This is a genomic window from Streptomyces sp. UC4497 (assembly GCF_054871485.1).
The window spans coordinates 1-57,190 of record NZ_JBTYHB010000036.1 but is presented as its reverse complement, the minus strand read 5'-3'; the positions used below and the strand labels follow the sequence as shown (position 1 = coordinate 57,190).

General features: G+C 71.7%; 49 protein-coding genes (1 of these 49 cut by a window edge). 26 read left to right on the top strand and 23 right to left on the bottom strand.

Annotated elements, in window-relative coordinates; all coding sequences use genetic code 11:
• On the bottom strand, positions 1–635 hold the 5' portion of the coding sequence (locus ACYSUO_RS34275) for a copper homeostasis protein CutC (protein ID WP_461780117.1). It extends 61 nt beyond the left edge of the window; the window shows 635 of its 696 coding nt (coding positions 1–635); the start codon lies at positions 633–635; its stop codon lies beyond the left edge, outside the window.
• A gap of 77 nt (positions 636–712) precedes the next feature.
• On the bottom strand, positions 713–1,681 hold the full coding sequence (locus ACYSUO_RS34270) for a hypothetical protein (RefSeq protein ID WP_461780116.1): 969 nt from the start codon (positions 1,679–1,681) through the stop codon (positions 713–715).
• Positions 1,682–1,897: 216 nt separating this feature from the next.
• Here ACYSUO_RS34270 and ACYSUO_RS34265 point away from each other — a divergent pair, with 216 nt between their 5' ends.
• On the top strand, positions 1,898–4,159 hold the full coding sequence (locus ACYSUO_RS34265; RefSeq protein ID WP_461780115.1) for a heavy metal translocating P-type ATPase: 2,262 nt from the start codon (positions 1,898–1,900) through the stop codon (positions 4,157–4,159).
• A gap of 219 nt (positions 4,160–4,378) precedes the next feature.
• Complete coding sequence (locus ACYSUO_RS34260; RefSeq protein WP_461780114.1) at positions 4,379–5,467, top strand: glycosyltransferase 87 family protein; 1,089 nt, start codon at positions 4,379–4,381, stop codon at positions 5,465–5,467.
• 595 nt (positions 5,468–6,062) lie between these two features.
• Here ACYSUO_RS34260 and ACYSUO_RS34255 read toward each other — a convergent pair.
• On the bottom strand, positions 6,063–7,706 hold the full coding sequence (locus tag ACYSUO_RS34255; protein ID WP_461780113.1) for a DNA repair helicase XPB: 1,644 nt from the start codon (positions 7,704–7,706) through the stop codon (positions 6,063–6,065).
• A gap of 64 nt (positions 7,707–7,770) precedes the next feature.
• Positions 7,771–10,227, bottom strand: a complete 2,457-nt coding sequence (locus ACYSUO_RS34250) for a helicase-associated domain-containing protein (RefSeq protein WP_461780112.1) — start codon at positions 10,225–10,227, stop codon at positions 7,771–7,773.
• 390 nt (positions 10,228–10,617) lie between these two features.
• Between ACYSUO_RS34250 and ACYSUO_RS34245 the strand changes: the two genes are divergently transcribed.
• Positions 10,618–11,688, top strand: a complete 1,071-nt coding sequence (locus ACYSUO_RS34245) for a hypothetical protein (protein WP_461780111.1) — start codon at positions 10,618–10,620, stop codon at positions 11,686–11,688.
• 15 nt (positions 11,689–11,703) lie between these two features.
• Here ACYSUO_RS34245 and ACYSUO_RS34240 read toward each other — a convergent pair whose 3' ends face one another.
• The gene (locus ACYSUO_RS34240) at positions 11,704–12,666 is read right to left on the bottom strand and encodes an ABC transporter substrate-binding protein (RefSeq protein ID WP_461780110.1); all 963 of its coding nucleotides are present in this window, start codon (positions 12,664–12,666) and stop codon (positions 11,704–11,706) included.
• A 96-nt stretch (positions 12,667–12,762) separates the two neighbouring features.
• Between ACYSUO_RS34240 and ACYSUO_RS34235 the strand changes: the two genes are divergently transcribed.
• Entirely contained in the window at positions 12,763–13,404 is a 642-nt protein-coding gene (locus ACYSUO_RS34235; RefSeq protein WP_461780109.1) for an HAD family hydrolase, read from the top strand.
• Here the strand turns inward: ACYSUO_RS34235 and ACYSUO_RS34230 are convergent.
• Positions 13,383–13,643 carry a hypothetical protein gene (locus ACYSUO_RS34230; protein ID WP_351343289.1) on the bottom strand — a complete coding sequence of 87 codons (261 nt, stop codon included), beginning with the start codon at positions 13,641–13,643 and terminating at the stop codon, positions 13,383–13,385. The genes ACYSUO_RS34235 and ACYSUO_RS34230 overlap by 22 nt on opposite strands.
• 207 nt (positions 13,644–13,850) lie before the next feature.
• On the opposite strand from ACYSUO_RS34230, the gene ACYSUO_RS34225 reads away from it, so the two are divergent.
• A complete protein-coding gene (locus tag ACYSUO_RS34225) occupies positions 13,851–14,234 on the top strand; it encodes a cold-shock protein (RefSeq protein WP_385769608.1) in 384 nt (127 codons plus the stop codon).
• Between the two features lie 19 nt (positions 14,235–14,253).
• Here the strand turns inward: ACYSUO_RS34225 and ACYSUO_RS34220 are convergent, their stop codons facing one another.
• From ACYSUO_RS34220 to ACYSUO_RS34205, 4 genes are all read right to left on the bottom strand, one after another.
• Positions 14,254–15,126, bottom strand: coding sequence for a 1,4-dihydroxy-6-naphthoate synthase (locus ACYSUO_RS34220; RefSeq protein ID WP_266712632.1), 873 nt, complete (start codon positions 15,124–15,126; stop codon positions 14,254–14,256).
• Positions 15,123–15,818, bottom strand: coding sequence for a futalosine hydrolase (locus ACYSUO_RS34215; protein WP_461780108.1), 696 nt, complete (start codon positions 15,816–15,818; stop codon positions 15,123–15,125). Before ACYSUO_RS34215 ends, ACYSUO_RS34220 begins: the two co-directional genes overlap by 4 nt.
• A complete protein-coding gene (locus tag ACYSUO_RS34210) occupies positions 15,788–16,264 on the bottom strand; it encodes a DUF2771 domain-containing protein (RefSeq protein WP_461780107.1) in 477 nt (158 codons plus the stop codon). Before ACYSUO_RS34210 ends, ACYSUO_RS34215 begins: the two co-directional genes overlap by 31 nt.
• Before the next feature lie 78 nt (positions 16,265–16,342).
• Positions 16,343–17,749: an MFS transporter gene (locus ACYSUO_RS34205; protein WP_461780106.1), complete on the bottom strand. Its 1,407-nt coding sequence runs from the start codon at positions 17,747–17,749 to the stop codon at positions 16,343–16,345.
• A 301-nt stretch (positions 17,750–18,050) separates the two neighbouring features.
• Between ACYSUO_RS34205 and ACYSUO_RS34200 the strand changes: the two genes are divergently transcribed.
• Together ACYSUO_RS34200 and ACYSUO_RS34195 are read left to right on the top strand one after the other, a co-directional pair.
• Positions 18,051–18,980, top strand: coding sequence for a DUF3027 domain-containing protein (locus ACYSUO_RS34200; protein WP_461780105.1), 930 nt, complete (start codon positions 18,051–18,053; stop codon positions 18,978–18,980).
• 225 nt (positions 18,981–19,205) lie between these two features.
• The gene (locus ACYSUO_RS34195; RefSeq protein WP_461780104.1) at positions 19,206–22,439 is read left to right on the top strand and encodes a sacsin N-terminal ATP-binding-like domain-containing protein; all 3,234 of its coding nucleotides are present in this window, start codon (positions 19,206–19,208) and stop codon (positions 22,437–22,439) included.
• Positions 22,440–22,518: 79 nt separating this feature from the next.
• On the opposite strand, the gene ACYSUO_RS34190 is transcribed toward ACYSUO_RS34195, so the two are convergent.
• Entirely contained in the window at positions 22,519–24,927 is a 2,409-nt protein-coding gene (locus ACYSUO_RS34190; RefSeq protein WP_461780103.1) for an HAD-IC family P-type ATPase, read from the bottom strand.
• Positions 24,928–24,957: 30 nt separating this feature from the next.
• On the bottom strand, positions 24,958–25,242 hold the full coding sequence (locus ACYSUO_RS34185; protein WP_266712643.1) for a DUF2530 domain-containing protein: 285 nt from the start codon (positions 25,240–25,242) through the stop codon (positions 24,958–24,960).
• 240 nt (positions 25,243–25,482) lie between these two features.
• Between ACYSUO_RS34185 and ACYSUO_RS34180 the strand changes: the two genes are divergently transcribed.
• A complete protein-coding gene (locus tag ACYSUO_RS34180) occupies positions 25,483–26,937 on the top strand; it encodes an NCS2 family permease (RefSeq protein ID WP_461780102.1) in 1,455 nt (484 codons plus the stop codon).
• Positions 26,938–26,974: 37 nt separating this feature from the next.
• Here ACYSUO_RS34180 and ACYSUO_RS34175 read toward each other — a convergent pair whose 3' ends face one another.
• Positions 26,975–27,163: a ribbon-helix-helix protein, CopG family gene (locus ACYSUO_RS34175; RefSeq protein ID WP_266712647.1), complete on the bottom strand. Its 189-nt coding sequence runs from the start codon at positions 27,161–27,163 to the stop codon at positions 26,975–26,977.
• A gap of 177 nt (positions 27,164–27,340) precedes the next feature.
• On the opposite strand from ACYSUO_RS34175, the gene ACYSUO_RS34170 reads away from it, so the two are divergent.
• The 3 genes from ACYSUO_RS34170 (at position 27,341) to thpR (ending at position 29,904) form a co-directional block, all read left to right on the top strand.
• Positions 27,341–27,778: a MarR family winged helix-turn-helix transcriptional regulator gene (locus ACYSUO_RS34170; RefSeq protein WP_461780101.1), complete on the top strand. Its 438-nt coding sequence runs from the start codon at positions 27,341–27,343 to the stop codon at positions 27,776–27,778.
• 178 nt (positions 27,779–27,956) lie between these two features.
• Positions 27,957–29,297, top strand: a complete 1,341-nt coding sequence (locus ACYSUO_RS34165; protein ID WP_461780100.1) for an MFS transporter — start codon at positions 27,957–27,959, stop codon at positions 29,295–29,297.
• A gap of 46 nt (positions 29,298–29,343) precedes the next feature.
• Positions 29,344–29,904: an RNA 2',3'-cyclic phosphodiesterase gene (gene thpR, locus ACYSUO_RS34160; RefSeq protein WP_461780099.1), complete on the top strand. Its 561-nt coding sequence runs from the start codon at positions 29,344–29,346 to the stop codon at positions 29,902–29,904.
• Positions 29,905–30,038: 134 nt separating this feature from the next.
• On the opposite strand, the gene ACYSUO_RS34155 is transcribed toward thpR, so the two are convergent.
• From ACYSUO_RS34155 to ACYSUO_RS34145, 3 genes are all read right to left on the bottom strand, one after another.
• Positions 30,039–31,031 (bottom strand): aldo/keto reductase, encoded by a 993-nt coding sequence (locus ACYSUO_RS34155; protein ID WP_461780098.1) that lies wholly within the window; start codon positions 31,029–31,031, stop codon positions 30,039–30,041.
• 59 nt (positions 31,032–31,090) lie between these two features.
• Positions 31,091–31,675, bottom strand: a complete 585-nt coding sequence (locus ACYSUO_RS34150; protein WP_461780097.1) for a Uma2 family endonuclease — start codon at positions 31,673–31,675, stop codon at positions 31,091–31,093.
• Positions 31,676–31,790: 115 nt separating this feature from the next.
• Positions 31,791–32,459 carry an SGNH/GDSL hydrolase family protein gene (locus tag ACYSUO_RS34145; RefSeq protein ID WP_461780142.1) on the bottom strand — a complete coding sequence of 223 codons (669 nt, stop codon included), beginning with the start codon at positions 32,457–32,459 and terminating at the stop codon, positions 31,791–31,793.
• A 68-nt stretch (positions 32,460–32,527) separates the two neighbouring features.
• Here ACYSUO_RS34145 and ACYSUO_RS34140 point away from each other — a divergent pair, with 68 nt between their 5' ends.
• The gene (locus ACYSUO_RS34140) at positions 32,528–33,526 is read left to right on the top strand and encodes a lactonase family protein (protein ID WP_461780096.1); all 999 of its coding nucleotides are present in this window, start codon (positions 32,528–32,530) and stop codon (positions 33,524–33,526) included.
• A gap of 48 nt (positions 33,527–33,574) precedes the next feature.
• Here ACYSUO_RS34140 and ACYSUO_RS34135 read toward each other — a convergent pair whose 3' ends face one another.
• Positions 33,575–34,366 carry a TetR/AcrR family transcriptional regulator gene (locus tag ACYSUO_RS34135; RefSeq protein ID WP_461780095.1) on the bottom strand — a complete coding sequence of 264 codons (792 nt, stop codon included), beginning with the start codon at positions 34,364–34,366 and terminating at the stop codon, positions 33,575–33,577.
• 92 nt (positions 34,367–34,458) lie between these two features.
• On the opposite strand from ACYSUO_RS34135, the gene ACYSUO_RS34130 reads away from it, so the two are divergent.
• Both ACYSUO_RS34130 and ACYSUO_RS34125 read left to right on the top strand, forming a co-directional pair.
• On the top strand, positions 34,459–35,433 hold the full coding sequence (locus ACYSUO_RS34130; protein ID WP_461780094.1) for an ATP-binding cassette domain-containing protein: 975 nt from the start codon (positions 34,459–34,461) through the stop codon (positions 35,431–35,433).
• Positions 35,433–36,251, top strand: a complete 819-nt coding sequence (locus tag ACYSUO_RS34125; RefSeq protein WP_461780093.1) for an ABC transporter permease — start codon at positions 35,433–35,435, stop codon at positions 36,249–36,251. Before ACYSUO_RS34130 ends, ACYSUO_RS34125 begins: the two co-directional genes overlap by 1 nt.
• Positions 36,252–36,442: 191 nt before the next feature.
• Here the strand turns inward: ACYSUO_RS34125 and serC are convergent, their stop codons facing one another.
• Both serC and ACYSUO_RS34115 read right to left on the bottom strand, forming a co-directional pair.
• Positions 36,443–37,561, bottom strand: a complete 1,119-nt coding sequence (gene serC, locus ACYSUO_RS34120; RefSeq protein ID WP_461780092.1) for a phosphoserine transaminase — start codon at positions 37,559–37,561, stop codon at positions 36,443–36,445.
• Between the two features lie 102 nt (positions 37,562–37,663).
• Complete coding sequence (locus tag ACYSUO_RS34115; protein ID WP_461780091.1) at positions 37,664–38,524, bottom strand: LysR family transcriptional regulator; 861 nt, start codon at positions 38,522–38,524, stop codon at positions 37,664–37,666.
• Between the two features lie 189 nt (positions 38,525–38,713).
• Between ACYSUO_RS34115 and ACYSUO_RS34110 the strand changes: the two genes are divergently transcribed.
• Entirely contained in the window at positions 38,714–39,676 is a 963-nt protein-coding gene (locus ACYSUO_RS34110) for an EamA family transporter (RefSeq protein ID WP_461780090.1), read from the top strand.
• A 3-nt stretch (positions 39,677–39,679) separates the two neighbouring features.
• Here ACYSUO_RS34110 and ACYSUO_RS34105 read toward each other — a convergent pair whose 3' ends face one another.
• Positions 39,680–40,324 (bottom strand): DUF4232 domain-containing protein, encoded by a 645-nt coding sequence (locus ACYSUO_RS34105; protein ID WP_461780089.1) that lies wholly within the window; start codon positions 40,322–40,324, stop codon positions 39,680–39,682.
• 257 nt (positions 40,325–40,581) lie between these two features.
• Between ACYSUO_RS34105 and ACYSUO_RS34100 the strand changes: the two genes are divergently transcribed.
• From ACYSUO_RS34100 to ACYSUO_RS34055, 10 genes are all read left to right on the top strand, one after another.
• Positions 40,582–40,992, top strand: a complete 411-nt coding sequence (locus tag ACYSUO_RS34100) for a VOC family protein (RefSeq protein ID WP_461780088.1) — start codon at positions 40,582–40,584, stop codon at positions 40,990–40,992.
• Positions 40,993–41,001: 9 nt separating this feature from the next.
• Complete coding sequence (locus ACYSUO_RS34095; RefSeq protein WP_461780087.1) at positions 41,002–41,523, top strand: helix-turn-helix transcriptional regulator; 522 nt, start codon at positions 41,002–41,004, stop codon at positions 41,521–41,523.
• Positions 41,524–41,763: 240 nt separating this feature from the next.
• Positions 41,764–42,558, top strand: coding sequence for a TIGR03084 family metal-binding protein (locus tag ACYSUO_RS34090; protein ID WP_461780086.1), 795 nt, complete (start codon positions 41,764–41,766; stop codon positions 42,556–42,558).
• Positions 42,555–44,339: an acyclic terpene utilization AtuA family protein gene (locus ACYSUO_RS34085; RefSeq protein ID WP_461780085.1), complete on the top strand. Its 1,785-nt coding sequence runs from the start codon at positions 42,555–42,557 to the stop codon at positions 44,337–44,339. Before ACYSUO_RS34090 ends, ACYSUO_RS34085 begins: the two co-directional genes overlap by 4 nt.
• The gene (locus ACYSUO_RS34080; RefSeq protein WP_461780084.1) at positions 44,336–45,934 is read left to right on the top strand and encodes an acyl-CoA carboxylase subunit beta; all 1,599 of its coding nucleotides are present in this window, start codon (positions 44,336–44,338) and stop codon (positions 45,932–45,934) included. Before ACYSUO_RS34085 ends, ACYSUO_RS34080 begins: the two co-directional genes overlap by 4 nt.
• 13 nt (positions 45,935–45,947) lie before the next feature.
• Complete coding sequence (locus ACYSUO_RS34075; RefSeq protein ID WP_461780083.1) at positions 45,948–47,837, top strand: acetyl/propionyl/methylcrotonyl-CoA carboxylase subunit alpha; 1,890 nt, start codon at positions 45,948–45,950, stop codon at positions 47,835–47,837.
• A complete protein-coding gene (locus ACYSUO_RS34070; protein WP_461780082.1) occupies positions 47,834–49,018 on the top strand; it encodes an acyl-CoA dehydrogenase family protein in 1,185 nt (394 codons plus the stop codon). Before ACYSUO_RS34075 ends, ACYSUO_RS34070 begins: the two co-directional genes overlap by 4 nt.
• A gap of 36 nt (positions 49,019–49,054) precedes the next feature.
• Positions 49,055–50,617, top strand: coding sequence for a 4-coumarate--CoA ligase family protein (locus tag ACYSUO_RS34065; RefSeq protein WP_461780141.1), 1,563 nt, complete (start codon positions 49,055–49,057; stop codon positions 50,615–50,617).
• Complete coding sequence (locus tag ACYSUO_RS34060) at positions 50,617–51,387, top strand: enoyl-CoA hydratase family protein (RefSeq protein ID WP_461780081.1); 771 nt, start codon at positions 50,617–50,619, stop codon at positions 51,385–51,387. Before ACYSUO_RS34065 ends, ACYSUO_RS34060 begins: the two co-directional genes overlap by 1 nt.
• Positions 51,375–51,953, top strand: a complete 579-nt coding sequence (locus ACYSUO_RS34055) for a TetR/AcrR family transcriptional regulator (protein WP_461780080.1) — start codon at positions 51,375–51,377, stop codon at positions 51,951–51,953. Before ACYSUO_RS34060 ends, ACYSUO_RS34055 begins: the two co-directional genes overlap by 13 nt.
• 908 nt (positions 51,954–52,861) lie before the next feature.
• Here ACYSUO_RS34055 and ACYSUO_RS34050 read toward each other — a convergent pair.
• A complete protein-coding gene (locus ACYSUO_RS34050; protein WP_461780079.1) occupies positions 52,862–53,974 on the bottom strand; it encodes a citrate synthase 2 in 1,113 nt (370 codons plus the stop codon).
• 257 nt (positions 53,975–54,231) lie between these two features.
• Here ACYSUO_RS34050 and pdxH point away from each other — a divergent pair, with 257 nt between their 5' ends.
• On the top strand, positions 54,232–54,876 hold the full coding sequence (gene pdxH / locus ACYSUO_RS34045) for a pyridoxamine 5'-phosphate oxidase (RefSeq protein ID WP_461780140.1): 645 nt from the start codon (positions 54,232–54,234) through the stop codon (positions 54,874–54,876).
• A gap of 115 nt (positions 54,877–54,991) precedes the next feature.
• On the opposite strand, the gene ACYSUO_RS34040 is transcribed toward pdxH, so the two are convergent.
• On the bottom strand, positions 54,992–55,855 hold the full coding sequence (locus ACYSUO_RS34040) for an alpha/beta fold hydrolase (RefSeq protein WP_461780078.1): 864 nt from the start codon (positions 55,853–55,855) through the stop codon (positions 54,992–54,994).
• Between the two features lie 569 nt (positions 55,856–56,424).
• The gene (locus ACYSUO_RS34035; RefSeq protein WP_327662146.1) at positions 56,425–57,117 is read right to left on the bottom strand and encodes a metal-dependent transcriptional regulator; all 693 of its coding nucleotides are present in this window, start codon (positions 57,115–57,117) and stop codon (positions 56,425–56,427) included.
• Positions 57,118–57,190: the final 73 nt, after the last annotated feature.

Below are 57,190 nucleotides of genomic sequence, written 5' to 3'. Positions count from 1 at the left end.
CCCGCAGGGCGACTCGCCCCGCCGATGTGGAAGGCCGACACCCCCGCCGCCCGCAACCCCGGCACATGGTCCAGGCGGAGCCCCCCGCCCACCAGGACCTGCTGCTCGTACCCCGGCTCGCCGGCAGCGGAGCGCCCCGCCTCCGTGAGGAGGACGTCGAGCCCCGCGTCCACCCCGTCCGGCGAACCGGCGGTGAGGTACGTGTCGAGCCCCGGCAGATCGGCCAGTTGCTTGCGGAGCGCGTCGCGATCGGCGGCCCGGTCGATGGCCCGGTGGAACGTCCACCGGCAGCCGTCGAGTTCCGCCACGATCCGTTCGACGGCCGCGAGGTCGGGGCCGCCCTGCTCGTCGAGGAACCCGAGCACGAACTCGTCCGCCCCGGCGGCGCGCATCTCCCGCGCGGCCCGGACGAGCGCCGATACGTCCCCCGCGTCGAAGCCGTCCGCGAGCCGCAGCATCACGCGCAGCCGGATGTCGACCGCGCGGCGGATCGCCGTGAACGTGTCCACCGACGGCGTCAGCCCGTCCGCCGCCATGTCGGTGACCAGCTCCAGGCGGTCCGCACCCCCGGCCTGAGCGGCGATCGCGTCCTCGGCGTCGAGGGCGATCACCTCCAGGACTGCACGCTTGCTCATGAGGCTCCTGTCGCGTCGACCTGCCCGGGGCCACGGGTGATGGATCCAGATAGGTCTAGTCCAATGTCCCGCTCACTTTACGCCGCGTGCACCGTGAACGCAGCCGTCCTGACCTCCCCGTCGTGCTTGAAGTCGAGGAAGAGTCGGTACGTCCCCGTGCTGGGCGCGGTCGCGGTGAAGGAGACCTCAGGCCCCGGCCTGCCGTCGTGCGGGTGAACGTGAAGGTACGCGAGGTCGCCGGAGCGCAGGGCGACCAGGTGGCCGTACGCGCCGAGGTAGGGCTCCAGATCGGTGACGGGCTTCCCGTCCTTGCTGACGGAGAGCGTGAGTTCGCTCGCGGCGCCCGCCTTCAGGTCGCCGTCCACCCGGACCTCGTAGCCGTCCTCGACGCGTGCCGTCGTGGAGTGCTCCGGCAGCGGTGCGGGCTTGTATGCCCCCGCGACGCCGAGCCCGGCGCCGAGGGTGAGGCCCTCCTTCTCGCCGCGCGGCGTGAAGTCGGCGAAGACGCGGTAGTCGCCCGCCTTGGGGAGCGAGACGGGGGTCGACCAGGTGCCGTCGGCGGCTCGCACCGGGTGCAGATGGCGGTACGCGGTCAGGTCGCGCGAGGCGACGATCAGGTGCAACTCCTTGCCGTGTTCCTTCTTGTACGCGGTCACGGGCTCGCCGGAGCCGTCCTCGCCATGCGCACCGTCTTCGGCGTGCGCACCGCCCTTGCCGTGCTCGGCGTCCTTGGCGTCCTTGGCGTCCTTACGGATGGTGAAGCGCAGTTCGCCGGTCCGGTCGGGGAGGCGGTCCCGTTCCAGATCGAGCGTGTAGCCGCGCTCGGAGACCTGGAGTCCGCCGGGGACGGCATCGGCCGCGGCGCCCGCCTCGGCGTGGCCGCCGTGCTCCGATTCCGCGTCCTGCGTGGGCGCGCCGTGCCGGTCGTGCGCGGCCGGCCGCTTCTCGGCGACGACCGGGTCCGCCGCGCTGCCCACCCCGTACGCGGTGCCGAAGGTGGCTGCTGCTGCCGCGGCGAAGGCGGCGATCTTCAGACCGGTCTGCATGGCGGGCTCCTCGGTGAGGCCGGAGTGGATGGGGTCGGTTTCGCACGGTTCCTGATGCTGTGCCCATGCTGTGTCGTGTCTCCATGACCCTCCCGACGATACCCCTAGGGGGTATGAAGTCAAGTCGGCTCCGCCTTGCTTTTGATACCCCCTAGGGGTATAAATGGATCACCATGCGGGGTACCCGCCCCCGGTATCAGTATCCAAGGAGGCATCATGTCGGCGCACACAGCCGCCCCACCCGCGCAGGTGGAACTCGCCATCGGCGGCATGACCTGCGCGTCGTGCGCCGCCCGCATCGAGAAGAAGCTGAACCGGATGGACGGCGTCGAGGCGACCGTCAACTACGCGACCGAGAAGGCGAAGGTCAGCTTCGCGGACGACGTCCAGGTCGCCGACCTGATCGCGACCGTCGAGGCCACCGGCTACACGGCACAGGAGCCCACGCCTCCCGCGACCGCCGACGAACAGGCCGCCGACACGGGTGACGACGAACTCCGCCCGCTGCGCCAGCGCCTGATCACCGCGGTGGTGCTCGCCGCCCCCGTCGTCGCGATGGCGATGATCCCGGCCCTCCAGTTCGAGTACTGGCAGTGGCTGTCCCTGACGCTGGCCGCGCCCGTCGTGGTCTACGCGGCCTGGCCCTTCCATAAGGCGGCGTTCACGAACGCGCGGCACGGCGCCGCGACGATGGACACCCTGGTCTCGGTCGGGGTGTCCGCCGCGTTCCTGTGGTCGCTGTGGGCCCTGTTCTTCGGCACGGCCGGCGAGCCCGGAATGACGCACCCCTTCGAGCTGACCATCGGGCGCAGCGACGGCGCCGGGAACATCTACCTGGAGGCCGCTGCCGGAGTCACCGCCTTCATCCTCGCGGGCCGCTACTTCGAGGCCCGTTCCAAGCGGAAGGCGGGCGCCGCGCTCAGGGCGCTGCTCGAACTCGGCGCGAAGGACGTCACCGTCCTGCGTGAGGGCGGCCGCGAAACGACCGTCCCCGTGGGTGACTTGAAGGTCGGCGACCGGTTCCTCGTCCGGCCCGGCGAGAAGATCGCCACCGACGGCACCGTCGTCGAGGGTTCGTCCGCCGTGGACGCCTCGATGCTCACCGGCGAGTCCGTACCGGTCGAGGTGGCCGTCGGCGACGCCGTCACCGGCGCCACGCTCAACGTCGGCGGACGCCTCGTCGTCGAGACCACCCGGATCGGCGGCGACACCCAGCTCGCCCGGATGGCGAAGCTCGTCGAGGACGCGCAGAACGGCAAGGCCGCAGCCCAGCGGCTCGCGGACCGCATCTCCGGTGTCTTCGTGCCGGTCGTCATCGCCCTCGCCGTCGCCACCCTCGGCTTCTGGCTGGGCAACGGCGCGGGCTGGGCCGCCGCCTTCACCGCCGCAGTCGCCGTCCTGATCATCGCCTGCCCGTGCGCCCTCGGGCTCGCGACGCCCACCGCCCTCATGGTCGGCACCGGGCGCGGCGCCCAGCTCGGCATCCTCATCAAGGGCCCCGAGGTCCTGGAGTCGACCCGCGCCGTCGACACGATCGTCCTCGACAAGACCGGCACCGTCACCACCGGACGTATGACCCTGCTCGACACGCACACCGCCGAAGGCGTCGAGCGGGCCGAGGCGCTGCGCCTCGCCGGGGCGTTGGAGCACGCGTCCGAGCACCCGATCGCGCAGGCCGTGGCGGCGGGAGCGGCCGCGGAGGTCGGCACGCTGCCGACGCCCGAGGACTTCGTGAACGTCGCCGGGCTCGGCGTCCAGGGCGTCGTCGACGGGCACGCGGTGCTCGTCGGGCGCGAGAAGCTGCTGGGCGAGTGGGAGATCCGCCTCCCGGAGGGGCTCGCGAAGGCGAAGGCGCAGGCCGAAGAGGCCGGGCGTACGGCGATCGCCGTGGCCTGGGACGGCGAGGCGCGCGCGGTCCTGGAGGTTGCCGACGCGGTCAAGGAGACCAGCGCCGAGGCGATCGAGCGGCTGCGGGGGCTCGGGCTGCGGCCGGTGCTGCTGACCGGGGACAACGAGGCGGTGGCCCGTTCCGTGGCGGCGGAGGTCGGGATCACGGATCCGGCGGACGTCATCGCGGAGGTCCTTCCGCAGGACAAGGTCGACGTCGTCAAGCGCCTTCAGGGCGAGGGGCGTTCGGTGGCCATGGTCGGCGACGGCGTCAACGACGCGGCGGCGCTGGCGCAGGCGGATCTCGGCCTTGCGATGGGGACGGGGACGGACGCGGCGATCGAGGCCGGTGACCTCACCCTCGTACGAGGTGATCTGCGGGCTGCGGTCGACGCGATCCGGCTTTCACGGCGGACGCTGGGGACGATCAAGGGGAACCTGTTCTGGGCGTTCGCGTACAACGTGGCGGCGGTTCCGCTGGCCGCGGCGGGGTTGTTGAATCCGATGATCGCGGGGGCGGCGATGGCGTTCTCGTCGGTGTTCGTGGTGGGGAACAGCCTGCGGCTGCGGGGGTTCCGGGGGAGCTTCTGAGTTGGGCGGGGTCGGGGTCCGGGGAGCTGCCCCGGGCCCCGCGGGCTCTCGTCCAAGTGCGGGGCTTGAAGGATCGGGGCCATGAATGGCGCATCTGCCACGCGGGGTGAAATAGGGTCGTTTGTCGTGAATGCCCGTACGCGTGCCGCTGGTCCGTTTCTCCTCCTCGCGGCCTCCGTGGCCGCGCTTCTCGCTCTCTGCGTTCTCCAGTCCGCCCCGATGGCGGACGTTCTCGTCTATCGGGCCGAGGGGGCCGCGGTGCTCGCCGGTGGCGGTGATCTGTACGGGTTCACGGTCACCGAGTGGCAACTGCCCGCCACGTACCCGCCGTTCGCGGCGCTGCTGTTCGTGCCGGCGGCGGTGGTTCCGTTGTCCGTGCTCAAGGGGGCGTTCCTCCTCGGCAACATCGCGCTGGTCGTGGTGCTGGTCCGGCTGTCCTGCCGGTTCGCGGGGCTGCGGGTGTCGTGGGCGGGTGTGTGTGCGGTCGCCGCGCTCGCGCTGTGGCTCGAACCGGTCTTCCAGACGGTGCTGTTCGGGCAGATCAACCTCGCTCTGGCCTGCGTCATCTTGTGGGATCTGACGCGGCCGCCCGGCGCGCCCGGCAAGGGCCTCGCGCTCGGCATCGCGACCGGCATCAAGCTCACGCCCGCCGTCTTCATCGTGTACCTGTTCCTCGCGGGGCGGCGGCGGGAGGCGGCGCACGCGGTGGCGGGGTTCGTCGGCACCGTCGTGGTGGGCGCGCTCGTACTGCCGTACGCCAGTGGGGAGTTCTGGACGCGGCGGCTCTACGAGACGGGGCGGGTCGGCAAGGCGTGGATCGTCGACAACCAGTCCTTGCAGGGGCTGGTCGGGCGGGTGTTGCACGAGGCGGAGCCGGGGGTGCTGTGGGTGGTGCCGGCCGTCGTCGTGGGGGTGGCCGGGCTGTACGCGGCCCGGACCGCGGGGACTCCGGCGCGGGGTCTCGTCCTCGCCGCGCTCACGGCACTCCTCGTCTCGCCCATCAGCTGGTCGCATCACTGGGTGTGGTGTGTGCCGCTGATCGCGGTGGTGTGGGCCGAGGGGTGGCGTCGTACGGCGTGGGCGCTCGCGGCCCTCTTCACGGCCCGCACCATGTGGCTACTGCCGCACCACGGCAACCTGGACCTCCACCTCGCCTGGTGGCAGCAGCCCTTGGCGTCGCCGTATCCACTGGTCGGAGTGGCCCTGCTCGGCTGCGCCGTGGCGGGCGCCCACCGCACTTCGCAACCGGCACCGGGCGCCGCCTTGCCCACCCTGCCGCCCAAGGCGGCAGACTGCCCAAGCCGGTAACGCCCGCCCGCCACGGCCGGGGAGCCGTACCGGTGGCGAACCGCTGAAGCCGGGAGCGGCCCCGTCTGGCCGGCGGTAAACCGCCGAAGGCGGGGGCGACCTCCCGTCGGGCCGGTGGTAAATCGCCGGAGGCGGGAGCGGTCCCCCGGCGGCCCGGTGGCAAATCGCGGGAGGCGGTGGCGGCCTCCCGTTGGGCCGGTGGTAAATCGCTGGTGGCGAGGGCGCCCCCCCCCCCGGCGGCCCGGTGGCAAATCGCGGGAGGCGGGGGCGCCCCCCGTCGGCCCGGTGACCAGCCGCCGGAGCCGGGAGCGGTCCTCCGTCGGGCCGGTGGCAATCGCCGGTGGCGGGAGCGGCACCCGTCGGGCCGACGCCCCCAGAGGGGGCGGGCGGGTGGGAGATGGGCGAGGCCAGGGCGATCGCCTGCGAGTGGCGAGGCAGTCCAAGCCCCTGCGGCGGGTGGGTATTTCCAGCCCCGCCGGCGATTGAGGCGCGGGGGCCGGGGCGGAGCCCCGAGGCCGTGACGCCGGTTCGGCGAGATCAGCCCCGCCCGCGGAGCCCCGGGGCGTGGGGCGCCGGGTTCCGGTAGGGCGACGGGTCAGCTCTCCGCCAGGAGCTCGTCCGCGTCGACGATCCGGTACGCGTACCCCTGCTCCGCCAGAAACCGCTGCCGATGCGCCGCGAAGTCCTGGTCGATGGTGTCCCGGGCGACGACCGAGTAGAAGCGCGCCTCGTGCCCGTCCGCCTTCGGCCGCAGCACCCGGCCGAGCCGCTGCGCCTCCTCCTGGCGCGAGCCGAACGTGCCCGACACCTGGATCGCGACCGTCGCCTCGGGAAGGTCGATCGAGAAGTTCGCGACCTTGGAGACAACCAAGACCGAGATCTCGCCCTGCCGGAAGGACTCGAACAGCTTCTCCCGCACCGCGTTCGTCGTCTCGCCCTTGATGACCGGCGCGTCCAGGTGCTCGCCCAGCTCGTCGAGCTGGTCGATGTACTGGCCGATGACGAGGGTCTGCTCACCCGCGTGCTTGCGGACCAGCGCCTCCGTCACCTTCTGCTTCGTGGCCGTCGTCGCACAGAACCGGTACTTCTCCTCGGCCTCGGCGGTGGCGTAGGCGAGCCGCTCGGAGTCCGTGAGGTTGACCCGTACCTCGACGCAGTCGGCGGGCGCGATGTACCCCTGCGCCTCGATCTCCTTCCACGGCGCGTCGAACCGCTTCGGCCCGATGAGCGAGAAGACATCGGACTCGCGCCCGTCCTCACGTACAAGAGTCGCCGTGAGCCCGAGGCGGCGCCGCGCCTGCAGATCGGCCGTGAACTTGAAGACCGGCGCCGGCAGCAGGTGCACCTCGTCGTAGACCACGAGGCCCCAGTCACGGGAGTCGAACAGCTCCAGGTGCGGGTACACACCCTTCCGCTTCGTCGTCAGGACCTGGTACGTGGCGATGGTGACCGGCCGGATCTCCTTCTTCGTACCGCTGTACTCGCCGATCTCGTCCTCGGTCAGCGACGTCCGCCGCACCAGCTCGTGCTTCCACTGGCGGGCCGAGACGGTGTTCGTGACGAGGATCAGCGTCGTCGCCTTCGCCTCGGCCATGGCCCCGGCACCGACGAGCGTCTTGCCTGCGCCACAAGGGAGGACGACGACACCGGAGCCGCCGTGCCAGAAGTTCTCCACGGCCTGCTTCTGGTACGGGCGCAGCGACCACTCCGCCTCGTCGAGCGCGATCTCGTGCGCCTCGCCGTCCACGTACCCGGCGAGGTCCTCGGCCGGCCAGCCCAGCTTCAGCAGCGTCTGCTTGATCTGGCCCCGCTCGGAGGGATGCACGGCGACGGTGTCGGCGTCGATCCGGTTGCCGACCAGCGGCTGGATCCGCTTCGAGCGGAGGATCTCCTCCAGGACGGGACGGTCGGTGCTCGTGAGCACGAGCCCGTGCGCCGGGTGCTTGCTGAGCGTGAGCCGCCCGTAGCGGTCCATCGTCTCGGCGATGTCGACGAGCAGCGCGTGCGGCACGGGGTACCGGCTGAACTCCACCAGCGCGTCCACGACCTGCTCCGCGTCGTGCCCGGCGGCCCGCGCGTTCCACAGCCCGAGCGGCGTCACCCGGTAGGTGTGGATGTGCTCGGGAGCCCGCTCCAGCTCGGCGAACGACGCGATGGCCCGGCGGCAGGCGTCGGCCTTCTCGTGGTCGACCTCGAGGAGCAGTGTCTTGTCGCTCTGGACGATGAGTGGACCGTTCACGTACGTACATCCCTTCCGCACGGGCCAAACGTCCAGTGTGCCGCATCCCGGCAAGCGCGGGGCATCACTGTTCGGAGAGCTCCGCCACCCCCGTCACCCGGTGCAGCGGATACGTGCGGACCTCGTCGGCCGTGTGGTCGTAGGCGGTGACGAAGCCGCCCTCGACGCGGACGGGGGCGATGACGCGCTGACTCGCGGCGCCCTCCGCGTTGACGTAGCCGATCCAGAGGGCCTCGCCTGTGAGGACCGCGGCCTGCATCGTGGCGAGGGTCTCGGCGGATCCGGTGCGCGGCAGCTCGCCGTTGCCGGGGTGGGCGGGGGCCTGCTTGCGCGGGGCGGTGGAGGCGGCGTCGCCCGCGCGGATGGCGCGCAGCGCCGCGTCGATGAGGGTGTCGTCGGGCAGCGGCGGGCCGTCCGGGACCGGGTCGGGCGCGGTACGGGGCGGGGTGCGGTGGGCGTGCGCGCGGGCGATCAGGACGTCGCCCTCGGGGGTCTCGGCGGCCGGGGCGAAGCCCATGGAGCGCAGGCCTTCGAGGAGCGTGCCCGGGTCGGCCTGGGCCGCGAGGACGGTCGGCGCCAGGCGGCGCAGGCGCAGCGGCGCGGACCGCCTGTCCGCCAGGATCTCGCCGAGCACGGCGTCGTCGTCGCAGCGCACGTACGCGGAGGCCGCACCGATCCGCAGATGGCCGTGCCGGCGGGCGACGTCGTCGATGAGGTAGGCGAGGGGCTGCGGGACGGGCGTACGGGAGTGCTGGGCGAGGAAGGTCTGCAGGTCGGACGCCGTGCGGCCGGAGTCGAGCGCGCGGCGCACCGAGCCCGGCGTGAAGCGGTAGACGGTGGCGCCGCCCTTCGACTCGACGTCCGCGATCACGGAGAGGGCGTCCGCGAGCGGGCGCTCCAGGGGTCCCGGCGCGACCGCCGTGAGGTCGGCCTGGAGGAGGACGTGGTCGAGCGGCTCGGGCAGCAGCGGCGCGAGGAGCTTCGCGGCGCGGGCCGCGGTGAGGGCCGCTTCGGCGGGGGTGAGGGGGTGCGGGGCGGTGTGGTCGTCGTCCGCGGTCCGGAGCAGCGCCCTGCCGTGCGCCGAGAGCGCGCCGCGGCCGGTGACGCCGAGCAGCTCGGCCTCGGCCAGCGTCCACTGGGCGAGGCGGGTGCGCAGGTCGAGGGCGGCGGGGGACGGCCGCTCCCACGTGAGGCGTTCGATCACCGAGTCGGGCTCGGGGGAGGCCCCTTCCGGCAGCTCGGTGAGCAGCAGGGAGAGGACCCGGCCCCGTACCTCGGGAGCCGCCGAACGGTCCAGGTGCGGGCCGAGCGCGGACAGCGTTCTGTCCTTGCCGTCCCGGCCGCCGACCAGGCCCGCCGTGCGGGTCGCGGGCAGCCACGCCGCCGCGAGCCGCTCCCAGCGCTCGGCGGGCGGCAGCAGCACCCACTCGTCGTACGCGGGCGTCGCGGCGTAGCGCTCGTCGGCCTCGCCGTCGGAGGCCAACAGGCCTGCCGCGTAGGCGAGTTCGACCCAGAAGGCGGCGGTCTGCTCGGTGCTGTCGAGGGCGACGGCGGTGCGCTTGAGGTCGCGGACGCTCAGGCCGCCGGCCCGGAGCACTGCGGGCCCACCCTCGTCCCAGTCCTTCAGCAGCTCCTCGACGGTCGACACCGCCGTGTACGCCTCGGCCGCCGCGGCCGCGTCCACAACCTGTGGACGGTGCGTCGCCTTCTCCCGTACGGGAGGTGCGAGCGGTTCGAGGCCACGGTGGGCGCGGCCGCCGCGCAGATGCAGCGCCACCTCGCGGGGCAGCACCACGGTGCCGGGGTTCGTCGGCACGAGCAGCCCACGGTCGAGCAACCACCGCAGGTGCGCCGCCGGTTGGGCCGTGACCTGGCCGTACGGCGGGCCCCACACCAGCCGGTTCAGTACGTCGATGGACTCGGCCGGCGCGTCGTCGAGCAGCGCCGACATGCGGGTCGGGTCGGTGAACAGGGCGGTGAGCGCGGCCACGGCCGACACCGGGTCGTGCGTCGACGGCAGGCCCGCCGCCGCGACGATCTCCTGCACACGCCCCGGCGACATCCCGGACGTGACCTCCGCGACGGTCGGGCCGAGGCCGGTCGGGGACGGGTGCTGGGGGGTGGGCGCGAGCAGCTCGCGGGCGGTGCGGACGAGGCGCAGCTGGTCGTCGTCGCTGCCCCAGACGAGGGCCTGGTCGCGGAGGGTGGCGACGGCGCGGGGCAGCGCGGCGGCGGAGTCCTCGCCGGGCAGGAGCGTCTCCAGCGTGTCGTACGTCGTCGGGTCCGGGGCCACGGCGAGGGCCTGCGCCACCTGCTGCGTGTACCGGTCCAGGCGCTCGAGCGCGCGGATCACCGAGGCGCGGGTGCCGGCGCGGGTGGCGAGCTGCGTCATGTCGTTCGGCACGGGGCCGAGCAGATCCGGGCGGGCGCGCAGAAGCGCCGCGAGGGACCCGTCGTCGCGCGCGCGGAGCGCTTCCGCGAGGGAGCGGGGTGCTGCCGCGGTCGTCTGCTCGTCGCTCATCCCACCCACGTTAGCGGCCCAACCCCGCAGCACCGTCGTTACGCCCTCGGGGCTCCGCCCCGGACCCCGCGCCTCAATCGCCGGCGGGGCTTGATAGATCAAGCCCCGCCGGCGATTGATGGGCCGAGCCCGGCGGGGCCAGATATTTCAAGCCCGGCGGGACTTGATGGATCGAGTCCGGCGGGACTTGATGGCTTGAGCCCGGCGGGGCTGGATATTTCGAGCCCGGCGGGGGTCGGTATTTATAGCCCCGCCGGCGATTGAGGCGCGGGGTCCGGGGCAGAGCCCCGTGACCGGGGGACGGACGACCGTGACCATTCGCGATACGGACGACCGAACCCATTCGCGATACCGTCGACACGTCAACAGCACCACCCCGGAGGGGACTTCGTGGGGATCGAGAGTGATCAGATCGTCTTCGACTACCTGAGCAAGGTCGGAGACCTGGCCCAGTCACGGCAACTGCCGTCGTCGACCCGAATGCGCCTCGTCGCAGACCTCCGCACCGAGATCGACCGACGCCGCGCGGCCGCCGGCGCCGAAAGCCCGGCCGCCGTCCGCAAGCTGATCGGCCGGATCGGCACGCCGGACCAGATCGTCGCCGGCGCGAAGGACGGCGACGGCACCTACGACTTCGGCCCCGCGGGCGACGCACCCGAGCAGAGCAAGGGCACGCTCGGCCGGATCGTGCCGAAGGCCCGCGTCCGCCGCAAGGCCGTGCCGGACGAGCCACCCGTGGACGTGGCCGCGGACGAAGGACCGGCGCCCGTGCACCTCGCCGGCACCGACGAACTGGGCACGCTCGAGGCCGCCGACTGGTGGCGCACCGGCGGCGGCATACCTGGCACCGAGGTCGACGACGTGCCGGGCTTCGTCGGCGGCATAGAGATACCGGACATACTCAAGCCGCCCGGTGAGGGCCGCCGCGGCCCCGACCTCCGCAAACGCCCGCTCCCCGAACCGGCCCGGGCCGAGGACGAGTACACGTACGAGGACGACGACGAAGAAGACGACGGAGAGGTCGACGGCGTCGAGGGCACGGCGTCAGGAACCGCCAGGTCCCGCTTCCGGTTCCGCCCCCGCCGCCCGGCCGTCCGCGTCCCCCGCGCCTCCTTCGGCCGCTCCTTCAACCAGCCCTTCCTGCTGCTCGCCGCCCTCGCCCTGGTCGTCGGCGCCGTACTCGGCAACATCCTCGTGCTGCTCATCGGCTGGGCCGTCATCTATCTGTCCCGGCAGCTGACCATCGGGCAGAAGAAGTGGGCGGTGTTCGGCCTGCCGGGGCTCGCCGTGGTCACCGGCATCGTCTGGCTGTGGGGGCGTGGCGACGGCCGGTGGGGCGACCCGATCCCCGGCGGCAGACTGAGCGGCGCGCTCGACGAGACGTGGCCGTGGGTGCTGCGGTGCGCGGCGTTCGCCACGGCGCTCTACCTGGTGTGGCGCGCACGCTCGCCCCGGGTCTAGCCCAGCCCAGAAGACTCACCGCGCCAGATCCGACTCCAGCTCCGAGAGGATCTGGCCGGCCGCCGTGTAGCCGACGCCCTCGGCCCACAGCCCGTCGTCGACGTTGTAGACCCGGCTGTCCCGCACCGCCCTGATGCCGCGCCACTGGCCGCTCGTGGTCGCCTCCGCGACCTTGGCCAGGCCCGGATTGCCGTACGTGGACGTGAAGATGGCGTCCGCGTCCGCCTTGCCGATCTGCTCGGGCCCCACGTCGTACGAGAGACCGCCCCGAGCCTGGTTCGTGATCGCGGGGCGGCCGAGGCCGACGTCGGACAGGATCGTGCCGGTGGCGGTCCGCCTGCCGTAGATGCGGATGTCGGAGCCCGCGACGAACCGGACGACGTTGACCTCGGTCCGCGCCGCCGCGCCCGCCCCGCCCACGGCCTTGGTGACGGCGGCGACGCGGGACTTGTACTCGGCCGCCACCTGCCGGGCCCGCGCCTTCTCGCCGAGCGCGTCGGCGTGCACGAGGAAGTTCCGCTTCCACGCGTGGTCGGCGGCCCCGGTGAGGACGGTGGGGGCGATGGCGCCGAGCTGCTTGTAGCGCCCGGCGTCGTGGGCCTTGTCGCCGATGATCAGGTCGGGCTTCAGCCCGGCGATCTTCTTGAGGTCGGGGCTGCTGCGCTCGCCGACGTCGGTGATGCCCTTGGTCTTCGACGCGGGCAGGTACGCGGGGAGGGCCTGCTCACCGCCTGCCCGGGTGGCTCCCACGGGCCGTACGCCGAGCGTGATCGCCGAGTCGAGCCCGGCGGTGTTCAGGACGACCACGCGCTCGGGGAGGTTCTTGACCTTGACGTCGCCCATCGCGGTGCCGACCGTGTGGCTGCCGGAGGCCTTGGCGGCGGGCTTGGCGGCGCCCCCGCCGTCGTCCGAGCTGCAGGCGGAGAGGGTGAGCGAGAGGACGAGGGCGGCGCCGAGGGCGAGGCGGGTGTGGTTCATGGGCGCCCATGGTGCCCCTGGGACCGCCCGCGGGGAAGCCGTCACCGTGGAGATCGGCCTCGGGGCGGCCGACACCGTACAGGCAGAATGATCCCCATGGCTCCTCACACAGACCCCACGCCCAACGGCCCCACCGTCGGCTTCGATCTCGACATGACGCTGATCGACTCCCGGCCCGGCATCCGCGCCACCTGGGTCGCGCTGTCCGAGGAGACCGGGATGCGGATCGACGCGGACCTGATCGTGTCGCGCCTGGGCCCGCCGCTGACCGACGAGTTGGCGCACTGGTGCCCGCCGGAGCAGATCCCGGCGATGGCCGACCGCTACCGTGAGATGTATCCCACATACGCGATCGAGGCGACGCTGCCGATGGCGGGCGTGCGCGAGACCATAGCCGCCGTGCACGCGGCGGGCGGCCGGGCGATCGTCGTCACCGCGAAGTACGAGCCGAACGCCAAGCTGCACCTGGCGCACCTCGGCATCGACGCGGACGCCGTCATCGGCGACCTGTGGGCCGAGGGCAAGGGCCACGCGCTGCGCGAGCACGGCGCGAGCGTCTACGTAGGCGACCATGTCGGCGACGTACGCGGGGCACGCACGGCGAACGCCCTGTCCGTGGGCGTGACGACAGGACCGTGCGACGCCGCCGAACTGCGGGCGGCGGGCGCCGACGTGGTGCTGAACGACCTGACCGAGTTCCCGGCCTGGCTGGAGGGTTACGTCGCCGAGCGCGCCTGACGGCGTTGCGCCGCGACGCCGCGGAGCACTCCGGCCGCGGCGACGATGAACCCGACGCCCATCAGCATGCACACCGCATAGGAAATGGGCGGGAACGGGTCGGTGTGGAGGAACAACGGCGCCATCGTGACGAGGGTGGCGATCGCCCCCACGATGAAGACGATGCCGCCGGCTTTCACGAGGCCGTCGCCGGGGCCGGTCTCGGCCACCGCGGAATTGGCTTGGGTTTTGTCGCGCACCCAGCCAGGGTAGTTCCCAGCGCAGAGAGACAAACAGGGGCCAGGCACAGACCAGCACGGACCAGCGAGCGAACCCTCGGGAGACATCTTGTCACCGGCCCCGAGACCAATAGTCTTGGTGACGGCGGGTCGGACCACGGCCCGCTGTCCTGCTATCCAGCCGCTTTATCCCAGCGTTTTCTTCTAGTACGAGGACGAGGACTTCACGTGCCTACCGGCAAGGTCAAGTGGTTCAACAGCGAGAAGGGCTTCGGCTTCCTCTCCCGCGACGACGGCGGCGACGTCTTCGTGCATTCCTCCGTACTTCCCGCAGGCGTGGACGCCCTCAAGCCCGGCCAGCGGGTCGAGTTCGGGGTGGTCGCAGGACAGCGCGGCGACCAGGCGCTCTCGGTCACCATTCTGGACCCGACACCCTCGATCGCGGCGGCGCAGCGCCGCAAGCCGGACGAACTGGCCTCGATCGTCCAGGACTTGACGACGCTGCTCGAGAACATCACGCCGATGCTGGAGCGCGGCCGCTACCCGGAGAAGACGGCGGGCAAGAAGATCGCCGGCCTGCTGCGGGCGGTGGCGGACCAGTTGGACGTCTGACCCGCCCGCCCCACGGTTCCTACGGGAAGGACAGCGCGTCCGGCGCGAGCGCCGGGACCAGGCCCTCCGCGGCGGCCCGGGTCAGCAGACCGCGGATCGCCGCGTAGCCGTCCTCGCCGAGGTCGGCCGTGAACTCGTTGACGTACAGGCCGATGTGCTGGTCGGCGACGGACGGGTCCATCTCCTGCGCGTGCGCCATGACGTACGGGCGGCTGGCCTCGGGGTCGTCCCAGGCCATCCGCACCGACGTGCGTACGGCGTCCGCGTAGGAGCGCAGCTTCTCGGCGCCAAGCGAGCGCCGCGCGATGATCGCGCCGAGCGGGATCGGCAGGCCCGTCGTGGCCTCCCAGTGCTCGCCCATGTCGGCAAGCTTGTGCAGGCCGTAGTTCTGGTACGTGAAGCGGGCCTCGTGGATGACGAGCCCGGCGTCGATCTTGCCGTCGCGCACGGCGGGCATGATCTCGTGGAACGGCATGACGACGATCTCGCCGACGCCGCCACCGGGCACCACGTCCGCGGCCCAGAGCCGGAACAGCAGGTAGGCGGTGGAGGTCTCGCTCGGTACCGCGACGCGCTTGTCGGAGAGGTCCACGCCCGGCTCACGGGTGAGGACGAGCGGGCCGCAGCCGCGCCCGAGCGCGCCGCCGCAGGGCAGCAGCGCGTAGTCGTCGAGGACGTACGGCAGGACCGCGTACGACACCTTGAGGAGCTCGTAGGCGTCCTCGCGGCGTTCGGCGACGCCGTTGGTGATGTCGATGTCGGCGAAGGTCACGTCGAGCGCGGGGGCGCCGGGGACGCGGCCGTGGGCCCAGGCGTCGAAGACGAAGGTGTCGTTCGGGCAGGGCGAGAAGGCGATGCGGGTGGGCTCGGCCCCCGCTGCGGTGTCGGTCATGTGTTCTTCCAACTCTCCAGTACGGGCGCCATCTTCCCGAAGGCGGAGGCCAGCGCGGCGAGCGCGTCACCGATGCGCCAGGCGTCGCGGTCGCGGGGGCCGACGGCGTTGGAGACGGCGCGTATCTCCGCCACCGGCACGCCGTGCGCGGCGGCGGCCTCGGCGACCCCGAAGCCCTCCATCGCCTCGGCCACGGCGCCGGGGTGGCGCTGCGCGAGCAGCGCGGCGCGGTCGGCGGTGCCGGTCACCGTGGAGACGGTGAGCACGGTGCCGACCGTGGCGGAGGCGGCCGACGCGAGGTCCCGTACGAGGGACTCCGGGGGCGTGTGGGTGACGGTGCCGAAACCGAGTTCGGTGACGGGGACGAAGCCCTCGGCGGTCTCGGCGCCCAGGTCGGCGACGGTGATCGCGTCCGCGACCAGGACCGCGCCGGGCGCGGCCGTGAAGCCGCCGCCGATGCCGGCCGAGACGACCAGCGTGTACGGGCTGCCCGCGAGTTCGGCCTTCGTGAGCGCGGTCGCGGTGCCCGCGGCCGCGGCGGCGGGTCCGACCCCGACCGCTACGACGTCGAGCGTGGGGTGATCGTGCAGCGCGCCCGCCACCGCGTCCCGTTCGGCCGGGACGGCGGTGGCGATCAGTACGCGCGGAATCGCGGTATTCGTCAGCTGTCCTTCTCGAGCTTGAACGACCACAGGCCGTACGCCTTGGAGTTGCCGCCCGACAGGATCGTGACGGTGGTCGCGGAACCGGAGGCGCCGTACTGCTGGTTGAAGAAGACGCTGCCCGGAACGGTGCGGTAGGTCTTCTTGCTGGAGTCCGTGAGCGGCTGGCCGTTCATCAGGAGCGTCCAGCCCTTGTCGGCGATCTCCGGGTCGACGCCGAAGCGGACCGTGGCGTCCGCGTCCACCTTGATGGACTTGGCGTCCTTGTCCTTCAGGCAGCCCTGCAGCGCGGTCGGCTTCAGCGGGTCGCCGTCGTTGTAGCAGCTGGCCTCGGAGTTCACCGAGTTGCGGTCCACCGTGACGGTGGCGAGCGGCGTCGGCTTGTCGCAGGCGGAGAGGACGAGGAGCCCGGCGCCGACGGCACCGACGGCGGCAACGGCGCGGCGGTGGCGCGCAACAAAACGCTGGGAGGTCATAGGCGGAAGGCTATCTGGCGCCGCCGCTCCCGCTCCGAGTGGGGGAGCGGGTGTCGCGTTTGGGCACTGAAGGCCCTTCTACGCCACCCGGGCCCGGTGCGTGGGCCCGGAGTGGCGCGCGGACGCCAGCAGCCCGCGCACCGTGGACAGCCAGCCCGCCGCCACGATGCCCGCCGCGACACCCAGCCCGAGCACCCCGTTCAGCGGCAGTACGATCCCGATCGCGCCGCCCACCACCCACGCCATCTGCAACAAGGTCTCCGAGCGGGCGAACGCCGAGTTGCGCACCGCCTCCGGGACGTCCCGCTGGATCGTCGCGTCGAGGGACAGCTTGGCCAGCGCCTGCGCGAACCCGGCGACCGCGCCCAGACACGCCGTCATGAGCGCGCTGAAGAAGACGGCCGACAGGACGGCCACGCCGAGCACCACCACGAGCACCGTCACGATGATGACCTCGGGGGCCCGCGCCTTCAGCCACGCCCCGACCGCCGTGCCCAGCGCGTTCCCCGCGCCCGCCGACACGCCCACGATCCCGAGCGAGACGGCCGCGCTCTGCCCGGGCAGCGGATGCTCCCGCAGCAGGAACGCCAGGAAGAAGATCAGGAAGCCGGACAGACAGCGCAGCGTGGCGTTCGCGGCGAGGGCGTGCGTGACGGCCGGGCCGACCGTCCGCAGGCCCGGCTTGCGCGCCCTGGTCCGCGCGGGCCCGTGCAGATGCTCCTCGTCCGCCGCGAGCAGCGCCTTGCTCTCGCCCCGCGCCGAGTCCACCTTGTGCGGCATCGAGTACGACAGGAAGATCCCGCACACGTACAGCACGAAGGCCCCGTACAGCGGCCAGCGCGGCCCGAGCGCCTGCAGTCCCGCCCCGACCGGCGCCGCCGCGCCCGTGGCGAGCAGCCCGCCGAGCGTGACCCGCGAGTTCGCCTTCACCAGGGAGAAGCGGGGTGGCAGGAGGCGTGGCACGACCGCCGAGCGCACCACCCCGTACGCCTTCGACGCGACGAGGACGCCGAGCGCCGCCGGGTACAGCTGGAAGTTCCCGCCGACCACCGCGCTCGACAGCACGAGGGCGAGCAGCGCCCGCGCCAGCATCGACGCGGCCATCGCGGCGCGCCGCCCGTGCGGCAGCCGGTCGAGCAGCGGCCCGATGACGGGCGCGAGGAGCGTGAAGGGCGCCATCGTGATCGCGAGATACAGGGCGACCCGGCCGCGCGCCTCGTCCGTCGGCACGGAGAAGAACACCGTCGAGGCGAGGGCGACCGTGATCATGACGTCGCCCGCGCCGTTCAGCGCGTGCAGCTCGATGAGCTTTCCGAGCCCCGACTCGCCCGCGCCGTGCGCGTGTGTCGCCTTGCGGATGCCGCGTGCGGTGCCGGTGAAAGGGAGGTGCAGGGCACGGCCGATTTTGCGAAGGGGGCTCGGCGCGTCCGACGCGCGCGACGACGAACCCGACGACGACTTGAACGACGACCTACCGGCAGCCACCCAGCAATGGTGCCCCTTGTTCGGGCTTCTAGTGCCGTTATGGACACGCTGGTCGGCTTTCCGGCCAGGTGCGCCTCGTACGTCGGTGTGGGCCCAGAGCGCCGGAGGAGGTAGCGTGCGTAGCGCGCCCGCGGCGGTTGTTCTCGGCCGCGCGCCTCTCGGCCATCCCGCAGAATGGATGGCGTAGGCGCGCCCGGTTCGTCGGGTGCGGACGTCGACGCGGCCCTCCGGTCCGCTCCGTCCGCGCTCCCGCACACAGGACGGCGCACTCGTGAGACGGCGTAGGAGAGAAGCGATACCTGTGAGCGCAGCGACAACGCGAAGCCGCACCCCTGACCGTCTGTGCGCGGAGGCGGTGGACATCGCCCGGGCAGCGGCCGAGGAGGCCGCAGCCCCCGGTGTGGTCGGCGAGCACGTCGAGACGGTGGTCGAGGGCGACCGCGTCGTCACGCACCTCTTCGAGTGCAAGGAGTTCGGCTACCGGGGCTGGCGCTGGGCCGTCACCGTGGCCCGCGCCTCCCGTGCCAAGTACGTCACGCTCGACGAGGTCGTGCTGCTGCCCGGGCCCGACGCCCTCCTGGCCCCCGAGTGGGTGCCGTGGAGCGAGCGGCTGCGCCCCGGCGACATGGGCCCCGGCGATCTGCTGCCCACCGAGGCCGACGATCTGCGCCTGGAGCCCGGTTACACCGGCGAGGACACGCCGCCGCCGAACTCTCCGGTCTCGGACGACATGGCGGAGCTCGTCGAGGCGGAGGACGTCGAGATCACCGAGGGCCCGGTGGGCACGCTGCCGGTCGCGCCCACGCGTGGCTCGATCGCCGCGGTCGCCGAGGAGCTGGGCCTGCGCCGCGAGAGGGTGCTCTCCCGGTACGGGCTGCATGTCGCGGCCGACCGCTGGGAGGACTCCTTCGGAGCGAAGACCCCCATGGCCCAGGCGGCCCCCGCCACCTGCGTCTCCTGCGGCTTCCTGGCGAAGATCGGCGGCTCGCTCGGCCAGGCCTTCGGCGTCTGCGCCAACGAGTTCTCCCCGGCGGACGGCCGGGTGGTCTCCCTGTCGTACGGCTGCGGTGGCCACTCCGAGGCGGCCGTCATGCCGAAGGCCCCGCGACCGGCACCTCCGGTGATCGACGAGACGGTGGTCGACACGTTCCCGCTCCGCTTGGAACCGGACGCGGGCTCGGTCGGAGCGGTTGCCTCCGGCGATGGGGACGACGACTTGGGGCACTCGTAGGCTGCTTTTCGGCTTCCAGGGCCGAGCGGCTGATTTGAGCGGGTGGCCCATTTAGGCCCCGAGCGGCGGGTGGGCATTTCCAGCCCCTGCGGCGTTTGAGGCGCGGGGTCCGGGGCGGAGCCCCGCGTCGTCAACCCCGGTGCGGCTGCATGCGCACGGCAACACGGGGAACCCTGCGCGATACGGTTCGGCCGATCACGACCACGCCGCCCAGAGGAGTCACCCGTGAGCGTCAGCAGAATCGCGCGCCCCGCACCGGAGGGCGTCGACCCCTTCGACACCGCGCGCCTGCGCCACACCGTGCTCCAGGCGTGGTCCGGCAGCGCCGCCCGCTTCCGCGAGGACGCCAACGCCGAGGAGGACCTCGCCCTCGGCGGCTACCGCGACCGCCTCGTCGTCGAACTCGCGCAGAACGCCGCGGACGCCGCCGCACGGGCCGGCGTCGAGGGCCGCCTCGCGCTCACCTTGAAGGACGGCGTGCTCGCCGCCGCCAACACCGGCGCGCCCCTGGACGAGGCGGGCGTCGAGTCGCTGTCGACGCTGCGGGCCTCCGCGAAGCGGGAGGACACGAGCTGCGCGGTGGGCCGGTTCGGCGTCGGCTTCGCGGCCGTGCTCGCCGTCTCCGACGAGCCCGCGGTGGTCGGCCGGAGCGGGGGTGTGCGCTGGTCCCTGACGGACGCGCGGCTCGCCGCGTCGGACGCGGCGCTGCGCAGCCCGGACCTCGGCGACGAGCTGCGGCGCCGGGACGGGCATGTGCCGCTGCTGAGGCTGCCGTTCGCGGCGGAGGGCTCCGCGCCTGAGCCGTACGACACGGTGGTCATCCTTCCGTTGCGGGACGGTGCGGCGGAGGCGCTGGCCGCGCGGTTGCTGGAGGGTGTGGACGACACGCTCCTCCTCGCGCTGCCGGGGTTGACGGAGGTCGTGATCACGACGGAGTCGGGTACGCGGACGTTGCGCCGTTCGGAGGACGCGCCCTATGTCGTGATCACGGACACGGGGTCGACGTCTCGGGGCTCTGCCCCGGACCCCGCTGCTCAATCGCCGCAGGGGCTTAATTTGGCCCACCCGTCGGCGGGGCTTGAAAGGCCTGCTCAATCGCCGCAGGGGCTTGAGAACCGATACCGCACCGTCACCCGCACCGGCCCCCTCGACGCCGGCCTCCTCGCCGATCGGCCCGTGGAGGAGCGGTTGCGGCCGCACTGGGCCGTGACCTGGGCCGTGCCGGTCGACGACGACGGGGCGCCGCAGAGGCCGCGCAGCGAACCCGTGCTGTACGCGCCCACCCCCAGCGACGAGGCCCTCGGCGTACCCGCCCTGCTCATCGCCTCGTTCCCGCTGGACACCGCACGGCGGCACGTCGCCCCCGGCCCGCTCACCGACTTCCTCACCGAACGCGCCGCCGACGCGTACGCGGAACTGCTCGGCGACTGGAGCCCCGTGGGAACCGGCATCCTCGACCTCGTGCCGGGCCCGCTCGGCCGGAGCGAGCTGGACGGGGCCCTGCGCGCCGCCGTCCTGGAGCGGCTGCCGCGCACCGCCTTCCTGCCCCCGGCGATCGAACCGGGAGACCCCGAGGACGACCGGCCGATCTCCCTCAAGCCCCGCGACGCCGAGGTCGTCGAGGGCGCGGGCGCCGAAACCGTGCGGGTCCTTGCCGACGTGCTGCCCAGCCTGCTGCCCGCGGGCCTCGAACGGCGCGTGGAACTGCGGACGTTGGGCGTCGCCCGCGTCCCGCTGACCGAGGCGATCGACCGGCTGGCGGGGCTCGAGAAGGAGCCCGGCTGGTGGCGGCGACTGTACGAGTCCCTCGCCGGCGTCGACCCGGACCGGCTCAGCGGGCTGCCCGTTCCGCTCGCCGGTGGCCGCACCACCATCGGCCCGCGCCAGGTGCTGCTCCCCACCGCCGAGGCCTCCGCGGTCCCCGGTGAGGCGCTCGCCCGGCTCGGCCTCAAGGTCGCGCACGCCGATGCCGCCCACCCGCTCCTGGAGAAGCTGGGCGCCCTGCCCGCCACCCCGCGAGCCGTCCTGCGGACCCCGCAGGTGCGTGCCGCGGTCGCCGCGTCCCTCGACGACGACGCGTCCGCCTGGGACGACGAAACCACCCTGGACGCCGACGAGTTGGCCGACGTCGTCCTCACCCTCGTACGCGACGCGCACCTCGACGTCGGCGACGAACCGTGGCTCGGCGCGCTCGCCCTCACCGACGACGAGGGCGAACTCGCCCCGGCCGCCGAACTCCTGCTCCCCGGCAGCCCGATCGCCGAGGTGCTGCGCGAGGACGAACTGCCCTTCGTGGACGCGGAGTTGGCCGAGCGCTGGGGGCAGGGGCCGCTCGCGGCCTGCGGTGTCCTCGCGACCTTCGCGCTCGTCCGTGCCACCGACGTCGTCCTCGACCCCGACGAACTCGACCCGCGAGAGGGCGACTTCCCCGAGCCGGATGACGTCGGGCTCCTCGACGCCGTCGACGTGTGGTGCGAGGACGTCCTCGACCGGTTGCCCGACACCCCGGTCCCGCCGGTCGCCAACGAGGTGACCGCCGTACGTGATCTGGACCTGGTCGACGAGGACCGCTGGCCGCAGGCGCTCGCGCTGCTCTCGCAGCCGCCGCTGCGGGACGCCCTCACCCAGCCGGTCCGCGTGCTGCTGCCCGACGGCACGCATGAGCTGGTGCGTCCGTACACGGCCTGGTGGCTGCGCGGGAACCCGGTCCTGGGCGGGCGCAGGCCGGCCGGTCTGCGCGCCGAGGGCGGGGACCCGCTGCTCGTCGGCCTGTACGAGCCCGCCGACGCGGCCGGTTTCGACGACGAGCAGGTGCTGCGCGCGCTCGGCGTCCGCACCTCCGTCGCCGCGCTGCTCGACGAGCCGGGTGGCGCGGCGGAGCTCCTCGACCGCCTCGCCGACCCCGACCGTCCGGTCGACTCGGCGCAACTCCACGCCATCTACGGCAAGTTGGCCGACCTCGACCCCGAGCAGGTCACACTGCCGGACGAGTTGCGCGCCGTGCGGGACGGGGAGGTCGTGATCGTCGACGCCCGTGACGCCCTCGTCGCCGACGCCCCGGACCTCATCCCGCTCACCGAGGGCCGCGCGCTCCTCCCGGTCACCCCGTCGAAGGCGGCGCACCTGGCGGAGCTGTTCCAGGTGCGGCGCCTGAGCGAGGCGGTGGGGGCCGGGGAGGTCGAGGGCGGCGACGTGCACGACGTGCCCGAACCCGTGCGCGTCCTGCTCGGCCCCGGAACCCCCGCCTCGTACGTCGAGCACGAGGAGCTGTACGTCTCCGACGTCGAGGTCGACTGGTGCCGGACGGCCGACGGTGTGGTCCACGCGGCGACCCTGGAGGGCGTCGCGGCAGGCCTCGCCTGGGCGGCGGGCCAGTGGCCCCGACGCTTCGAGGTAGCAGCCCTCCTGGAAGACCCGTCCCGCACGTCCGAGCTGGCCCGCGACCGCTGGTTCGACTAGCTGCACGGCACCGGCGCCACGGTCCCGGGGCTCCGCCCCGGACCCCGCGGGCTCACGTCCAAGAGCGGGGCTTGATCGGTCACGCCGGAAAGCGACGCCCCACCCAACGCCACAAGAACTCCAACACGCCCGCCGCCACCCCCGCCACCCCGACGGCAGTCCACGGCATGGCTGCGCCCACCAGCTTCAGCGCGAAGAAGTCCTGGAGCCACGGCACCACCAGCACCAGCAGGAAGCCGAGACCCATCGCCGCGACAAGTCCCACCCGCCACCACGTGTACGGACGGGCGATGATCGCGAGGACCCACATCGAGATCAGGAAGAGCGTCAGCGTCGCCGAGCTGGTCTCCGCGGCGAGCGCGCCCGAACCCGCGTAGTGGTGCCGGGCGATCAGGTACATCGCGAACGTGGCGATCCCGGCGACGGCCCCGCCGGGAATCGCGTACCGCATCACCCGCCGTACGAAGTTCGGCCTGGCCCGCTCCTTGTTCGGCGCGAGGGCGAGGAAGAACGCGGGGACGCCGATCGTCAGGGTGGAGAGAAGTGTCAAGTGCCGTGGCAGGAAGGGGTATTCCACCTGGAAGCAGACCACGAGCAGCGCCAGGATCACCGAGTAGACGGTCTTGACCAGGAAGAGCGTGGCCACGCGCGTGATGTTGCCGATGACCCGGCGGCCCTCCGCGACCACCGAGGGCAGCGTCGCGAAAGAGTTGTTGAGGAGGACGATTTGGGCGACGGCCCGGGTGGCCTCCGAGCCCGAGCCCATGGAGACACCGATGTCGGCGTCCTTCAGGGCCAGGACGTCGTTCACGCCGTCGCCCGTCATCGCGACCGTGTGCTCGTGCGCCTGGAGCGCGCCCACCATGTCCCGCTTCTGCTGCGGCGTCACCCGCCCGAACACCGTGCCGTCGTCGAGCGCGTCGGCCAGCTCCTCCGGATCCTCGGGCAGCGTCCGCGCGTCGACGGCCCGCCCCTCAAGACCCAGCTTCGCGGCGACGGCCCCCACCGACACCGCGTTGTCACCGGAGATGACCTTGGCCCGTACGTCCTGCTCGGCGAAGTAGCGCAACGTGTCCCCGGCGTCGGGCCGCAGCCGCTGTTCGAGGACGACGAGGGCGGTCGGTTCGGCGCTCGCCACGACGCCTTCGCCCTCGAGCCCCTCCGGCGCGCGGGCGAGCAGCAGCACCCGCAGCCCCTGGAGGTTGAGCTCCTCGGTCGCCGCGAGCGCCGGGTCGTCCGCGGGCAGCAGCACGTCGGGCGCCCCGAGCAGCCACGCGTTGCCCGTCCCGTTGCCCTCGCTGAAGGCGGCGCCGCTGTACTTGCGCGCGGAGGAGAACGGTAGCGCCTCCGTGCAGCGCCACTCCTCGCTGTCCGGGTACGCGTCGATGATCGCCTGGAGGGAGGCGTTGGGCCGCGGATCGGACTCGCCGAGGGCGCCGAGCACCTTCCGTACGTACGCCTCGTACGTCTCGTCCCCGGCCCTGTCGCCGAGCAGCCGCAGCTCGGTGACGTCCATGCCGCCCTCGGTGAGCGTGCCCGTCTTGTCGAGGCAGACCGTGTCGACGCGGGCCAGACCCTCGATCGCGGGCAGCTCCTGCACCAGGCACTGCTGGCGGCCGAGCCGGATCACCCCGATTGCGAACGCCACCGACGTCAGCAGCACCAGGCCCTCCGGGACCATCGGCACGATGCCGCCGACCGTGCGCGCGATCGAGTCCTTGAGGTCGTTGTCCTTGACCACGAGCTGGCTGAGGATCAGGCCGAGCGCGGTCGGGATCATCATCCACTGGACGTACTTGAGGATCGTGGAGATGCCGCTGCGCAGCTCGGAGTGGACGAGCGTGAACCGGCTCGCCTCCTCGGCCAGCTGCGCCGCGTACGCCTCACGCCCCACCTTCGTCGCGGTGAACGCGCCGCCGCCCGCGACCACGAAGGAACCCGACATGACCTCGTCGCCGGGCTGCTTGAGGACCGGGTCGGCCTCGCCGGTCAGGAGCGACTCGTCGATCTCCAGGCCGTCGGCCTCGGCGCAGCTCCCGTCCACGACGATCTTGTCGCCGGGCCCGATCTCGATGAGGTCCCCGAGCACGATCTCGGAGGTGGGGACGGCGACGGTGACCCCGTCGCGCCGCACCGTGGGCCGCGCCTCGCCGATCACGGCGAGCGAGTCCAGGGTCTGCTTCGCCCGCCACTCCTGGATGATGCCGATCCCGGTGTTGGCCAGGATCACGAAGCCGAAGAGGCTGTCCTGGATCGGCGCGACGCAGAGCATGATCACCCAGAGCACGCCGATGATCGCGTTGAACCGGGTGAAGACGTTGGCGCGCACGATCTCCACCACGGACCGCGAGCTGCGCACGGGTACGTCGTTCACCTCGCCGCGTGCGACGCGCTCGGCGACCTCGGCCCGGGTGAGGCCAAAGGCCCGTGACGGAGCCGGCGCCGGGTGGCCCGGGTCGAGTTCGGCTCCCGCGTCGATATCCGTCATGAAAACGACGGTACGGGCGATTTAGGGGGTCTACCCCTCGGGTGTGGAAGCCTCACGGTCCGTGACCGCCGCGGCGGCCGCCCGCTTGAGCGCGGCGTCACGCCCCCGGACGTACCAGATCCCGATCAGGCCGAGACCGGCACCGGCCAGGCAGCACCACACCCACCACGTGATCCCGCGGTCCTCGAACCACCCGTAGAACGGCAGCTGCGCGAGGAAGAGGACGAACCAGAGGATCGTGCCACCCGTGATGGTGGCGACCACGGGCCCCTCGAGGGGTTCGGGTGCCTCATGCTTCGGGATCCACTTCGCCATGTGCACAGCTTACGAGGACCCACCGACAACCCGGTACAAGCCCCTCACCGCAAGGGTCTACGCGCGGAGATAGCAAATTCGGCCTCATATGTTCATACTGAAACAGCCTGAGACTGGCCACTTATGTTCGTATGAAACACCAGCGGAAACGTCGGGGTAACCCGCAGGTGACCACACGACCACCAGACTCGATCACGAACCCCGCCCGCATTTCACTGCTGAATACCGCTGAGGTCATCCATGTCCACTTCGGCCACCACCCCGGTCGATGTCAACGACTCGCCGCCGCCGGCCCCGAAGAACGGCTTCGACCGCTACTTCAAGATCACTGAGCGCGGCTCGACCATCCCGCGTGAGATCCGTGGCGGCCTCGCCACGTTCTTCGCAATGGCCTACATCATCGTGCTGAACCCGATCATTCTCGGTGGCGCGAAGGACATGTACGGGCACCAGCTGGACAACGGCCAGCTGGTCACGGCGACCGCGCTGACCGCCGCGTTCACCACGCTGCTCATGGGCGTCATCGGCAATGTGCCGATCGCGCTCGCGGCGGGCCTCGGCGTGAACACGGTCGTCGCCCTGCAGCTCGCGCCCCGCATGTCCTGGCCGGACGCGATGGGCATGGTCGTCCTCGCGGGCTTCGTCGTGATGCTGCTCGTCGCCACCGGTCTGCGCGAGCGGGTCATGAACGCCGTGCCGTACGGCCTGCGCAAGGGCATCGCGATCGGCATCGGCCTGTTCATCCTGCTGATCGGCCTCGTCGACTCCGGCTTCGTGACGCGCATGCCGGACGCCGCGCAGACCACGGTGCCGCTTCAGCTCGGCACCGGCGGTCACCTGATGGGCTGGCCGGTCCTGGTCTTCGTCCTCGGTGTGCTGCTGACCCTGGCCCTGCTCGTGCGCAAGGTGCCGGGCGCGATCCTGCTCGCGATCGTCGTCATGACCGTCGTCGCGCTGATCATCAACGCCATCGCGGACATCGACCCCGCCTCGTGGGGCCTGACCGTGCCGTCCTGGCCCGGCAACCCGGTCGCGAGCCCGGACTTCTCGCTCATCGGGCAGGTCAGCCTGTTCGGCGGATTCCACAAGGTCGGCATCCTCACCGGAATCCTGTTCGTCTTCACCGTGCTGCTGTCGTGCTTCTTCGACGCGATGGGCACGATCATGGGCATCAGCGACGAGGCCAAGCTGACCGACGAGCACGGTCAGATGCCCGGCATGAACAAGGTCCTGTTCATCGACGGTGTCGCCGTCGCCGCCGGTGGCGCCTCTTCGTCCTCGGCCACCACCTGCTTCGTGGAGTCCACGGCCGGCGTCGGCGAGGGCGCCCGTACGGGCCTCGCCAACGTGGTCACCGGCCTGCTGTTCGCGGTCGCGCTGTTCCTCACGCCGGTCGTCACGATGGTCCCGTCCCAGGCGGCCACCCCCGCGCTCGTCGCGGTCGGCTTCCTGATCCTGGCCGGTGGAATCCGTGAGATCGACTGGGACGACTGGACGATCGCCATCCCCGCGTTCATCACGATGCTGATGATGCCGTTCACGTACTCGATCACGAACGGCATCGGCATGGGCTTCATCAGCTTCACCGTGCTGCGCGTGGTCGCGGGCCGCGCCAAGGAGGTGCCGGCCGCGATGTACGCCGTCTCCGCCGTGTTCGTCTTCTACTACCTGATGCCGGCACTCGGCCTTACGTAGTGCGGCTTTACGTAGCGCCGCCTTACGTAGTGCGGCCCTACGTGGTCACGTCTCCGTAGAACCGCTCCGTCTCCTCGACGGCAGTCTTGAAGCGTTCGTCGAAGTCGTCCCGAATGAGCGTCCGGACCACATAGTCCTGGACGCTCATTCCTCTTTTCGCGGCATGCACCTTGAGCCGGTCGAGCAGCTCACCGTCGATCCGCAGACTGAGCACTGTCGATCCCATACGGACAGGGTTGCGGGCGCCCCTGATCTGTTGCGTCACTTTCCGCATCCGGCTCACTCATATGGGTGATGAAACTTTTCTGCAGCCCCCTGCGCGGGCGTGCGCGTGGTCGGGATCACTGACCCGTCGCGCCCCCCTGGTAGTCGTTAGACACAGTAATGAGTTACGCTAACGAACATGCCAGACCTCTCCCATGGCGACGATGCAGCCGCCGTGAACTCCCTGCGTTCCGCAGTGATGCGCCTGTCGCGTCGACTCAAGCACCAGCGGGTCGACGAATCGCTGAGTCCCACCGAGATGTCGGTGCTCGGCACGCTCGCCGGATGTGGCTCCGCGACGCCGGGTGAGCTGGCCCGCAAGGAGCATGTGCAGCCGCCGTCGATGACCAGAATCGTCGCGCTCCTCGAGGCCAAGGGACTGGTCCGGCTGGAGCCTCACCCCGAGGACCGCCGGCAGAAGGTCGTCACGTCCACCGAGCGGGCGGAGACCATGCTCGCGGAGAGCCGCCGCAAGCGGAACGCGTGGCTGGCGAACCTCGCCGAGGGGCTCGACGAGGACGACTGGGCCAAGCTGCGCGCGGCCGCACCCGTCCTGGAGAAGCTCGCGCACCTCTGAGCCCGCCTCGGAGCGCCCCTCCGAGCACGACGAACACGACAGCCACGACCTAGTACGACGACAGAACACGACGATCGAGCACGACGAACGAGCACGACGAACGAGCACGACGAACGAGTACGACAGCACGACCGAGCCGACGACGACGCAGGACGACCGCCGAGGAGGCGAACCTACTTTGAGTACGGGATCCGGAGCAGACTCCGCCCCCGCACCAGCCGCCCACGACCCGAACGCCCGCCCACGTAAGCCCTCGATGTTCGCCAGCCTGAAGGTACGCAACTACCGGCTGTTCGCGACCGGGGCAGTCGTCTCCAACACCGGCACCTGGATGGCCCGCATCACCCAGGACTGGCTGGTGCTCTCCCTCACGGGATCCTCCGCCGCCGTCGGCGTGACGACGGCCATGCAGTTCCTCCCGATGCTGCTCTTCGGCCTGTACGGCGGTGTGATCGCCGACCGGTTCGCCAAGCGGAACCTGCTGTTCTGCACGCAGGGCGCGATGAGCCTTTCCGGCCTCTTCCTCGCGGCGCTCACCCTCACGGGCAACGTCCAGGTGTGGCACGTCTACCTCGCGGCCTTCTTCACGGGCCTCGTCACGGTCGTCGACAACCCGACGCGGCAGTCGTTCGTGTCCGAGATGGTCGGCCCCGACCAGGTCCGCAACGCGGTCTCCCTGAATTCGGCCAACTTCCAGTCCGCCCGCCTCATCGGCCCGGCCGTCGCCTCCGCGCTGACCGCCGCGGTCGGCCCCGGCTGGGCGTTCCTCGCCAACGGCCTGTCCTTCCTCGCCCCGCTCACCGGCCTCATGCTCATGCGCACGCACGAGCTGCACGAGACCAAGCGGGCGCCGCGCGGCAAGGGCCAGCTCAAGGAGGGGCTGCGCTACGTGTCCCAGCACCCCGAACTGATCTGGCCGATCGTCCTCGTCGGCTTCGTCGGCACCTTCGGCTTCAACTTCCCGATCTGGCTGAGCGCGTACGCGGACGACGTGTTCCACGGCGGGGTCGGCCAGTACGGCCTGTTCAACACGCTCATGGCGATCGGCTCGCTGGCCGGCGCGCTGCTCGCGGCCCGGCGCCGCTCGACCCGTCTGCGGGTCCTGGTCGGCGCGGCGATCGGCTTCGGTGTCCTGGAGGTCGCGGCGGCGTGGGCGCCCGGCGTCTGGGCGTTCGCCCCGCTGATCGTGCTGCTCGGCATCCTCGGCCTGACGGTGAACGTGACCGCCAACTCCACGGTCCAGATGGGCACGGACCCCGAGATGCGCGGCCGCGTCATGTCCCTGTTCATGATGGTCTTCACCGGCGGTACGCCACTGGGCGGCCCGCTCTTCGGCTGGCTCGCCGACCAGTACGGGGTACGGGTGAGCTTCGCCCTGGCCGGTGTGATCTGCGCGGCGGCGGCGGTCGGCGTCGGCCTGATGCTGGCCCGCGCGGCGAACCTCCGCCTGAAGGTGGACCTCCGCCGCGGCGAACGCCACGTGCAGTTCGTGCCGCGTGAGCTGGCGGCGGCAGCGTGACCCACTCCGGTGTGCCAAGCCCCTGGGGCGGGCGTGGGGCTGAAAGGTGAGGCTCTTCACCGCTGTGCTGCCGCCGGTCGACGCGCTCGCCGAACTGGGCGACGCCGTCGGCACGTTGCCGCCCGCGGAGGACGGCATCCGCTGGACCGAGCGGAGCGGCTGGCACATCACGCTCGCCTTCTACGGCGGCGTACCGGAGGACACCGTGCCCGAGCTGTCCCGCCGCCTCGCCCGCGCAGCGACCCGCACAGGGGCGTTCACGCTGGCGCTCGGCGGCGGCGGGCACTTCGGTGGCCGCGCCCTGTGGACGGGCGTGAGCGGCGACGTGGCGGCGCTGCGCAGGGTCGCCGAGCGCGCGGAGGCGGCCGGCCGCAAGTCGGGTCTCGAAATGGAGCACCGGCGCTACCGCCCGCACCTCACGCTCGCGCGCAGCCGGGAGACCCGGGACCTCGGCGCCTACGTGTCCGCCCTCGACGGCTTCGTGGGCACGCCCTGGACCGCGACGGAGCTGACGCTCGTGCGCAGTCTGCTGCCGAGGTCGGGGGTGCCGGGGGAGCGGCCGCGCTACGAGAAGGTCGCCGGATGGCGGTTCGCGGACACGCGTTAGTCTCGTTGACGTGGACCCGAAGACCCGTAACCGGATCATGGCCGGTGTGCTCGTGCTGATGTTCGTCGTCGTGGCTGTCGCGGCGGCCGTCGGCCAGTAGTCGACCGAAGGCCGCCGCGTACCGGCGGGGCCGATTACCAGGCGAACGCCTCGGGGGACGGGCCCGGGCCCGGGAAGATCTCGTCCAGGCCGGACACGACCTCCTCGCTCAGCTCCAGCTCGACCGCGCGCAGCGCCGAGTCCAGCTGCTCCTGCGTGCGCGGGCCGACGATCGGGCCCGTGATGCCGGGCCGGGTGAGCAGCCAGGCCAGCGCCGCCTCGCCGGGCTCGATCCCGTGCTTGTCCAGCAGATCCTCGTACCGCTGGACCTGCTCGCGCACCTTCGTGTTCTCCAGCGCGGTGGCGGAGCGGCCCTGCGACCTGCGCTTGCCCTCGCTCTCCTTCTTGAGCACGCCGCCGAGCAGCCCGCCGTGCAGCGGCGACCACGGGATGACGCCCAGGCCGTAGTCCTGCGCGGCCGGGATGACCTCCATCTCGGCACGGCGCTCGGCGAGGTTGTAGAGGCACTGCTCGCTGACGAGGCCCACGCGGCCGTGCGCCTTCGCCAGCTCATTGGCCTGGGCGATCTTGTAACCGGGGAAGTTGGAGGACCCGGCGTAAAGGATCTTGCCCTGCTGGATCAGTACGTCGATGGCCTGCCAGATCTCCTCGAACGGCGTGTGCCGGTCGATGTGATGGAACTGGTAGATGTCGATGTAGTCGGTCTGGAGCCGCTTCAGCGAGGCGTCCACGGCGCGCCGGATGTTCACGGCGGAGAGCCGGTCGTGGTTCGGCCAGACCTCGCCGCCGTCGCCGGCCATGTTGCCGAAGACCTTCGTGGCGAGCACGGTCTTGTCGCGCCGCCCGCCGCCCTTGGCGAACCAGGTGCCGATGATCTCCTCGGTACGGCCCTTGTTCTCGCCCCAGCCGTACACGTTGGCGGTGTCGAAGTAATTGATGCCGCTCGCCTGCGCCGCGTCCATGATGGCGTGGCTGGCGGCCTCGTCGGTCTGCGGACCGAAGTTCATGGTGCCGAGGACGAGTCGGCTGACCTTGAGTCCCGTGCGTCCGAGCTGTGTGTACTTCATGAGTGCTAAGCCAAGGACGTGGAGTGCGCTCTAGGCAAGCGGGTTGGGACTTCGGGCAGTCAGTCGCGGGGGAATTCGGTGGTGTCGAGAGTGAGGCCGACAGGGGTGTCGGTCATGCCGACGTCGGTGCCGAAGGCGACGGTCAGCTCGGACACGTACTCGGCGCCCTTGGGCTGGGTGTAGAGGTGGCACTTGCCCTGGTAGGGGTCGGCGACCAGGTAGACGGGGACTTCCGCGGTGGCGTAGGCGGTCCTCTTGGGGCCGTAGTCGTTCTGCGCGGTGCCCTTGGAGATGACTTCGGCGACGAACACCACGTCCTGCCAGAGCCACAGACCCTTGGCGTTCTTCTCGGCGGTCTCGGACACCAGGGTGACGTCGGTGGCGAAGCCGTTGAGATTGCCCGGGTAGTCGATACGGACGTCGGACTTCACGCGCTTGCGCGGGTACTTCGTGCGCAACTGCTCGAAGATGTCAGCGATGATCTCCCAGTGCGTGTCCCGCTGCGGCGACATGTAGACGATCCCCTCGACGATCTCTGCCTTGTAGCCCTCGGGGATGGTCATCTGGTCGAACATCTCGTCCAAGATCTGCTCGTTCACCGTCGCCATGTCGATGTCGATCCTGTCGATTGCCTCGGCGGTCATCGCGGCGCTCCTCCCCGGCCACTCGACCGATGCGGGCAGCCGCGCGGTACAACGATACGCAGAGTGACCCCGTCACAGCAGGCCGCGTAACTGCGAAAACGCTCGAACGTGCGCCCTAACGGACCTGTTGGAGCCCCCGGTAAGGACCGCCGATCCCCCATGCCTGATGCAGCGCGTCCGCGTACGCGGCGGCCAGCTTGTGCTCGCCGGAGGCGTTCGGGTGGGTGCCGTCGTACGTGTCGTGGTGGATGTCGTACGACTCGGGGACGGAGGCCAGGAGCAGCGGGGAGCGGGGCTCGTCGAGGTCCGCGACCGCCTTCGCCAGGAGGGTGTTGAAGTGGGCGACCTCCGCGGCGAAGGGGGCGTCCGTCTCGGCCCTGACGTTGGGGATCACGGGGAGCAGGACCATGCGGACGGCCGGGTTCGCGCGGCGGGCCTCGGCGATGAAGCGGCGCAGGTTCGCCGCCGTCTGTTCGGCGTCGGTGTAGAAGCCGAGGTCTATCAGGCCGAGGGAGACGAGGAGGACGTCCGCGCGGGCGTCGGTCACCGCCTGGGCGATCGCGGGCGCCATGTGCTGCCAGCCCTCGCCCCAGCCGGCGAGATGGTGCTGCGGGAAGTCCGGGTCCGCGTACGCGTGGCTGTCGCCGTACAGGGCGGTGCGGGGGCCGACCAGCGCGTGCGGCACCGAATGGGCGCGAAGATGCTGCCAGAAGCGCAGGCGCCAGGTGTGCTCCCCGGCGCTCCCAATGGTCATCGAGTCGCCGACCGGCATGAACCTGAGCATCCGCTCATCATCGTCGATCACGCCGGGTGCGTGCGTGTGAGCCCCAACACGCCTGGCAAGCTGGGGGCATGCGTGCGTATCTGGGGGCGGCCGGGGTCGCCGCAGTCCTCCTTCTCGGCGCGGCTTCCGGTCCCGCGGTCGCCGACTCCCGTTCCGTCGGCTCCGACGGGTTCACGATCCAGGACCCGCGGATCACCGAGTCCAGCGGCCTTGCCGCCTCGCGCGCCCACCCGGGCATCTACTGGACGCACAACGACAGCGACGACGGCGCGTTCCTGTTCGCGATCGACGGCAGGACCGGGAAGACCGTCGCCACGATCACCATGAGCGGCGTCGGCGCCCCGCGGGACGTCGAGGCGATCTCGATCGGCCCCGACGGGAACATCTACGTGGGCGACATCGGCGACAACCTCGGCGGCAAGTGGGACCACGTGTGGATCTACAAGCTGCCCGAGCCGAAGAAGCTCACCGACCAGACGGTGAAGGCCACCCAGTACGACGTGAAATACGCCGACGGCGCGCGTAACGCCGAGGCGATGATGGTGCATCCGAAGACCGGGCGCGTCTACATCGTGGAGAAGGGCGAGGACGGCGGCGGCCTGTACGAGGGCCCGGCCACGCTGAACCCCTCCGCCACCAACACCTTCAGCCGCGTCGCCGACATCGACCTGTGGGCGACGGACGCCGCGTTCTCGCCCGACGGCAAACAGCTCGCCGTACGCGGCTACTTCGGCGGCATCTCGTACAAGTGGAACGACGGGAAGCCCGAGCGCCAGGGCCGGCTGAGCGTGCCGATGCAGCCGCAGGGCGAGTCGGTGACGTACACGCCGGACGGAAAGACCCTGCTGTACGGGAGCGAGGGGCAGGGCAGCGAGGTGGAGCCCGTGGAGGTCGAGGGCGCGGGCGACTCCGGAGACGGCTCGAACTCGTCCTCCGATCAAGGCGGTTCGGGCGGCGATGACGGCGACAGCGCCATCACCGGCAAGGCCGGCGCGGTCGGTGCCGTCGTCGTCCTCGTCCTGCTGTTCGGGATCGGAAGGCTGTTCCGCCGCCCCAAGAACCGCTGAATCAGCCGTCGGACTCGTCAGTCGCCATACGTCCGCTTCGGTGTTCTGTCACGGCTTGCCGCGTGCCGCGACGAGGACGTCGAGCCCGTCCAGGATCCGCTGGAGTCCGAACTCGAAGTGGTCGAAGCCGGGGGCGAACGTGTCCTCGGACAGGGACGCCATCACCGGGTAGCGGCCACTGGCCATCGCGGCCTCCAGGGTGGGGCTCTGCGCCTCCCAGAACGCGGCGTCCGTCATGCCCGACGTCGTCTCCGCCTCCTGCTCGTAGATGCGGGTGCGCGCGACCCCGGACACGTATCCGTCGACCATGACCAGGACGGAGAGCAGCTCCGGATCGGTGAGGCCCATGGGCTTGATGCGGGCCATCATCTTCTCCATGCCGGACAGCGCGCCGGGGCCGAGCACGGGCCGGGCCTGGTTGACCTGGAGCAGCCAGGGGTGGCGCTGGTAGAGGGCGAGGGTCTCGCGGGCCATCGTGGCGACGGCGGCCCGCCAGCTCCCGTCGCCGAGCGCGGCCGGGTCCTCGTGCGGGGTCTGCACCCGGTCCAGCATCAGGTCGAGCAGCTCGGCCTTGCCCGGTACGTACCGGTACAGCGACATGGTGCCGGTGCCCAGGTCGGTGGCGAGCCGACGCATCGAGACGGCGCCGATCCCCTCGGCGTCCGCGACCTCGACGGCGGCCTCGACGATCCGGTCGAGCGAGAGCGCGGGCTTCGGCCCCCGGCTCGGCCGGGCCCCCGTGCCCCACAACAGCTCCATGCTGCGCCGGATGTCGCCGCTGCCGGAGGTCTCGGCGCTGCTGTTCGTGCCCTTGGTGCCGCCCTGGGTGCCGCTCGTCATGGGGCTCAGCGTAAACCTCTGGCGAAAAACTGAGTACGGTGTACTCTGATTTGGGTACGGCGTACTCAGTTTGCGGAGGGGTGGGTGTTCCGATGGCGACGTGCGGAGGAGGAGTCGTGACCGACGGGGATCACGATCACGCGGTGCGGGCCGAGGGGCTCGTGAAGCGGTACGGGGACAAGCGCGCGCTCGACGGGTTCGACCTGACCGTGCGGCGCGGCACGGTGCACGGCCTGCTCGGGCCGAACGGGGCGGGGAAGACGACGGCGGTGCGCGTGCTCGCCACGCTGCTGAAGTTCGACGAGGGGCGGGCCGAGGTCGGTGGCGTGGACGTGGCCTCCCGGTCGCGTCAGGTGCGCCGCCGCATCGGGCTCACCGGGCAGTACGCGGCGGTGGACGAGGTGCTCACGGGGCGGCAGAACCTGGAGATGTTCGGCCGGCTCTTCCATCTCGGCGGGCGCCGGGCGAGGGTGCGGGCGGCCGAGCTGCTCGACCAGTTCGGGCTCGCGGACGCGGGCGACAAGGGGGTGGACGAGTACAGCGGCGGCATGCGGCGCCGGCTCGACCTCGCGGCGTCCATGATCCTCACCCCGGACGTGCTGTTCCTGGACGAGCCGACGACCGGGCTCGACCCGCGCGGCCGGGGCGAAGTGTGGGAGAGCGTCCGGGAGTTGGTGGCGGCGGGCACGACGGTGCTGTTGACCACCCAGTATCTGGAGGAGGCCGACAGGCTGGCCTCGCGGATCACCGTCATCGACCAGGGGCGGGCCATCGCCGACGACACCCCCGAGGGGCTCAAGCGGTCCGTCGGCGGGGACCGGGTCGAGGTCGTGGTGGCGGAGTCGGGCGATCTGCCGCGCGCCGCGAAGATCCTCGCCCGGAGCGGAGCCGACCCGGTCGTCGACGAGGAGGCGCTGCGGGTGCACGCGCCGGTCGCCGACCGGGTCGCCGCGCTCACGGACGCCGCGCGCACGCTCCAGGACGAGGGCGTCGCGGTCGAGGACATCGGACTGCGCAGGCCGAGCCTCGACGACGTGTTCCTGCAACTGACGGGGAGGGCCGCGTGATGAGCGGCGGTACGAGCGGCATGAGCGGTACGAGTGCCTACTGGGCGGTGGCCGACTGCTGGAACGTGGTCCGCAGGGGGCTCACCCACTACCAGCGCCAACCGGTCAACATCGCCTGGCAGTTGGGCTTCCCGATCCTGTCGGTGCTGCTGTACGGGTACGTCTTCGGCAGCGCGATGGTGGTGCCGGGCGGCGGGGACTACCGGGACTTCCTGATGCCGGGGATGTTCGCGATGACGATGGCGTTCGGCTTCATCAACACGGCGACGCTCGTGGTGCACGACGCGACGAAGGGGGTCATCGACCGGTTCCGCTCGATGCCGATGGCGCCGTCGGCGGTGGTGGCGGGGCGCGGGGTGACCGATCTGCTGGTCTCCTGCGCGGAGTTGGCGATCCTGATGCTGACGGCGCTCGCGATCGGCTGGCGCCCGGACGGCGGGGTCGTGGGCGGGCTCGCGGCGTTCGCGCTGCTGCTGTGGCTGCGGTTCGCGCTGATCTGGCTGGGGGTGTGGCTGGGCCTGCTGGTTCCCAACCCGGAGGCGGCGGGCGGCCTTTTCGCGGTCGCCTTCCCGCTGACGATGATCTCCAGCATCTTCGTCGCGCCGCAGCTGATGCCGGATTGGCTGGGGGCGGTGGCGGCGTGGAACCCGATCTCGTCGACGGTCACGGCATCCCGCGAACTCTTCGGCACGCCGGTCGGGGCGGGGGATTCCTGGGTGGAGCAGAACGCGGTGCTGATGGCTGTGGTGTGGCCGGTGGTACTGACGGCGACGTTCCTGCCGCTCGCCGTGCGGCGCTTCCACCGCTTGAGCCGTTGACCGGCACGGTGGTTGCGGCCACGGGGCTCTGCCCCGGACCCCGCGCCTCAATCGCCGGCGGGGCTTGAAATACCAAGCCCCGCCGCCGATTGCACCATCCGCGCCCGGCAGCCGGTTGAGCAATTTAAGCCCCTGCGGCGATTGAGCAGCGGGGTCCGGGGCGGAGCCCCGGGGCCGTGACGCCGGATGGGCTAGAGCTGGCCGATGACGTAGTCGATGCAGGCGGTGAGGGCCTGGACATCCGCCGGGTCGATCGCCGGGAACATCGCGACGCGCAACTGGTTGCGCCCCAGCTTCCGGTACGGCTCCGTGTCGACGACCCCGTTGGCCCGCAGCACCTTGGCCACCGCGGCGGCGTCGATACCCTCGTCGAAGTCGATCGTGCCGATGACCTGCGACCGCTTCGCCGCGTCCGTGACGAACGGCGTCGCGTACTTCGACTCCTCGGCCCACGAGTACAGCCGCGAGGACGAGTCCTTCGTCCGGGCCGTCGACCAGTCGAGGCCGCCCTGGCCGTTGATCCAGTCCAGCTGCTCGGCGAGCAGGAAGAGCGTGGAGAGCGCCGGCGTGTTGTACGTCTGGTTCTTGCGGGAGTTGTCGATCGCCGTCGGCAGGGAGAAGAACTCCGGGACGTGGCGGCCGGACGCGTGGATGCGCTGGGCGCGCTCGATCGCGGCGGGGGAGAAGATGCCGATCCACAGGCCGCCGTCGGAGGCGAAGGACTTCTGCGGGGCGAAGTAGTAGACGTCCGTCTCGGCGATGTCGACCGGGAGGCCGCCGGCGCCGGAGGTGGCGTCGACGAGGACGAGGGAACCGGAATCCGCTCCGGCCACGCGCTTGATCGGCGCCGCGACGCCGGTCGAGGTCTCGTTGTGGGTCAGGCCGTAGACGTCGACACCGGCCTCGGCGACCGGCTCCGGGTGCGTACCCGGGTCGGAGGAGATCACGGTCGGCTCGGCCAGCCAGGGGGCCAGCTTCGAGGCCTTCGCGAACTTGGAGGAGAACTCGCCGAAGTTCAGGTGCTGCGACTTGTTCTCGATCAGGCCGTGCGTCGCCACGTCCCAGAACGCGGTGGAGCCGCCGTTGCCGAGGATCACCTCGTAGCCCTCGGGCAGCGAGAAGAGGTCCTTGACGCCGTCGCGCACGCGACCGACGAGGTTCTTCACGGGGGCCTGACGGTGGGAAGTACCCATCAGGGACGTACCGGTGGCGGCCAGGGCGTCCAACGCCTCCGTACGCACCTTGGAGGGGCCAGCGCCGAAACGTCCGTCGGCGGGCTTGATGTCAGCGGGAATCTGGATCTCAGCCACGAAATGGAGGGTAGCCCGAAGGAGAAACGCGGCCGAAACCTGTCCGTCGGATGAGACGAGAACGGACAAGGGGTGGACCTGTGCGATGCGACGGGCGGGTCCTCAGGGCCCCGCGACCTCGTGGGCCAGCGCGATCAGGTCCGGCACGGACGGGTGGCCGGGGCCCTGGCGGCGGACCAGGAGGACGGGGAGGTCGGGGGCGTCGGTGAGGGGGACGTAGGTGACGCCGGGGTACGGGTGCATGCCCACGGTCGCCGTCGACGTGACGCCCACCGCCCGGTCCGCGGCGATAGCGGCGAGCCAGTCGTCGGTGTTGGCGACGGTGAGCGTCGAGGTGGGGCGTTCGGCGGGCGGCCACAGGTCGAGGGAGGTCGTGCCGGAGACCGTGTTCAGGGCGATGACCTGGTCGCTGAGGTCGGCGAGCGCGAGCCGCCGGTGGCGGGCGAGCGGACTGTCGGACGGCACCGCCGCCACCCGCGCCTCCAGGTGCAGCAGTTCGGTGACGAGGCCGGGGGTGTCGACCGGGCCGCGCAGGAGGGCGAGGTCGACGGCGCCGCGCGTGAGCCCTGCCGTGCGGTCGTCGACGCGCAGCAGCTCCAGCGGGACCTCCGGGTGGGCGCGGCGCCAGCGGCGCAGCAGCGGCGTCGTGAACTCGCCCGCCGCCGACCAGGCGTGGCCGAGGCGCAGCGGGCGGTGCGGGGCCCGGGCGGCGGCGAGCGCGTCTTCGAACGCGGCGACGGCGACGGCCGCCTTCTCGTGGAACGAGCGCCCCTCGGGGGTGAGGTCGAGGTGATGGGTGGAGCGGTCCACGAGCCGTACGCCGAGCGCGTCCTCCAGAGCGGCGAGGGTGCGCGAGACGACCGGCTGGCTCAGGCCGAGGCGCGCGGCGGCGCGGGTGACGCCGCGCTCCTCGGCGATCGCGAGGAAGCAGCGCAGGTGGCGCAGCTCCGGTTCCCTGCTCATCCGCGATCCCTGATCATGTGCGTCCCGTGGTCATGTGCGCGGAGCATAACGGGAGCGCAGAAAGTATTTCACGGGGCATGCCGGACGGATCTAGCGTGAAGGTTCAAGGCGGTCGGCAAGTTCAGTAGACTGTCCGCTGCTGTCCAACGTATTGCACTCGAACGTATTGCACTCAAGAGGGGGTGGACCGTGAGCGGCCCGCAGACCGAACCCGTGGCCGTGGCGCATGACGCCGCCCCGGCCGTGACCGCGAGCGCCGGCGCGGAGCCGCCCCGCCGCCGCGGCTCGCTGGGCCCGGTCGGCCTCGTCCTCGCGGGGTGCATCTCGGTGCAGTTCGGCGCGGCGCTCGCGGTGAGCCTGATGCCGCGCGCCGGAGCGATCGGCGTCGTCACCCTCCGCCTCGTCGTGGCGGCCGTGGTCATGCTCGTCGTCTGCCGCCCCAGGCTGCGCGGCCACTCGCGCTCCGACTGGGGCACGGTCGTCGCCTTCGGCATCGCCATGGGCGGCATGAACCTGCTCTTCTACCAGGCGGCGGCCCGTATCCCGCTCGGCATCGCGGTCACCTTCGAGGTGCTCGGCCCGCTCGCCCTCTCGGTCTTCGCCTCCCGCCGCCTCGTCAACGTCCTGTGGGCGGGGCTCGCGCTGTGTGGCGTGTTCCTGCTCGGCGGGGCGGGGGACGGGCTCGGCGGACTGAACCTGGCCGGTGTGGGCTTCGCGGTCGCCGCCGGCGCCTGCTGGGCGACGTACATCATCTTCAGCGCCCGCACGGGCCGCCGCTTCCCGCAGGCGGACGGGCTCGCGCTCGCGATGGTGGTCGCGGCGGTGCTCTGCCTGCCGCTCGGCATCGCGACGGCGGGCCCGAAGCTGATCGACCCGGTGACCCTCGGCCTCGGCGCGGCCGTCGCGATCATGTCCTCGGTCCTCCCGTACACCCTCGAACTCGTCGCGCTGCGCCGCCTGCCCGCGTCCACGTTCGCGGTGATGATGAGCCTCGAACCGGCGGTCGCCGCGCTCTCCGGCTTCCTCGTCCTGAGCCAGGACCTGGCCTGGTCGGAGGTCCTGGCCATCACCTTCGTGATCGCGGCGAGCATGGGCGCGGTGCGGACGCAGGTGGGCCGCAAGAAGGACCCCGCGGTCGCGCTGCACGAGTGAGGGTCACTGCTTGCCGGTGCCGACCGGGTCGACGGTGACCTTGGTCTCCGTGTCGGCGGAGACCGGGAGGTTGAGGCCGACCTTCAGGGACGCGGAGTGGGTCTCGTTGGGCGGGGTGACGTCGATGCTGGTGACGTCCACGCCGGAACCGCCGGAGTTGTTCGGCGGGTAGTGGAGGGTGAAGCGGGTCGTCTCGCCGTTGCCGAGGACGACGGACGGGGACGACATGCTGCTGCGCTGGGCGCTCAGCGGGCCGGAGGCCTCCTCGGAGCGGAGGTCGACGCCCGGAAAGCCCTTGAGCGAGCAGGCGTCGCTGGTGTTGCGCATGCTGACTATGAGCGTGCCCTCGCCCATGCCGTGCGCGGAGTCGAACGCGAGGTTCGCGGTCTTGCACGGGCCGGTGTTGATCTGACCGTGGCCGGTGCCCTCGGCGGCCTTCGCGGCGTCCGGGTCGTCAGGGGTGTCCGTGCCCGTGTTCGAGGCGTTCTTGCCGGAGGCCTGGCTGTTGCCGCCGGAGGACGACGAGGAGGAGGTGGCGGACGAGTCGTCGGTCGTGCCCGCGGCGGAGTCCTCGTTGCCCTGGCAGGCGGTGAGCGAGAGGCCCGCGGCGAGGGCGACGGCGGCGAGGGTGAGCTTACGAGCGCGCATCGTTTTCGTCCTTAACTGTTGGGTCGTAGTGCGTTACTGATCACCAGGACCCACCCGGCCCGTCGATCGTTCCGCCCGATCGCCGCCTCATACATGGCTGTTACACAGGACTGTCCGCCCGTCATCGCCGGGACAGAGCCGTGACGTTGAGGATCTTGAACTCGCGCGCCGAGTGTGGACCAGAAGCGAGCCGAGTGCCGACGGGACAATCAGGAATCGAGAAGCGCGGAGGCGAAGTCGCTTCTAGCCTCTTCGTCATGAACATCACCATTCATACGAGTTCCCTGCCGCACGACGACCCGGACGCCTCGCTCGCCTTCTACCGCGACGTCCTCGGCTTCGAGGTCCGCAGTGACGTCGGCCAGGGCAGGATGCGCTGGATCACGGTCGGCCCGCCCGGTCAGCCCGACACGTCCATCCTGTTGGCGCCGCCGGCCGCCGACCCGGGCATCACCGAGGACGAGCGCCGCAGCATCACCGAGATGATGGCCAAGGGCACCTACGGCTGGATCCTGCTCGCCACCCCGGACCTCGACGCCACGTTCGAGAAGGTGCAGGCCGGTGACACCGAGGTCGTCCAGGAGCCGACCGAGCAGCCGTACGGCATCCGTGACTGCGCCTTCCGCGACCCGGCGGGCAATCTGATCCGCATCCAGGAACTGCGCTGAGGGCCGCGCATGTGTCAGCCCGAATGGCGCCGCGCACGCGTCGAGGCGCAGCACTTGAGTGATCTCGCACGGCTGCGCCGCGTCCGTGACCGCATCGACCGGGAGTACGCGCAGCCGCTGAACGTGGAGGCGCTCGCCCGCGACGCGCACATGTCCGCCGGGCACCTCAGCCGGCAGTTCCGGGCCGCGTACGGCGAGTCGCCCTACTCGTACCTGATGACGCGGCGCATCGAGCGCGCGACGGCGCTGCTGCGGCGCGGCGACCTCAGCGTCACCGAGGTCTGCTTCGCGGTGGGCTGCGCGTCGTTGGGCACCTTCACCACCCGTTTTACGGAGCTGGTCGGCATGCCGCCCGGAGCCTTCCGGCGCCTCGCGGCGGACGCGGCGGCCGACCGTGACGGCGCCCCGGACGCGGCCGATGACATGGGGCCCGCGGTCGTGGTGGAGGGGATGCCGGCGTGCGTGGCGAAACAGGCGACGAGACCGGTCAGGAAGCGGGCGGCTCCGGGCGCGGAGCGGCCCATGGCGTGACGGCCATGCCCCCGGCACCGTCGACGGCTTCCTCGGCGGCTTCCTCGGCGGCTTCCTCGGCGGCGTCCTCGGCGGCGTCCTCGGCGGCGTCCTCGGCGGCGCAAGGATCGGCTCAAGGGCCGGACCAAGGGCCGGCCCAAGGATCGGCTCAACTTTAATGCAAGCACGCTTGCTTGTTTCTTGGTCCGCTGCCATGCTCCAGGCGCGCCGCACACCGCCGTGCCCGGAGGGGAGCGCACCGTGTCCGAACCGTCCGCCGTGTTCGAGGACTTGCGGGACGAGAGCGAGGAACTCGACCGGATCGTGCGGGAGTTGAGCCCGCAGCAGTGGGCCGCACCGACCCCCGCACCCCGCTGGACCGTCGCCCACCAGATCGCCCATCTCGCCTGGACCGACCGCGCTGCCCTGCTCGCCATGAGCGACGCCGACGCCTTCGCGGGCGAGGTGGAGAAGGCGATCGCCGCGCCTGAGTCCTTCGTCGACGAAGGGGCCGAGGAAGGCGCCCGCCAGGAACCGGCCGCGCTGCTCGCCGGCTGGCGGGAGGGACGCGAGCGGTTGCAGAAGGTGCTGCGCGCCGCCGCGGCCGACAAGACCCGGTTCCCCTGGTACGGGCCGCCGATGTCCGCCGCCTCCATGGCGACCGGCCGGCTGATGGAGACGTGGGCGCACGGCCAGGACGTGGCCGACGCCCTCGGGGTCGTACGGACGCCCAGTGACCGGCTCCGGCACGTCGCCCGGATCGGCGTACGCGCCCGGAAGTTCGCCTTCGACGTGCACGGGGTCACCGCGCCCGACGCCGAGTTCCGCATCGAACTCGTGGCGCCCAGCGGCGAGTTGTGGACGTACGGACCCGAGGATGCGGCCCAACGGGTCACCGGTACCGCCCTCGACTTCTGCCTCCTCGTCACCCAGCGCGCGCACCGCGCCGACCTCGACGTACGCGCCGAGGGCCCCGACGCCGACCGCTGGCTCGACATCGCGCAGGCCTTCGCCGGGCCACCGGGGAAGGGGCGCGCGCCGAAGGAGGCCCGATGAGCAGGCCTCCGCTGCGGATCGGCAACGCCTCCGGGTTCTACGGCGACCGGTTCGACGCCATGAAGGAAATGCTGACCGGCGGCGAACTCGACGTCCTCACCGGCGACTACCTCGCCGAGCTGACCATGCTGATCCTCGGCCGCGATCGCCTGAAGAACCCGGATCGCGGCTACGCCCGCACGTTCCTGCGGCAGTTGGAGGAGTGCCTGGGCCTCGCCGTCGAGCGCGGCACCAAAATCGTCGCCAATGCGGGCGGTCTCAACCCGGCCGGACTCGCCGACGCCGTACGGGAGTTGGCGGCTCGGCTGGACATACCCGTACGTGTCGCACACGTCGAGGGCGACGATCTGCTCGGCGCCGGCCGGTTCCCCGGCGTCCTCACCGCCAACGCCTACCTCGGCGGCGCCGGCATCACTGCCTGCCTCGACGCGGGCGCGGATGTCGTGGTCACGGGGCGGGTCACCGATGCCGCGCTGGTGACCGGGCCCGCGGCCTGGCACTTCGGCTGGGCGGGGGACGATTACGACCGGCTCGCGGGGGCCGTCGTCGCCGGGCACGTCCTCGAATGCGGGACGCAGGCGACCGGCGGCAACTACTCCCGATTCGCCGACCGCGCCCACCAGTTGGCCCGCCCCGGCTTCCCCCTCGCCGAGATCCACGAGGACGGTTCCGCCGTCATCACCAAGCACCCCGGCACCGGCGGCTTCGTCGAAATCGGCACCGTCACCGAGCAGCTCCTGTACGAGACCGGGAGCGCCCGGTACGCCGGGCCCGACGTCACCTCCCGCCTCGACACCGTCCGCCTGGAACAGGAGGGCCCCGACCGGGTGCGCATCCACGGCGTACGCGGCGAGGCCCCACCGCCCACTCTCAAGGTCGGCCTCAACCTGCTCGGCGGCTACCGCAACGAGGTCGTCTTCGTGCTCACCGGCCTGGACGTCGAGGCCAAGGCGGAGCTGGTGCGGCGGCAGATGGACGAAGCGCTGCGTACCGCCAAGTCGGCTCCTGCACACGTCCGTTGGGAGCTAGCCCGTACCGATCGGCCCGACGCCGACACCGAGGAGACCGCGAGCGCGCTGCTCCGCCTCGTCGTACGCGACCAGAACCAGGACGCCGTCGGCCGGGCCCTGAGCGGCGCCGCGGTGGAGCTGGCGCTCGCCTCCTACCCCGGCTTCCACGTCACCGCCCCGCCCGGCAAGGGCTCCCCGTACGGGGTGTTCGAGGCGGCGTACGTGGAGCGGGGCGAGGTTCCGCATGTGGCGGTGCTGCCGGACGGGGAGCGGCGGCCTGTTCCCGTACACGTACCGGAGACCCGCCCGCTCGTCCCCGTCGAGGACCCCGCCCTCCCGGAGCCTCCGCCCGCCGGGCCCACGCGCCGCGTTCCCCTCGGCCTGATCGCGGGGGCCCGCAGTGGGGACAAGGGCGGCGACGCGAATGTGGGGGTGTGGGTGGAATCCGCCGCGGCGTGGCGCTGGCTGGCCCACACCCTGACGGTGGACCTCTTCCGCGAACTCCTACCGGAGACAAATCAAGCCCCGCTCGTGGACGAGAGCCAGCGGGGTCCGGGGCAGAGCCCCGCGTCCGCAACACCGGTTCCGGTGGATGAAGGCCGACTGACCGTAACCCGCCACCCGCTCCCCAACCTCCGCGCACTCAACTTCACCGTAGAAGGCCTCCTCGGCGACGGCGTAGCCGCAGCACACCGATTCGACCCCCAGGCAAAGGGCCTCGCCGAATGGCTCCGTTCACGCCACCTCGACATACCGGAGGCCCTCCTGTGACCGTCCTGGCCAGCGCACTGGACACCCGGTCCGACGACTACGCCGGCCGGCGCACCGCCCTCCTCGACAAGCTCACCGCCCTCGACGCCGAGCACGCGAAGGCCGTCGCGGGCGGCGGTGAGAAGTACGTCGAACGGCACCGGGGGCGCGGCAAGTTGCTCGCCCGGGAACGCATCGAGCTGCTGCTCGACCCCGACACCCCCTTCCTCGAACTGTCCCCGCTCGCCGCCTGGGGCAGCGACTACGCGGTCGGCGGCTCCCTCGTCACAGGGATCGGCGTCGTCGAGGGCGTCGAGTGCCTGATCACCGCCAACGACCCGACCGTGCGCGGCGGCGCCAGCAACCCCTGGTCCCTGAAGAAGGCGCTGCGGGCGAACGAGATCGCCCACGTCAACCGGCTCCCGGCGATCTCGCTCGTCGAGTCCGGCGGCGCCGATCTGCCGTCCCAGAAGGAGATCTTCATCCCGGGAGGCGGGATCTTCCGGGACATCACGCGGCTCTCGGCCGCCGGGATCCCCACCGTCGCCGTCGTCTTCGGCAACTCCACCGCCGGAGGCGCGTACATCCCCGGCATGTCCGATCACGTGATCATGGTGAAGGAGAAGGCGAAGGTCTTCCTCGGCGGGCCGCCGCTGGTCAAGATGGCGACCGGCGAGGAGAGCGACGACGAGTCGCTCGGCGGCGCCGAGATGCACGCCCGCACCTCCGGGCTCGCCGACTACTTCGCCCACGACGAGCAGGACGCGATACGCCAGGCGCGGCGCGTCGTCGCCCGCCTCAACCACCGCAAGGCGTACGCCGATCCAGGGCCTGTGGAGCCGCCCAAGTACGACCCCGAGGAACTCCTCGGCATCGTCCCCGACGATCTGAAGGAGCCCTTCGACCCGCGCGAGGTCATCGCCCGAATCGTCGACGCCTCCGACTTCGACGAGTTCAAGCCCCTCTACGGCACCAGCCTCGTCACCGGATGGGCCGCTCTCCACGGCCACCCCGTCGGCATCCTCGCCAACGCGCAGGGCGTCCTCTTCAGCGAGGAGTCGCAGAAGGCCGCGCAGTTCATCCAGCTCGCCAACCAGCGCGACATCCCGCTGCTCTTCCTGCACAACACCACCGGCTACATGGTCGGCAAGGAGTACGAGCAGGGCGGCATCATCAAACACGGCGCGATGATGATCAACGCCGTCTCCAATTCGCGCGTGCCGCACCTCTCCGTGCTCATGGGCGCCTCGTACGGCGCCGGGCACTACGGCATGTGCGGGCGCGCCTACGATCCCCGTTTCCTCTTCGCCTGGCCCAGCGCCAAGTCCGCCGTCATGGGTCCGCAGCAGCTGGCGGGCGTGCTGTCGATCGTGGCGCGGCAGTCCGCCGCCGCGAAGGGGCAGCCGTACGACGAGGAGGCCGACGCCGGGCTCCGCGCCATGGTCGAGCAGCAGATCGAGGCCGAGTCGCTGCCGATGTTCCTGTCCGGGCGGCTCTACGACGACGGGGTCATCGACCCCCGCGACACCCGGACCGTGCTCGGCATCTGCCTGTCCGCGATCCACACCGCACCGTACGAGGGCGCCCGCGGCGGCTTCGGCGTCTTCCGGATGTAAGGGGCCCGCACCGATGATCACCAGTGTGCTCGTCGCCAACCGCGGCGAGATCGCCTGCCGCGTCTTCCGTACCTGCCGTGAGCTGGGCATACGTACCGTCGCCCTGCACTCGGACCCGGACGCCGACGCCCTGCACGTACGCGAGGCCGACCTCGCCGTACGGCTGCCGGGGGCCACCCCCGCCGACACCTACCTGCGCGCCGACCTCGTCGTGAAGGCCGCCCTCGACGCGGGCGCCGACGCCGTGCACCCGGGGTACGGCTTCCTCTCCGAGAACGCCGACTTCGCCCGCGCGGTCACCGACGCGGGGCTCACCTGGATCGGGCCGCCGCCCGCGGCGATCGAGGCGATGGCGTCCAAGACGCGGGCCAAGGAGCTGATGGGCGTCGCGCCGCTCGGCTCCGACATCACGGCCGACGACCTGCCCGTCCTGGTCAAGGCGTCCGCCGGTGGCGGCGGGCGCGGGATGCGGGTCGTAAGGGAACTCGGCGATTTGGAAGGAGAGTTGCAGGCCGCGCGGGCCGAGGCGCTGTCCGCCTTCGGCGACGGCGAAGTCTTCGTCGAGCCGTATGTGGAGGGCGGGCGGCACGTGGAGGTACAGGTGCTCGCCGACGCCCACGGGACCGTGTGGATCCTCGGGACGCGGGACTGCTCGCTGCAGCGGCGACACCAGAAGGTGATCGAGGAGGCGCCCGCGCCGGATCTCATACGTGGCGTATCAGATGTCATATACGAGATGGCGGAGCGAGCCTGCCGGGCCACCGGATACGTCGGCGCCGGCACCGTCGAGTTCCTCGTCGCCGACGGACGCGCTCACTTCCTGGAGATGAACACCCGCCTCCAGGTGGAACACCCGGTCACCGAGGCCGTGTTCGGGATCGACCTCGTCGCGCTCCAGCTCCGCGTCGCCGAGGGCGAGGCCCTCGACCCCGAACCCCCGGCCCCGCGCGGCCACGCCGTAGAGGCCCGCCTCTACGCCGAGGACCCCGCCGCCTCCTTCGCCCCGCAGACCGGAACGCTGCACCGGCTCGCCGTGCCGGACGGCGTCCGCCTCGACACCGGCTACACCGACGGCGACGCCATCGGCGTGCACTACGACGCCATGCTCGCGAAGGTCGTCGCCCACGCCCCCACCCGCACCGCCGCCGTCCGCGCCCTCGCGGGGGCCCTGGAACGGGCCGAGGTGCACGGGCCCTTCACCAACCGCGACCTGCTCGTACGCTCCCTGCGGCACCCGGAGTTCGCCGAGGCCCGCATGGACACCGGGTTCTACGAGCGGCACCTCGACGAACTGACCGCCCCGCACGAGGACCCGTACGCGCCGCTCGCCGCCGCCCTCGCCCAGGCCGTGGGCCGGTCCAGGTTCGGCGGCTTCCGCAACGTCCCCTCGCAGCCCCAAGTCAGGCGCTACCGCGCCGAGCCCTCCGGCGCCGAGCACGAGGTCCGCTACCGGCACACCCGCGACGGCCTCGCGGCCGACGGCGTACACGTCGTCGACGTCACCCCGCACCTCGTCGTACTCGAAGTCGGCGGCGTACGAAGGAAGTTCACGGTCTCCACGTATGGGGGCGCCGCCGATGGGAGTGCCGCGTACGAGGGTCACCAGGTCTACGTGAACGGCCTCGCGCTCACCGCCCTGCCCCGCTTCACCGACCCCAGCGAGCAGCGCGCCCCCGGCTCCCTGCTCGCGCCCATGCCCGGCACCGTCGTCCGCGTCGCCGAAGGGCTGACCGAAGGCGCCGCCGTCACCGCCGGGCAGCCCCTGATCTGGCTGGAGGCGATGAAGATGGAGCACCGCATCCTCGCTCCCGCCTCCGGAACGCTCACCGCCCTGCACGCCGCCGTCGGCCGCCAGGTCGAGGTGGGCGCGCTGCTCGCCGTAGTCCAGGAGGAACAGTCGTGAACGCTCCCGCCGCTCCCGCCACCCCCGTCCTCGAAACCGAAGAGCACCAGGCCCTGCGCGCCGCCGTCGCCGCACTCGGCAAGCGGTTCGGCCGCGACTACATGACCCGCGTCACCGATGCCGGCGGCCACCCCGAGGAGCTGTGGTCGGAGGCCGCGAAGCTCGGCTACCTCGGCGTCAACCTGCCCGAGGAGTACGGGGGAGGGGGCGGCGGGATAGCCGAACTCTCCATCGTCCTGGAGGAGTTGGGGGCTGCCGGGTCGCCGCTGCTGATGATGGTCGTCTCGCCCGCGATCTGCGGCACGGTCATCTCCCGCTTCGGCACCGAGGAACAGAAGTGGGCCTGGCTCCCCGGCCTCGCCGACGGCAGCCGCACCATGGCCTTCGGCATCACCGAACCCGACGCCGGATCCAACTCGCACCGCATCACCACGACGGCCCGCCGCGACGACGACGGCTCGTGGGTCCTGAACGGGCGCAAGGTGTTCATCTCCGGCGTCGACATCGCGGACGCGACGCTCATCGTGGGCCGTACCTCCGACGCCCGGACCGGAAAGCTCAAGCCCTGCCTCTTCATCGTGCCGCGGGACGCGAAGGGCTTCGGGCGGCGGCAGATCGACATGGAACTCCAGGCTCCGGAGAAGCAGTTCGAACTGACCCTTGACGAGGTGCGGCTGCCCGCGGACGCTCTCGTGGGTGACGAGGACGCAGGACTGCTCCAGCTCTTCGCCGGGCTCAACCCGGAGCGCGTCATGACCGCCGCCTTCGCCATCGGCATGGGCCGGTACGCGCTGAAGCGGGCCGTCGAGTACGCGAAGGAGCGCACCGTGTGGCAGGCCCCCATCGGCTCCCACCAGGCGATCGCCCACCCGCTCGCGCAGAGCCACATCGAGCTGGAGCTGGCCCGCCTGATGATGCAGAAGGCGGCCCGGCTCTACGACGCGGGCGACGACATCGGTGCGGGCGAGGCGGCCAACATGGCCAAGTACGCCGCCGCCGAGGCCTGTGTGCGCGCCGTCGACCAGGCCGTGCACACGCTCGGCGGCAACGGCCTGACCCGAGAGTTCGGCCTCGCCTCGCTCATCACCGGCTCACGGGTGGCGCGGATCGCCCCGGTCAGCCGCGAAATGATCCTCAACTACGTGTCCCACCAGAGCCTGGGTCTCCCCAAGTCGTACTGACAGCAACTTCCGTTCTGCAGCGAGGAGTTCGACATGGTGTACGTGAGTGAGTACGCGGACGTCGCGGTCGTCGACGAGCCCATCCACGACGCCGTGCTCGGGGGCGCGGCCGCCCGCGGCGACGCCCCCGCCCTCGTCGACGGGGTGGCCGGCACCACGCTCTCGTACGCCCAACTCGACGTGTTCCACCGGAAGGTGGCGGCGGGACTCGCCGACGCGGGCGTGCGCAAGGGCGACGTGGTGGCGCTGCACAGCCCCAACACGATCGCCTACCCGGTGGCGTTCTACGGCGCCACGCGCGCGGGCGCCTCCGTGACCACCGTGCACCCGCTGTCGACGCCGGAGGAGTTCGCGAAGCAGCTGCGCGACTCGTCCGCGAACTGGATCGTCACCATCACCCCGCTCGTCGAGGCGGCCCGCGCGGCGGCCGAACTCGCGGGCGGCGTACGGGAGATATTCGTCTGCGACCCGGCGGGGACCTCGGGCCACCGTTCGCTGATGGACATGCTCGGCACCGCGGCGCCCGAGCCGCGTGTCGCCATAGACCCGGCCGAGGACGTGGCCGCGCTCCCGTACTCCTCCGGCACCACCGGCACGCCCAAGGGCGTCATGCTCACCCACCGCAACATCGCCACGAACCTCGACCAGCTCCAGCCCGTCCTCCCGACGGGCCCCGGCGACAGCATCCTCGCCGTCCTGCCCTTCTTCCACATCTACGGCCTCACCGCGCTCATGAACGGCCCGCTGCGGCAGGGCTCCACCGTCGTCGTACTGCCCCGCTTCGACCTCGAAACGTTCCTCGCGGCGATCGAGAAGCACCGCATCACCCACCTGTACGTCGCCCCGCCGATCGTCCTCGCCCTCGCGAAACACCCGGCCGTGGAGGGCTACGACCTGTCGTCCTTGCGCCATGTCATCAGCGCCGCCGCACCCCTCGACGGCGAACTCGCCCGCGCCTGCGCGCGCCGCCTCGGCCTGCCGCCCGTCGGCCAGGCCTACGGCATGACGGAGCTGTCGCCGGGCACCCACGTCGTCCCGTACGACGCGAAGAACCCGCCGCCGGGCGCGGTGGGCAGGCTCATCGCCTCGACCGAGATGCGGATCGTGTCCCTCGACGACCCGGCGAAGGACGTGGCGCCCGGCGAGCCCGGTGAGGTCCTGATCCGGGGGCCGCAGGTCATGAAGGGCTACCTCGGCCGCCCCGATGCCACCGCCGACATGATCGACGCCGAGGGCTGGCTGCACACCGGGGACGTCGGGCGGGTCGACGCGGACGGCTGGCTGTTCGTCGTCGACCGGGTCAAGGAACTCATCAAGTACAAGGGCTTCCAGGTCGCCCCCGCCGACCTGGAAGCGGTGCTGCTCGCCCACGAGGGCATCGCCGACGCGGCGGTCATCGGCGTCCTCGACGACGACGGCAACGAGGTGCCGAAGGCGTTCGTCGTCCGCACGGACCCGGCGCTCGGCGCGGACGCGGTGATGGCGTACGTCGCCGAACGCGTCGCCCCGTACAAGAAGATCCGCCGCGTGGCGTTCATCGACGGGGTGCCGCGCGCGGCCTCCGGGAAGATCCTGCGCCGCGAACTCAGGGAGATCTGATGGCTGTTGAGAACGGACCGGGGCCCGGCAACCTGGTGGACCTGGTGAGGCACGCCCACGAGCGCGGCGTCACCACCCTCACCCTCCACTCGCCCGCCAATCGCAACGCCCTGTCGTCGGAACTCGTCGGAGAACTGGGGGACCGGCTGCGGGACGCGGACAAGGACCGCGACGTACGAGCCGTCGTCCTCACCCACACCGGCGGCACCTTCTGCGCGGGCGCCGACCTGCGGGACCCTCCGGACCCGGACGCGCTGGTGGGACTGCTGCGGCAGATCGTGGAGCTGGGCAAACCGGTCGTCGCGCGGGTCGACGGGCACGTACGGGCGGGCGGCCTGGGGTTGGTGGGGGCGTGCGACATCGCGGCGGCTTCCACGGCGTCGTCCTTCGCCTTCACCGAGGTACGCATCGGGGTCGCGCCCGCCGTTATCTCGATGCCGCTGCTGCCGCGCGTCGATCCGCGGGCGGTGGCCCGGTACTACCTGACGGGCGAGCGCTTCGACGCGGCGGAGGCGGCGCGGATCGGGCTCGTGACGGTGGCGGGGGAGGACGTGGACGAGGTACTGGAACCGATGCTGGGTGGGTTGCGGAAGGCGTCCCCCGAGGCCCTGACCGAGACGAAGAAGCTGCTCACGGTTAAGGTCCTGGAGGCCTTCGACCGGGACGCGGAGTCCCTGACGGCGCTGTCCGCGCGGCTGTTCGGCTCCGCGGGGGCCCGCGAGGGCATGACCGCCTTTCTCGAACGACGGGATGCCGCATGGGTGTTGTGACGCTGCCGAAGCAGGACCGTTCGCGGGTGACGCGGCAACGGCTCCTGGAGTCCGCGGTCGCCTGCCTCGCCGCGCACGGCTGGGCCGGGTCCACGGTCTCCGTCGTCGCCGAACACGCCGGCGTCTCGCGCGGCGCCGCCCAGCACCACTTTCCGACCCGTGAGGACCTGTTCACCGCGGCCGTGGAGTACGTCGCCGAGGAGCGGTCCACCGCTCTGCGGGGGCTGCGTCCGCAGGGGCGGGCGGAGGCGGTGGCGGCGCTCGTCGACCTCTACACGGGGCCGTTGTTCCGGGCGGCGCTGCACCTGTGGGTGGCCGCGTCGAACGAGCCGCAACTGGGTGGGCGGGTGACCGAGTTGGAGGCGCGGGTCGGGCGGGAGACCCACCGGATCGCGGTGGAGCTTCTCGGCGCGGACGAGTCCCTGCCGGGGGTGCGGGAGGTCGTCCAGGGCCTCCTCGACATGGCCCGCGGCCTCGGCCTCGCGAACCTCCTCACGGATGACAGGGGGCGGCGGGAGCGGGTGGTTTCCGAGTGGGGGGCCCTGGTCGACCGGATCCTGGGCTGACACCTAGCCCGTCCCTGTACCGGCACCGTCCCGATGCCACGGGCTGGCTGCAGAGGCTTGATACACCGGCACCGCCCTCACGCCACGGGGCTTGCCGCAGGGGCTGATGTACCGGCACCGTCCCCACGCCACAGGGCTCCGCCCCGGACCCCGCGCCTCAATCGCCGGCGGGGCTTGATTGGCCCTGGCCGCGCGCCTGAATCGCCACAGGGGCTGATGTACCGGCACCGTGCTCACGCCGCGGGGCTCGCTGTACCGGCACCGTGCTCACGCCACGGGGCTCTGCCCCGGACCCCGCGAGTCTCGTCCGAGAGCGGGGCTCGAAAGAGCCGATCTCCCCCGCCCATCTCCCACCCACCCGCCCCCTCCGGGGGCTCCGGCCCAGAGCGTGCCCCACGCCACGGGGCTCCGCCCCGGACCCCGCGCCTCAATCGCCGGCGGGGCTTGATTTGCCCTGGCCCCACGCCTCAAACGCCGACGGGGCTGAAGGCCCGGGACTCTGCCGCGGCCCCGCGAGTCTCGTGCCAGAGCGGGCTCGATTTGCCCCGGCTCCCCACCCGCCGCGGTCGACCGCACCCGACTTGGGCGCCCCACCGCCAACCCCGGCTCCCCACCCGTTGCGGCCGACCGCACCTGACTTGGGCTACTCACAGCCAACCCCGGCTCCCCACCCGTTGCGGCCGACCGCACCTGACTTGGGCTACTCACCGCCAACCCCGGCTCCCCACCCGGGACGGTCGACGCCCACCGCCTTGGGCAATCTGCCGCCTGGGGCGGCAGGGTGGGCAAGGCGGCGCCCCGGTGCAGGCTGCAGCTGACGAGGGCGCCGACCGCGGCACCGCCAAAGATCACGGTGCCGCGCAACAGGAACCAAGGGCGCCGACCCCGGCACAGGCCCAGAACTCCGGCTAGCGGGCGATGTTGCCGTAGCCGCCGATCTCCTGCGGAGGACGCGACGCCGGCCCCACGTACCGCGCCGAGGGGCGGACGAGGCGGCCCGTGCGCTTCTGCTCCAGGATGTGGGCCGACCACCCCGCCGTACGGGCACACGTGAACATCGACGTGAACATGTGCGCCGGCACCTCCGCGAAGTCGAGCACGATCGCCGCCCAGAACTCCACGTTCGTGGCCAACACCCGATCGGGCCGCCGCGCGTGCAACTCCGCCAACGCCGCCTTCTCCAACGCCTCCGCCACCTCGAACCGCGGCGCCCCCAACTCCCGCGCCGTACGCCGAAGTACACGCGCGCGCGGATCCTCCGCCCGGTACACCCGGTGCCCGAACCCCATGAGCCGCTCACCCTTGTCGAGCGCCCGACGCACATACGCCTCCGCGTCCCCGGTCCGCTCGATCTCCTCGATCATGCCGAGCACCCGGGACGGCGCACCACCGTGCAGCGGCCCGGACATGGCCCCGACGGCCCCGGACAGCGCACCCGCCACATCGGCCCCGGTCGAGGCGATGACGCGGGCCGTGAACGTAGACGCGTTCATGCCGTGCTCGGCGGCCGACGTCCAGTACGCGTCGACGGCCGCGACATGCTTCGGGTCCGGCTCCCCGCGCCAACGCTTCATGAACCGCTCGACGACCGTGTCCGCCTTGTCGATCTCCCGCTGCGGCACCATCGGCAACCCCTGCCCGCGCGCGGACTGCGCGACGTACGACAGCGCCATGACGGCGGCGCGCGCGAGGTCGTCGCGCGCCCGCTGCTCGTCGATGTCGAGCAGCGGCTTCAGGCCCCACACGGGGGCGAGCATGGCGAGCGCCGACTGCACGTCGACGCGGATGTCACCGGAGTGGACGGGGATCGGGAACGGCTCGGCCGGCGGCAGGCCCGGGTCGAAGGCGCCGTCGACCAGCAGCCCCCAGACATTCCCGAACGACACGTGGCCGACCAGATCCTCGATGTCGACGCCCCGATAGCGCAGGGCACCGCCTTCCTTGTCCGGTTCGGCGATCTCGGTCTCGAACGCGACGACACCTTCGAGGCCTGGAACAAAGCCGGGGGTGAGGTCGGACATCGGGCGGCTCCTCTGGATGCGTGGGCGGGTCCGGGTGCTGGATCACCCGTGGTCTGGTCTGTACGGGGTACACCCGTGATGCCCCGTACGGCAGGCGGCTGAACCGTTCGGCCCCTGGAACATAACCCTCCGTGCCACAGTTGGCGAGGGCTCGCGGCACTCAGTGCCATGGCTCACCCTGGGTGCGTCTGTGCCCATCCGTCCGGCAGGATGACGCCGTGAGCGCCCACGACGATCCCGAACTCGACCTCGCCGACATGCGCGAGCAGTACCGCGCCAAGGACGGCGGCCTGCTGGAGGGGGACCTCGCCCTGCACCCGATGGAACAGTTCACGCGCTGGTTCAAACAGGCGGCGGCCCCCGGCTCCCCGCTGCCCGAGCCCAACGCCATGGTCGTCTCCACCGCCGACGCCGAGGGCCGGCCCAGCTCCCGTACGGTGCTGCTCAAGTCGTACGACGAGGCGGGCTTCGTCTTCTACACCAACTACGGCTCCCGCAAGGCCCGGGACCTCTCCGCGAACCCGCACGTCGCGCTGCTCTTCCCCTGGCACCCGATGGGGCGCCAGGTCCTGGTGACGGGGACGGCGGAGCGTACGTCGCGGGCCGAGACGGAGGCGTACTTCCACACGCGCCCGCACGGCTCCCAGCTGGGCGCGTGGGCCAGCGCGCAGTCGTCCGTGGTCGCCTCGCGGGAGGAACTCGACGCGCGCTACGCGGAACTGGCGGCCCGCCACCCCGAGGGCACCGCCGTCCCGGTGCCACCCCACTGGGGCGGCTACCGGATCACTCCGGAGACCATCGAATTCTGGCAGGGCCGCGAAAACCGCCTCCACGACCGCCTCCGCTACGTCCGGGAGACCGATTCCCCGACGGCTTGGCGCACAGAACGCCTGAGCCCGTGACGCACCAAGCGCCGCTGCTCTCAAGCCCCGCCGGCCTGTTTTCAAGCCTCCGCGGCGATTGAGCGGCGGGGCCCGGGGCAGCGCCCCGCGACCTCAACCCCGGCTCCCGGCCACGTCACAACTCCGCCAGCACCCCGTCAAGGAACGGCTCCACCGCGGAGCGCCACGCCTCCGGCTGGTCGTAGTGCACAAGATGCCCGGCGTCAGCCACCTCCGCATACACCCCGCGAGGCAACACCCGCACCATCTCCTGCGCCTCCGCCCGCCCCAACTCCCCGTCAAGCCCGCGCAGCACAAGCGCAGGGCACTGGACCGCCGCCAGCTCCTCCCAGTGCGCGTCGAACACCCACGTGGAGCGCGCCTCCAGCATCTGCCGCCGCGAGAACACCGGCCGCCAGCCGTCCGCCGTCTCCGTCATCACCTCGGCGTAGAACTCCCCGCGCGCGGGGTTGGGCCGCTCGACCCAGGGGTCGTCCTCCCCGAACCACTTCCGTACGTCCCCGAGCGTCGCGAACGGCAGCGGCCACGCCTTGAACCAGTCCTCCCACTCCCGCTGGGAGGCCGCCCCGAGCGCGGAGGCCCGCATGTCGCAGATGACCAGGCCACGGACGAGGTCCGGCCTGCGGGCGGCGAGCTGCCACGCCGTGAGCGCTCCCATGGAGTGCCCGATGAGGACGGCCGGTTCGAGGCCCAGCTGGACGAGTGCCGCCTCCGCGTCCAGGACGTACGCCTCCCGGTCGAACGGGCCTTCCGGCGGCTTGTCGCTCTGCCCGTGCCCGCGCTGGTCAAGGGCGACCGCGCGATGTCGCTCCGCCAGCCAGCGCGTCGTCCCCGCCCAGTGGGACGCCCGCCCCATGAGCCCGTGCAGCAGCAGAACTCCGGGATTGTGCCCGACCTCGCCCGTCTTGGGCGGGTCGGCGAACTCCCAGGCAGCCAGGTGGATCCCGCCTGCCCCGGTCACGTCGATGCGCCGTGCCATAGGCCCTGGCACCCCCTCGTGGTCGCGCCTGCAGTCGCGTACCCGCGCACGCTATCGAACCTGTTTTCGAAAGCGCGGTGCTCTCGGACAACACCCCTCATTTGAGTGACAGAACTCAAGGAATGACCGGCGCTGTCGAGGGGATCTCTTCAGCGGGAGGCGGACCGCTCGGGGAAATCGGTCCGAGGGGAGCGACCCTGGGAGCTCGGGGCTCCGGGTCGGAACAGGGGAGGACAGGCCCCGGCGTCGCAAGGCGCCGGGGCCCTCTGTCTGCGGTGCGGCGTTCGACGCCGCCTCCGGTGCACCCCGTGCCCCCCAGGCCCGTCGCGCCCCGATCGGCCGGTCCATGCGGCCCCCTCTGGTCATATGCCTCACGCGACAGCCTTGCACGCCGAGCGTCCGATCGCTGCCGTTCCGCACAGTGAATCTTGTTTTCTGCGCGGAAGTGCAGCATGTGCGGATACAAGTCAACTTACCCGCACGACACGGGAGTTGACGCCCGGCCCGCAGGCGGTCGCCCGGCTCAGCGCTTCGCTACGAAAACGGTCAGCGCTTCGCTACGAAGACGGTCAGCGCTTCGCCACGAAGACGTGCGAGGCGATCTCCGCCTCCAGCTCCGCCGCCTCACCGCTGCTGCCCACAAGCACCCCGCCCGGCGACTGCGTCACGCTGACCACCGAACCCGGCTGCACACCCGCCCGGCGCAGCGTGTACATCAGCTGCGCGTCCGTCTGGATCGGCTCGCCGATGCGGCGCACCACGACCGTCTTGCCGTCGGCCCCCGGGTCGAGGTCGGACAGCGAGACCATCCCCTCGTCCAGGAACGGGTTCGCCCCGTCCTTCTCGCCCAGCTCCTCCAGGCCCGGGATCGGGTTCCCGTACGGCGACTCCGTCGGGTGCCGGAGCAGCTCGAGGACGCGGCGCTCCACCGCCTCGCTCATCACGTGCTCCCAGCGACAGGCCTCCGCGTGCACCTGCTCCCACTCCAGGCCGATCACGTCCACGAGCAGACACTCCGCGAGCCGGTGCTTGCGCATCACGCGCGTCGCGAGCCGCCGGCCCTCGTCGGTCAGCTCCAGGTGCCGGTCGGCCGCCACGGCGACCAGGCCGTCCCGCTCCATGCGGGCCACGGTCTGGCTCACCGTCGGCCCGCTCTGGTCGAGCCGCTCGGCGATCCGGGCGCGCATGGGGACCACACCTTCCTCCTCCAGCTCGAGGATGGTGCGGAGGTACATCTCCGTGGTGTCGATCAGTCCGGACATACGTGCCCCTCGTGTAGCTCTCTAGCTCCGCGGCAGCTCCGCTGGCTGTCCGCGCAGCGCGTGTGCTGGCCCC

Coding starts and splice junctions, on each gene's coding strand:
- ACYSUO_RS34270 (WP_461780116.1), bottom strand. CDS start 1,681: ATGCAGACCGGTCTGAAGATCGCCGCCTTCGCCGCGGCAGCAGCAGCC.
- ACYSUO_RS34265 (WP_461780115.1), top strand. CDS start 1,898: ATGTCGGCGCACACAGCCGCCCCACCCGCGCAGGTGGAACTCGCCATC.
- ACYSUO_RS34260 (WP_461780114.1), top strand. CDS start 4,379: ATGGCGGACGTTCTCGTCTATCGGGCCGAGGGGGCCGCGGTGCTCGCC.
- ACYSUO_RS34250 (WP_461780112.1), bottom strand. CDS start 10,227: ATGAGCGACGAGCAGACGACCGCGGCAGCACCCCGCTCCCTCGCGGAA.
- ACYSUO_RS34240 (WP_461780110.1), bottom strand. CDS start 12,666: ATGAACCACACCCGCCTCGCCCTCGGCGCCGCCCTCGTCCTCTCGCTC.
- ACYSUO_RS34235 (WP_461780109.1), top strand. CDS start 12,763: ATGGCTCCTCACACAGACCCCACGCCCAACGGCCCCACCGTCGGCTTC.
- ACYSUO_RS34220 (WP_266712632.1), bottom strand. CDS start 15,126: ATGACCGACACCGCAGCGGGGGCCGAGCCCACCCGCATCGCCTTCTCG.
- ACYSUO_RS34210 (WP_461780107.1), bottom strand. CDS start 16,264: ATGACCTCCCAGCGTTTTGTTGCGCGCCACCGCCGCGCCGTTGCCGCC.
- ACYSUO_RS34190 (WP_461780103.1), bottom strand. CDS start 24,927: ATGACGGATATCGACGCGGGAGCCGAACTCGACCCGGGCCACCCGGCG.
- ACYSUO_RS34185 (WP_266712643.1), bottom strand. CDS start 25,242: ATGGCGAAGTGGATCCCGAAGCATGAGGCACCCGAACCCCTCGAGGGG.
- ACYSUO_RS34180 (WP_461780102.1), top strand. CDS start 25,483: ATGTCCACTTCGGCCACCACCCCGGTCGATGTCAACGACTCGCCGCCG.
- ACYSUO_RS34175 (WP_266712647.1), bottom strand. CDS start 27,163: ATGGGATCGACAGTGCTCAGTCTGCGGATCGACGGTGAGCTGCTCGAC.
- ACYSUO_RS34170 (WP_461780101.1), top strand. CDS start 27,341: ATGCCAGACCTCTCCCATGGCGACGATGCAGCCGCCGTGAACTCCCTG.
- ACYSUO_RS34155 (WP_461780098.1), bottom strand. CDS start 31,031: ATGAAGTACACACAGCTCGGACGCACGGGACTCAAGGTCAGCCGACTC.
- ACYSUO_RS34150 (WP_461780097.1), bottom strand. CDS start 31,675: ATGACCGCCGAGGCAATCGACAGGATCGACATCGACATGGCGACGGTG.
- ACYSUO_RS34145 (WP_461780142.1), bottom strand. CDS start 32,459: ATGCTCAGGTTCATGCCGGTCGGCGACTCGATGACCATTGGGAGCGCC.
- ACYSUO_RS34140 (WP_461780096.1), top strand. CDS start 32,528: ATGCGTGCGTATCTGGGGGCGGCCGGGGTCGCCGCAGTCCTCCTTCTC.
- ACYSUO_RS34135 (WP_461780095.1), bottom strand. CDS start 34,366: ATGACGAGCGGCACCCAGGGCGGCACCAAGGGCACGAACAGCAGCGCC.
- ACYSUO_RS34130 (WP_461780094.1), top strand. CDS start 34,459: ATGGCGACGTGCGGAGGAGGAGTCGTGACCGACGGGGATCACGATCAC.
- ACYSUO_RS34125 (WP_461780093.1), top strand. CDS start 35,433: ATGAGCGGCGGTACGAGCGGCATGAGCGGTACGAGTGCCTACTGGGCG.
- ACYSUO_RS34115 (WP_461780091.1), bottom strand. CDS start 38,524: ATGAGCAGGGAACCGGAGCTGCGCCACCTGCGCTGCTTCCTCGCGATC.
- ACYSUO_RS34105 (WP_461780089.1), bottom strand. CDS start 40,324: ATGCGCGCTCGTAAGCTCACCCTCGCCGCCGTCGCCCTCGCCGCGGGC.
- ACYSUO_RS34100 (WP_461780088.1), top strand. CDS start 40,582: ATGAACATCACCATTCATACGAGTTCCCTGCCGCACGACGACCCGGAC.
- ACYSUO_RS34095 (WP_461780087.1), top strand. CDS start 41,002: ATGTGTCAGCCCGAATGGCGCCGCGCACGCGTCGAGGCGCAGCACTTG.
- ACYSUO_RS34085 (WP_461780085.1), top strand. CDS start 42,555: ATGAGCAGGCCTCCGCTGCGGATCGGCAACGCCTCCGGGTTCTACGGC.
- ACYSUO_RS34075 (WP_461780083.1), top strand. CDS start 45,948: ATGATCACCAGTGTGCTCGTCGCCAACCGCGGCGAGATCGCCTGCCGC.
- ACYSUO_RS34060 (WP_461780081.1), top strand. CDS start 50,617: ATGGCTGTTGAGAACGGACCGGGGCCCGGCAACCTGGTGGACCTGGTG.
- ACYSUO_RS34055 (WP_461780080.1), top strand. CDS start 51,375: ATGGGTGTTGTGACGCTGCCGAAGCAGGACCGTTCGCGGGTGACGCGG.
- ACYSUO_RS34050 (WP_461780079.1), bottom strand. CDS start 53,974: ATGTCCGACCTCACCCCCGGCTTTGTTCCAGGCCTCGAAGGTGTCGTC.
- pdxH (WP_461780140.1), top strand. CDS start 54,232: ATGCGCGAGCAGTACCGCGCCAAGGACGGCGGCCTGCTGGAGGGGGAC.
- ACYSUO_RS34040 (WP_461780078.1), bottom strand. CDS start 55,855: ATGGCACGGCGCATCGACGTGACCGGGGCAGGCGGGATCCACCTGGCT.
- ACYSUO_RS34035 (WP_327662146.1), bottom strand. CDS start 57,117: ATGTCCGGACTGATCGACACCACGGAGATGTACCTCCGCACCATCCTC.